Source organism: Bacillus sp. 9.4 (genome assembly GCF_055486415.1).
In genome coordinates this window covers 627,814-682,768 of record NZ_JBVFMU010000003.1, presented here as the reverse complement: position 1 = coordinate 682,768, position 54,955 = coordinate 627,814, and the positions used below count along the sequence as shown (strand labels likewise).

Here is a 54,955-nt window from a genome sequence, read left to right as displayed (position 1 = left end):
TTTTAGTCGAATGGATTTCCGACCTTTTTTCCTAATCATCTGGTCTAAAAATAGATTTGCCTCATAGATTGGAAGAAAGAACGCAAAAACGGGGTGAACGGATGTTTTATCAACTGCGGGTGGCAAGGGAAAAAGACGGAGATGTGCTCGAGGCATTTTTAAAACAGGCGAAAACCAGCTATGAAGGTGTGAAAGAAGGCTTCACTCAATTTCTTATGCTGGAGGACAGTGAGAAAAACATTGCCGGATGCCTCGGTATTGAAAAAATAAGCTGTGACCAGGGGCTGCTGCGATCACTTGTCATATCGGACAAGCTTCACCAAGGCCATATCGTCACGCTTTTTCAAAGCATGGAGGTGCTGTGCGAAAAGCATCAGATCAAAACCGTGTACCTAGTAGCAAATCAGCATTCCTCTGCGGATTTTCTGACGGCCATGGGTTTTGAAAGAGCTGATAGTGTACCGGAGGAGCTGTTTTCTTCTGATCACTTCTGTGAATCGCGGCAAACAGAAGGAGCCGTTTTGATGAAAAAAGCGTCTGGATAAGTGCAGTTTATACACATACTTATCCACTTCTTTATTAGCGTTGTCCACAATTTGTGGATAACGCTTGTTTTATTACAGGACATCTTTTATACTTTCAAAAGGATTACACGCGTAAAACAATCGTTTTATTGTTGTGAATAAGGAGTTTGGTCAGAAATGAAAACGAAAAGATGGTTTGTGGATGTAACTGACGAGTTATCCACAAATGATCCACAAATTACACAAGCAGCCGCTTTGCTCCGAGAAAATGAGGTCGTTGCCTTTCCGACAGAAACAGTATATGGCCTAGGCGCAAACGCAAAAAATACGGATGCCGTCAAAAAAATATATGAGGCGAAAGGGCGGCCGAGCGATAATCCCCTGATTGTCCACATTGCGGATATCAGCCAGCTTGAGGATTTAACGGGCCCAGCGCCGGAAAGGGCGAAAACATTGATGAAACGGTTTTGGCCGGGAGCACTTACGCTCATTCTGCCTTGCAAACCTGGTGCGCTTTCACCTCGTGTAACGGCAGGTCTTGAAACGGTTGCCATTAGAATGCCGGATCATCCGCTTGCTCTTGCATTGATTCGCGAATCGGGACTGCCGATTGCAGCACCGAGCGCCAATCTATCAGGCAAGCCAAGTCCCACAAAAGCGGAGCATGTGGCACACGACTTGGATGGCCGCATAGCCGGTATTATGGATGGAGGCCCTACCGGAATCGGGGTCGAATCAACCGTGCTTTCATGTGCGGACGACATCCCTGTTCTCCTGCGTCCTGGCGGCATTACGAAGGAACAAATTGAAGCGGTGATCGGGCCGATTCATGTGGATAAAGGGCTCAGCGATCAAAACGAGAAGCCGATTTCTCCAGGGATGAAATATACACATTATGCGCCGACAGCGCCTCTTGCCATTTGCGAAGGCAGCCCAGAGCGCATTCAGCACCTCATTCAAGAATATCAACAGGGCGGAAGACGGGTCGGTGTCCTGACGACAGAAGAAAACGCGGGCGTTTATTCCGCTGATTATGTGAAGAGCTGCGGAAGACGGGCTCAGCTTGAGACTGTTGCGGCAGGGCTGTATGATGCTTTGCGCAGCTTTGATGAGAATAAGGTGGACTTTATTATTGCGGAATCCTTTCCGGACACAGGTGTCGGTCTCGCTATTATGAACAGGCTGATGAAAGCCGCCGGAGGAAGAGTGATTCGCTGAAAGCAGTCAGATGTTCTAACCCTTTTTGGACACGCATAGGCTAAAAAAGCGGGGCGTGTCCAAGGGGGTTATTTATGTATGTCGGATTTGTTTATAGGCGAACTGATTACATTAAGCATCATGGCGTTTGCTTTAGGGATGGATGCTTTTTCTGTCGGCCTTGGAATGGGCATGGTCAAACTTAGAAAGAAGCAGATATTCTATATTGGTTTCATCATCGGCCTCTTTCACGTCATCATGCCTCTCGCAGGGATGGCGGCCGGTAACATGCTGTCAGGGCTCCTCGGCGTGTTAGCGGTTTATATCGGTGGGGCGCTGCTTTTTGTTCTTGGGGTTCAAATGCTTATGGCCTCTTTTAAACAGTCAGAAGAACGATTCATGTCACCGGCAGGGCCGGGCTTATTGCTGTTTGCCATCGGCGTCAGCCTTGACAGCTTTTCCGTCGGCTTGAGCTTGGGGATATACGGCTCGCATCCGCTCCTCACAATTACCCTGTTCGGGCTGTTCAGCATGATGTTGACATGGCTGGGCCTGCTAGTCGGAAAACAAGTGCAGTCATGGCTTGGCACATACAGCGAAGCGCTCGGGGGCATCATATTAATCGTGTTTGGACTAAAGCTGCTTTTGCCAATTTAATATACCAATAAAAGAAACGAAGTCGCCGTTTCTTTTTTCTTCATATATAATAGAGAAAAATAAGGGGTGACTGACATGGATATTATTTTTGTCTGTACTGGAAATACGTGCCGCAGCCCAATGGCTGAGGCGCTTTTTAAATCAATTGCAGAAATGGAAGGGCTGAATGTCAATGTCCGCTCGGCAGGCGTGTTTGCTTCGCCTAATGGGAAAGCGACGCCTCATGCAGTCGAAGCGCTGTTTGAAAAACACATTGCCCTTAATCATGTGTCTTCTCCATTAACTGAAGAACTTATGGAATCGGCTGATTTGGTTCTGGCTATGACCCATCAGCACAAACAGATCATTGCCAGCCAATTTGGACGTTATCGTGATAAAGTGTTTACGTTAAAAGAATATGTTACAGGCAGCCATGGTGATGTCATCGATCCGTTCGGCGGCTCAATTGACATCTATAAACAAACGCGAGATGAGCTTGAAGAGCTTCTTCGGCAGCTGGCAAAACAGCTGAAAAAAGACCGTAGATAAGTTGTCAGAAAATCTGCAAACAGGTCATTTGCAAATCCTGCGTGAAGGAGTAGAATATAGTGAAAAGCACATCATATGGTGTGAATCAAAGAGCGGACAGGCTGCGCGGTCAATAAAGCGGGCGGGCCGCATCACACACGCTGGGAGGAAAAGCAGATGAAAGTAGCCATTGCATCGGATCATGGCGGCGTTCACATTCGAAATGAAATCAAAGAGTTAATGGACGAATTGCAAATTGAATATATTGATATGGGCTGTGACTGCGGCAGCGGCTCTGTCGATTATCCGGATTATGCTTTTCCGGTGGCCGAAAAAGTGGTTAGCGGCGAAGTTGACAGAGGCATTTTAATTTGCGGGACAGGCATCGGCATGAGCATTTCCGCTAATAAAGTAAAAGGGATTCGCTGCGCGCTGGCGCACGATACCTTCAGCGCGAAGGCGACGAGGGAGCATAATGACACAAACATCCTTGCGATGGGTGAACGGGTGATCGGACCTGGTTTGGCTCGGGAAATCGCAAAAATCTGGCTGACTACTGAGTTTACCGGGGGAAGACACCAAACGCGTATTGGAAAAATCTCAGATTATGAAGAGAAAAACCTGTAGGGGTGCTGTTTAATGAATGAGTTGAAACAAACGTGGAAGACGATGCTGTCTGAGTTTCAGGAGCAAGCGGAATTGAAACAAGATCAGCTCTTCGTCCTTGGATGCAGCACGAGCGAAGTGGCCGGCAGCCGGATCGGCACATCGGGCAGTGTAGATATCGCTGAAAGCATCTACAGCGGACTTGCCGAGCTTCGGGAAAAAACGGGAATCCATCTGGCATTTCAATGCTGCGAGCATTTAAACAGAGCGCTTGTCGTCGAAGCAGAAACGGCCAAGCTGTTCAGGCTTCCAACCGTTTCCGCCGTGCCCGTTCCAAAAGCGGGCGGAGCGATGGCGTCTTATGCGTTTAAGCAGATGAAGTCTCCTGTTCTTGTTGAAACCATTCAGGCTGACGCCGGAATTGATATAGGCGATACGTTTATCGGCATGCATCTGAAGCCGGTGGCTGTCCCTGTGCGTGTCTCTCAAAACAGCCTCGGTTCAGCTCATGTGACATTGGCGCGTACACGGCCGAAACTAATCGGCGGAGTGCGGGCGGTTTATGAGTGCGAATGAAAGGACTGCATAGCCAGTCTTTTCTTTTATTTTAAGACAGTGAAATAAATTCCGAACTTTAAATTAAATTTAAGTTATCAATATTCGTTTTTACCAATAAAAATTTAGATTTTTTAAAAATAATCTTTTACATCGGCCTTAAAAACCATGTACAATAGTGATGGTAAAAACAAAGAACAGGATACGGATAGGAGAGGATCTCGCTGATGAAACATTTACCTGCGCAAGACGAACAAGTGTTTAACGCCATTAAAAATGAGCGTGAACGCCAACAGACTAAGATCGAATTGATTGCTTCTGAGAACTTTGTAAGTGAAGCGGTTATGGAAGCACAAGGATCTGTTTTGACAAATAAATACGCAGAAGGATATCCTGGCAAACGCTACTACGGCGGATGCGAGCACGTCGATGTCGTTGAAGATATCGCCCGTGACCGCGCGAAGGAAATCTTTGGAGCGGAGCATGTAAACGTTCAGCCTCATTCAGGCGCACAAGCAAACATGGCAGTGTACTTCACGATTTTGGAGCAAGGCGATACTGTACTTGGGATGAACCTCTCCCACGGCGGCCATTTAACACACGGAAGCCCAGTCAACTTCAGCGGTGTTCAATATAACTTTGTTGAGTACGGCGTAGATAAAGAAACTCAATATATTGATTACGATGACGTGCGTGAAAAAGCCCTCGCTCATAAACCGAAGCTTATCGTAGCAGGAGCAAGTGCGTATCCTCGTACAATCGACTTTAAGAAATTCCGTGAAATTGCTGATGAAGTCGGCGCTTACTTCATGGTGGATATGGCACATATCGCAGGACTTGTTGCGGCAGGCCTTCATCCAAACCCGGTTCCTTACGCTGATTTCGTTACAACAACAACACATAAAACACTTCGCGGTCCTCGCGGCGGTATGATCCTTTGCCGTGAAGAGTTTGGCAAGAAAATTGATAAATCGATCTTCCCTGGAATTCAAGGCGGCCCTCTGATGCACGTTATTGCCGCAAAAGCTGTTTCATTCGGTGAAGTATTGCAGGACGATTTCAAAACATATGCACAAAACGTCATTTCAAACGCGAAACGTCTGGCTGAAGCCTTAACGAAAGAGGGCATCCAGCTCGTTTCAGGCGGAACAGACAACCACCTTATCCTTGTTGACCTTCGTTCGCTCGGACTGACTGGTAAGGTTGCGGAGCATGTACTTGATGAAATCGGTATTACGTCTAACAAAAACGCGATTCCATATGATCCTGAAAAACCTTTCGTAACAAGCGGCATCCGTCTTGGTACAGCTGCTGTAACTAGCCGCGGTTTTGACGGAGACGCTTTAGAAGAGGTCGGTGCTATCATTGCGCTTGCATTGAAAAACCACGAAGACGAAGGAAAACTTGAAGAAGCAAGACAGCGTGTAGCTGCTCTGACTGATAAATTTCCTTTATATAAAGAATTAGATTATTAAGATCCTAAAACCCGCTTGGGCTTATGCCCGGCGGGTTTTTTGACGATGTTCTTGAAACTCAATGTCTTTTTTTGTAGAATCAATAGAAGTGTGTAATTGTTGATGGGACAATAAAAAAGGAGCTGAAACACAGTATGGGAAAGGTTTATGTATTTGATCATCCTTTAATTCAGCACAAGCTGACATATATACGGAATGAAAATACAGGTACGAAGGATTTTAGAGAGTTAGTAGATGAAGTAGCTACACTCATGGCATTTGAAATTACCCGCGATCTTCCTCTGGAAGAGGTGGATATCAATACACCGGTTCAGGCTGCGAAATCGAAAGTCATCTCAGGGAAAAAACTCGGAGTGGTTCCTATCCTCAGAGCAGGATTGGGAATGGTTGACGGCATTTTAAAGCTGATTCCTGCGGCAAAAGTGGGACATGTCGGCCTTTACCGTGATCCAGAAACCTTAAAACCCGTGGAATACTATGTCAAGCTTCCTTCTGATGTGGAAGAGCGTGAATTCATCGTGGTTGACCCGATGCTCGCTACAGGCGGTTCCGCAGTTGAAGCCATTCACAGCCTTAAAAAACGCGGTGCGAAAAATATCCGTTTCATGTGTCTTGTAGCAGCGCCGGAGGGTGTGGAAGAATTGCAGAAGCATCATTCGGACGTTGATATTTACATTGCGGCGCTAGATGAAAAATTAAATGAAAAAGGTTATATTGTTCCAGGTCTCGGAGATGCGGGTGACCGCATGTTTGGAACAAAATAAAAAATGAAATCCCCAAAAGGGGGTTTCATTTTTTTATCCAGTTTTTTGCTATTCGGTGAATCTGTATACAATTATAGGTGAAAATGTGAACATTCTGTGGAGACGTAAAGTATAAAAAGTTTTTTAACTTTAAACAGATTGACACATGTTAGGGGCTATTGTATGCTAAACGAGGGTATTATGAGAAGGTTTTCATAGCTTTCATTATAGTCCTCATCCTCAATGTAAATCCTCTCAGCAAACCCGTATTATGAGGATTTATTTAAGCGAATGAAACAGCATCCCTGCAAGGCTTGCGGATGAATGATTTTTTCGAACAGGCCCGTTTTGCCGGTCAAAAAAGGTCTTCTACTAAGGGTTAACCGCTGATTTTTGCCGTATCCAAGCTATACATTATTTTTTCATCAGGAGACAGATAATTGATGGACGATCCCAAGCTTACATTTAGCAGACAACGCAAATATTTATTGTTCATTTTGGCAGTGTATGTACTGGGTTATGGTTTAACAGCGTATAAAACCGTTTTTTTAGGCCTTATTCTGGGAACTGTTTTCAGTTTGTTTAATTTTTTACTGCTCGTCAGGAGAATGAATGCTTTTGACAGAGCTGTTGAGAAAGGAAAGTCCATACGATCTCTCGGGAGCGCAGCGCGGTGGTGCAATGCGATTCTTGCTGTGGCTGTTGCCTATAAAAATCCCGAATATTTTCATATGGCAAGTACAGTTATTGGATTAATGACAATATACCCTGTCATTATGATAGATTCCTTTATCCAGCTTAAACGTTCATCAATGGAAGAGAGGTGAAAACCCTTTGAATCATGGTTACAGAACTATAGAATTTCTAGGTCTTACTTTTAATCTGACAAACATTCTGATGATTACTGTGGCGAGTGTGATTGTTTTATTGATTGCTATATTGACGACAAGAACGCTTTCGATCCGTCCCGGAAAAGCCCAGAACTTTATGGAATGGATTGTTGATTTCGTCCGCAATATTATTGGCAGTACAATGGATTTAAAAACAGGGGCTAACTTCTTGGCACTTGGTGTCACATTGCTGATGTACATATTTGTGTCGAATATGCTGGGGCTGCCGTTCTCTATTACAATCGGACATGAGCTCTGGTGGAAGTCTCCGACAGCCGATCCTGCCATTACATTAACGCTAGCCGTGATGGTTGTTGCTTTAACCCACTACTATGGTGTGAAGATGAAAGGGCTCAAGGAATATTCCAAAGACTATTTAAGACCTGTTCCATTCATGCTCCCGATGAAAATCATCGAAGAGTTTGCGAATACGCTGACTCTAGGTTTGCGGCTGTATGGTAACATCTTCGCCGGTGAGATTCTTCTCGGCCTGCTTGCGGGATTAGCAACAAGCCATTATTCGCAAAGCGTGGCTCTCGGTCTTGTCGGTACAATCGGTGCCATTCTGCCGATGCTGGCATGGCAAGCATTCAGTTTATTTATTGGTGCTATCCAGGCATTTATCTTTACAATGCTGACGATGGTGTACATGTCTCATAAAATCAGTCATGATCATTAAAACATTATATCCAAACGGATAACATTTTAAAGGAGGAACTTTTTCATGAATTTAATAGCAGCTGCGATTGCAATTGGTTTAGGCGCACTTGGTGCAGGTATTGGTAACGGTTTGATTGTTTCACGTACGGTAGAGGGGATTGCCCGTCAGCCGGAAGCAGGTAAAGAACTGAGAACTCTTATGTTCATGGGTATCGCATTAGTTGAAGCCCTTCCTATTATCGCTGTCGTTATCGCATTCTTAGCGTTCTTTGGCTAAGCATAAAAGCCTTATATGAACTAAAAATGGCGAAGATCATTCCAAGAGAACCTTCGCCATTGCTTTATGTCTGATAAGCATCCCGCCTTGCCGGCTGAAAAGAGACAAGTGCGGCTGCTGGATCAGCAAAGAAAAACCTGCAGAAGGGAGTTGCCGTAGTAGATGTCTCAATTACCACTTGAACTAGGATTGTCGTTTAACGGCGGAGATATCCTGTTCCAACTGTTAGCTATGTTAATCTTATTAGCGCTTCTGAAGAAATACGCTTTAGGGCCGCTATTAAACATAATGAAACAGCGTGAAGACCACATCGCTGGAGAAATTACGTCTGCTGAAGAAAAAAATAAAGAAGCGCAGCAGCTGATTGAAGAGCAGCGCGTTCTTTTAAAAGAAGCAAGACAGGAATCCCAAACTCTTATCGAAAACGCAAAGAAACTGGGAGAGAAGCAAAAAGAAGAGATTATTCAGGCTGCACGTGCAGAATCTGAACGTCTGAAAGAAGCAGCAAGAACTGAAATCGTGAAGGAAAAAGAACAGGCGGTTTCTGCTCTCCGTGAGCAAGTAGCGTCTCTTTCTGTCATGATTGCGTCGAAAGTGATCGAAAAAGAACTGGATGAACAAGCGCAAGAGAAATTGATCCAGGACTATCTTAAAGAGGTAGGAGAAAGCCGATGAGTGGATCAGCTGTCTCTAAACGATATGCATCAGCTCTTTTTGATATAGCCAATGAGTCCGCTCAGCTGAATCAAGTAGAAGAAGAGCTAACTGTTGTAAAACAAGTATTTCAAAATGAAAAAGCGCTTAATGATGTGTTGAACCATCCGAAGGTGCCGGCTGTGAAGAAAAAAGAGCTGATCCAAAATGCATTTGGCTCTTTGTCACAGTCCGTGCTTAATACGATTTTTCTTTTGATTGACCGCCATCGTGCCGCGATTGTGCCTGAGCTCACAGATGAGTTTATCAAACTCGCAAATGAGGCCCGTCAAACAGAAGACGCAATCGTATATTCAGTGAAACCGCTGACGGATGCGGAAATTTTACCATTATCACAAGTGTTTGCAAAAAAAGCCGGAGTCGCTTCGCTGAGAATCAGAAATGAAGTGCAGACGGATTTAATAGGCGGCATTAAAGTCCGCATTGGAAACCGGATTTATGACGGCAGCGTAAGCGGGAAGCTTCAGCGCATTGAACGTCAATTAGCCGGGGAAAATCGATAGAAGGGGTGAAACCTAAGTGAGCATCAAAGCTGAAGAGATTAGCACGCTGATAAAACAGCAAATACAAAATTATCAATCTGATATTGAAGTTCAAGACGTAGGTACAGTCATCCAAGTCGGTGACGGTATTGCACGTGTGCACGGCCTTGACAACTGTATGGCCGGTGAACTTGTCGAATTTTCAAACGGTGTTTTGGGTATGGCTCAAAACCTTGAGGAATCAAACGTAGGTATCGTCATCTTAGGACCTTTCAGTGAGATCCGTGAGGGAGACGAAGTAAAAAGAACAGGCCGCATCATGGAGGTTCCTGTTGGTGAAGAGTTAATCGGCCGTATTGTAAATCCGTTAGGCCAGCCTGTAGACGGACTTGGCCCGATCCTTACAAGCAAAACTCGTCCGATTGAGAGCCCTGCACCAGGCGTTATGGACCGTAAATCCGTTCATGAACCGCTTCAAACCGGTATCAAAGCGATCGATGCACTGATTCCAATCGGCCGCGGCCAGCGTGAGCTGATCATCGGTGACCGTCAAACAGGTAAAACATCTGTTGCGATCGATGCGATCCTGAACCAAAAAGACCAAGACATGATCTGCGTATATGTTGCGATCGGTCAAAAAGAATCAACAGTCCGCGGCGTAGTAGAAACATTGCGTAAACACGGCGCGCTTGATTATACAATTGTTGTAACGGCGTCTGCGTCACAGCCGGCACCGCTTCTGTACCTGGCACCGTATGCTGGGGTTACAATGGCAGAAGAATTTATGTACAGCGGCAAGCACGTTCTTGTTGTATACGATGATCTTTCTAAACAAGCGGCTGCTTACCGTGAGCTGTCCTTGCTTCTTCGCCGTCCGCCAGGCCGTGAAGCGTTCCCTGGGGATGTATTCTATCTTCATTCCCGTCTGCTTGAGCGTGCAGCAAAGCTTAGCGACGCGAAAGGCGCAGGATCAATTACAGCTCTGCCGTTCGTAGAAACACAAGCCGGAGATATCTCTGCTTATATTCCGACGAACGTCATTTCCATCACCGACGGACAGATCTTCCTGCAATCTGATTTGTTCTTCTCAGGCGTACGTCCAGCGATCAACGCCGGATTGTCTGTATCCCGTGTCGGCGGCTCAGCGCAAATCAAAGCGATGAAAAAAGTATCAGGTACTTTGCGTCTTGACCTTGCGTCATACCGTGAGCTGGAAGCATTCGCTCAATTCGGTTCTGACCTCGACCAAGCGACTCAGGCAAAACTGAACCGCGGTGCACGTACAGTTGAAGTGCTGAAGCAGGATCTGAACAAGCCGCTTCCGGTTGAAAAGCAAGTAGCCATTCTTTATGCGCTGACTAAAGGATATCTCGATGATATTCCTGTGGCGGATATCAGACGTTTTGAAGAAGAGTACTACATGTACCTTGACCAAAACCATAAAGACCTGCTTGACGGAATTGCGAAAACAGGAAACCTTCCTGCTGATGAAGACTTCAAAGCTGCAATCGAAGGCTTCAAACGCACATTTGCACCAAGCAACTAACTCGAATGCTGATGAGAGAAAAAGGTTCTCTTTTTCTCTCTTTTTACGCAGATGAAGAGAAAAGGTGGTGAAATCTTTGGCCTCATTACGCGATATTAAGTCAAGGATCACGTCAACGAAAAAAACAAGTCAGATTACAAAAGCCATGCAGATGGTATCTGCGGCTAAGCTGAATCGTGCTGAAAACAATGCAAAATCATTTGTGCCATATATGGATAAAATCCAAGAGGTTGTGTCAAACGTCGGAAGAGTTTCCGGCAACGTAAAGCATCCGATGCTTCTCAGCAGAGAAGTGAAAAAAACGGCATACCTTGTCATTACGTCTGACCGCGGTCTTGCCGGCGCTTTTAACAGTTCGGTTTTACGGAGTGCTTATCAGGCCATGCAAGAACGTCATCAGTCTAAGGATGAGTATGCGGTGATTGCCATCGGAAGAGTGGGCCGTGATTTCTTTAAGAAACGTGAGATTCCGATCATTTCCGAGTTAACAGGACTTGGGGATGAAGTGACGTTTACAGAAATTAAAGATCTTGCCCGTCAAACGATCCAAATGTTTATAGACGGTGCGTTTGATGAATTGCACCTTGTTTATAACCATTTTGTCAGCGCCATTACTCAAGAAGTAACGGAGAAAAAACTTCTGCCGTTATCTGATTTGGGCAGCGGCGGCGGAAAAAGAACGGCGTCTTATGAATTTGAACCATCTGAAGAGGAGGTTCTGGAGGTTTTGCTTCCTCAATATGCAGAAAGCTTAATCTTCGGTGCGCTTCTTGACAGTAAAGCAAGTGAGCACGCTGCAAGAATGACGGCGATGAAAAACGCGACAGACAACGCGAAGGAACTTATCGATTCACTTTCGCTTTCTTACAACCGCGCTCGCCAAGCAGCCATCACACAAGAAATTACGGAAATTGTCGGCGGAGCAGCCGCTTTAGAATAGAAAGATTTTGTCAGGAGGGATAGCGATGAAGAAAGGACGCGTTAGCCAGGTATTAGGACCGGTCGTCGACGTGCGTTTTGAAGACGGTCACTTGCCTGAAATTTATAATGCGATTAAAATTTCACAGCCAGCTGCAAGTGAAAACGAAGTAGGTATTGATTTAACGCTTGAGGTCGCTCTTCATTTAGGTGATGATACAGTCCGTACAATCGCAATGGCATCTACGGATGGTGTTCAGCGCGGTATGGAAGCTGTAGATACAGGAGCGCCAATCTCAGTACCGGTTGGTGATGTAACACTTGGACGTGTATTTAACGTTCTCGGAGAAAATATTGATTTGAATGAGCCGGTTCCTGCGGATGCGAAAAAGGATCCGATTCACAGACAGGCGCCTTCATTCGATCAGCTTTCAACAGAAGTTGAAATTCTTGAAACAGGTATTAAAGTTGTTGATTTGCTTGCTCCTTACATTAAGGGCGGTAAAATCGGATTGTTCGGTGGTGCCGGTGTAGGTAAAACCGTATTAATCCAGGAATTAATCAACAACATCGCGCAAGAGCACGGCGGTATCTCTGTATTCGCCGGCGTAGGAGAGCGTACTCGTGAAGGGAACGACCTTTTCTACGAAATGAGTGACTCTGGCGTAATCAACAAAACAGCCATGGTATTCGGACAAATGAACGAGCCGCCGGGCGCACGTATGCGTGTTGCTTTGACAGGCCTTACAATGGCTGAGCACTTCCGTGATGTACAAGGACAGGACGTACTGTTCTTCATCGATAACATTTTCCGTTTCACACAAGCGGGTTCAGAGGTTTCAGCCCTTCTTGGCCGTATGCCTTCAGCGGTTGGTTATCAGCCGACGCTTGCAACTGAGATGGGTCAGCTCCAAGAGCGTATCACGTCTACGAACGTTGGATCAGTTACATCTATCCAGGCGATCTACGTGCCTGCCGATGACTACACTGACCCGGCGCCGGCGACAACGTTCGCTCACTTGGATGCGACAACAAACCTTGAGCGTAAATTAACTGAAATGGGTATTTACCCTGCGGTTGATCCGTTGGCATCTACATCACGCGCCCTTGCTCCTGAAATTGTCGGAGAAGAGCATTATGCAGTTGCGCGTGAAGTACAGTCAACGCTTCAGCGTTACAAAGAGCTTCAAGATATCATTGCGATTCTCGGTATGGATGAATTAGGCGAGGAAGACAAACTTGTCGTTCACCGCGCACGCCGTATCCAGTTCTTCCTTTCTCAGAACTTCCACGTGGCTGAACAGTTCACTGGACAAAAAGGTTCTTACGTGCCTGTAAAAGAGACGGTACAAGGCTTCAAAGAAATCTTAGCCGGTAAATACGACCATCTTCCAGAAGATGCGTTCCGTCTTGTAGGCCGTATCGAAGAAGTTGTTGAGAAAGCAAAAGAAATGGGTGTAGAAGTTTAATCTGGTCCTAGGAGGGTAAAAGCATGAAGACCGTTAAAGTCAATATCGTTACTCCCGACGGCCCAGTATACGATGCGGATATCGAAATGGTGAGTGTGAGAGCCGAAAGCGGCGATCTCGGTATTTTGCCAGGCCATATTCCAACCGTGGCTCCTCTTAAAATCGGCGCTGTCCGTCTGAAAAAAGACGGGCAGACTGAAATGGTTGCCGTCAGCGGCGGTTTTGTAGAAGTCCGTCCTGATCAGGTCACCATCCTTGCCCAGGCTGCCGAGACAGCGGAAGGCATCGATAAAGAGCGCGCTGAAGCTGCACGCCAGCGGGCGCAGGAGCGTTTGAATTCTCAATCAGATGATACTGACATTCGTCGGGCTGAGCTTGCGTTACAGCGGGCTTTGAACAGATTGGATGTAGCAGGGAAATAAGAAAAAATCCTTCTCTTTATGAGAAGGATTTTTTTATGAACGAACAAGAGAATCAAACAGCGACAGCAGCGGGCGATCCTCTTTTTGGCGCAGGTATAAACCATCACAGGCATTCATTGTATGCCACGATTTGCGATGTCTTCTAAAGCCAAGTGTATAAGCGCCGTCTTTATAGGGATAAGGTTTTACAACCCATTCAGCATCTTCATGGCGGGCAATCACGCAATCTATAAGATAAACACTGATCATTTTCTCGAATTCTTCAATAGGAAGATTCCAATCAGCAAGCAAAAGTTCTTGTATACTTTGAAAATAGAGGTTTTCAAGCTCTTCAAGGCTTTCTCTCGTATAGGTAAGAGAAATGTTAAAAAACTGACACAATTCATTCAGTTCTTCAATCTGTGACTGTCTATAATCATAATAGAATGCAATTGCTTCCCATTCCTGATCAAAAATTGGCAGGTCCTCACCATATTGCTTTTCAGGCTGAAAAAAAGAATGATTCACATTTGCCAGCTCCTTTCCAATAAAGTATACCATGTAAAAGAATCGCACTTTAAGCGGGGATTAGCCCTAGATTTGGCTGATTATTCCGTTCTGTATAAAATGTATCATCTTTATCTGTGCTTCTTATATAATAAGAAAGGGTATGAACGCAGAGAAAGGAGTGTAATAGATGAGTGTATTGGGACAGCAGGCTGCAATCGGCATTGTCGTTCACCTGATTTTTATAGCAGTGACTTGGTGGGCGTTGCAAGCCGTCAATATAGATCCGTTAATCAAAAAAGGCAAAGTCGTGCAGGCAAGACTCCTGATGATTTTGCTGACAATTGCCATTGGAACGGCCGTTGCCAATTTCTTTTTAGATTATCTCAATTATTCACAGCAGCTTCCCTATCTATTTTAATAGGTTTTGAACATTATTATCATTAAATGGTTGGGAGAAGCGGGTTGAAGCGAATAGCTCGAGTTTTGACGAAGATTTTTACGTATGGCGCCTCTTGCCTCCGGTAAAACTGGGGATAAGGGGGAGAGATGAACATGAAGAAAAAACAAGTAAGCCACGCTATTATCATTTCCGTCATGTTAAGCTTCGTCATTGCTGTTTTCCATACCATCCATGCGAGTGAATTAACGCCGTTAGCACAAATGGCAGAGGGGATGGAACGCCAAGATGTGTCAATAGATAAGTGGACATTGCATGCAAAACAAAACATGTCACTGACCGAAAAAGAATTTTATCAAAAAGTGCAACGTTTAAAATCAGAGTATCGTCAATATGATTGGGTGATTGCACGGGAAGATAAAATGATAAAGGCAATTGGCACATATACTGACAAAAAAAATCGTACTTCTTTTAGACTGCAGCTTGTCACAACCCTCAAAAAACACAATCCAACTTCGTATTTATTATATGAGCAAATGAGTCTAGAGACACCGGATAGCTGGAATGATACATATGAACAGTTTGAACGGGAGACACTTGGGATATTCCAAGAAAAAGTAGTTATTTTTACTTGTCTAAATGGTCACTTAGATGATAATATGAATATTGTTTTGCAAAAAAAAGCAAATCAGTTATTAAATGAATTTCAAGCAAGATCAGTAGAACATGTAGTTGAGCCAAATTTCGTTTCTATTTCTGCGTTTACAGATGAGTGGGAAGAGTACATTATGACCTCGAAACATAAAATGAATTTGCAAATTGCACTTAGAAGTGCAGGAATGGGCGGAAAACATACCGTTACGGTTGGCACACCAATCGTTACGACTGAATATTAATATAGAGAATTTAGGGACGCGGAGGGGAATACCTTGGAAAAAATCATCGTCCGCGGCGGTCAGAAGTTAAACGGCACAGTCAAAGTTGAAGGCGCTAAAAATGCCGTTTTACCTGTTATCGCTGCATCTTTATTAGCAAGTGAAGAAAAAAGCGTAATTTGTGATGTACCTACGCTCTCCGATGTATATACAATTAACGAAGTGTTGCGTCATTTAGGAGCAGATGTGCATTTTGAAAATAATGAAGTGACTGTAAATGCTTCATACGCTTTGCAAACTGAAGCACCTTTTGAATATGTTCGTAAAATGCGTGCGTCTGTGCTTGTCATGGGGCCGCTTCTTGCGCGTACAGGTCATGCAAGAGTTGCACTTCCGGGCGGATGCGCAATTGGTTCCAGACCGATTGATCAGCATTTAAAAGGTTTTGAAGCAATGGGCGCAGAAATCAAAGTCGGTAATGGCTTCATTGAAGCTGAAGTAAAAGGCCGACTGCAAGGCGCAAAAATTTATCTGGACTTCCCAAGTGTAGGAGCTACAGAGAACCTGATTATGGCAGCCGCTCTAGCTGAAGGAACAACAACGCTGGAAAACGTGGCAAAAGAACCCGAAATCGTTGATTTAGCAAACTATATCAACGGCATGGGCGGAAAAATCCGCGGAGCTGGCACCGGCACCATCAAAATTGAAGGAGTCGAAAAGCTTCACGGCGTAAAACACCATATTATTCCTGACCGTATTGAAGCGGGCACATTTATGGTTGCTGCTGCAATCACTGAAGGAAACGTATTAGTAAAAGGAGCGGTTCCTGAGCACCTCACCTCTTTAATTGCAAAAATGGAAGAGATGGGTGTAACAATTAAGGATGAAGGTGAAGGTCTGCGTGTCATCGGCCCGAAAGAACTTAAACCGATTGACATCAAAACAATGCCTCACCCGGGCTTCCCGACTGATATGCAGTCACAAATGATGGCGCTTCTGCTTCGTGCAAGCGGCACAAGCATGATTACAGAAACCGTTTTTGAAAACCGTTTTATGCATGCGGAAGAATTCCGCCGTATGAATGGTGATATCAAGATTGAAGGACGTTCTGTCATCATTAACGGTCCTGTACAGCTTCAGGGAGCTGAAGTTGCAGCGACTGATTTGCGTGCAGGTGCAGCGCTGATTCTTGCGGGGTTAGTGGCTGAAGGTCACACACGTGTTACTGAATTGAAGCACTTAGACCGCGGTTACGTTGATTTCCATAAGAAGCTTGCCGCTCTGGGCGCAGACATCGAACGTGTAAATGATGAGTCTGCTTCTGAGCAAGAGAATAAAGAAGTCGTTTCTGACTTAAATGCATAAACTTACTTGAAAATCAGTATGTCACTCTGGCATACTGGTTTTTTATTTTTTGTGTATTATCATCATTATGCGCAAAATAGCAAAAAAGAATACGTAAATGACAAATAAAGTTTCTGTCCAAAACGAGAGTCATATTAGCTTGTCCCTGCCCATAGACTAGACTAGAGTCGAATCCCGAGCAGGAGGCAGCTGAATATGAAACAATTCGCAATCACACTATCCGTACTATGTGCATTGATTCTCTTGGTTCCCACACTCTTGGTTATACCATTCCAGCATAATAAGGAAGCGGGGGCCAGCATAGAATCAGAAAAGACAGCAGTCAGCACGAAACCAGCATCGAAAGGAGCAGAAACATTGAAAGCATCACCTGTTTCTATTCCCGTCTATCGAACCGCAAATCAATCCGTAGAAGACATTCCGCTTGAAGAGTATGTGATTGGAGTCGTCGCCTCCGAAATGCCGGCAACCTTTAAACCTGAAGCGCTGAAAGCCCAGGCGCTCGCCGCCAGAACATTTATTGTCAGACTGATGGTGTCAAATTCAGCGGTAGAGGCTCCTAAAGGCTCACTGGTGGATGATACACAGATGTTCCAGGTGTATAAAAGCAAAGCGGAGCTGAAAAAACAGTGGGGCACAAGCTATGAGACAAAACTGAAGAAAATCACAGATGCGGTAGCCAGTACGCAAGGCAAAATCTTAACGTACAACAACCAGCCGATTGAAGCCTCCTTTTTCTCCACAAGCAACGGCTACACAGAGAATGCAGAAGCTTATTGGACAAGTGCTATCCCATATTTAAAAAGCGTCAAAAGCCCATGGGATAAAAAGTCTCCGAAATATAAGGCAACGAAAACCTTTACAGCGGCAGAATTTCAGCAAAAGCTTGGCGTCAAGCTGGATGGATCTAGCGCAGTAGGGAAGATTACCGGCGAGACACCGGGCCACCAGGTTGCAACTGCCGTCATTAACGGCAAGACGCTGAAAGGAAGAGACATACGTGAAAAGCTGGGTCTCAACTCCGCCGATTTTGAATGGAAGCGAAATGGAGACACAATTACAGTCACGACGAGAGGATTTGGCCACGGTGTGGGGATGAGCCAATACGGAGCGAATTTTATGGCCAAAGAAGGCAAAACGGTTGATGACATTGTAAAGTACTATTACCAAGGCACACAAATTTCTGAGGCAGATGCGTTTTTGAATAAATATATGGCGAAAAAGTAGAAAAAGACGCTCTTTAGGCGTCTTTTTCTGTTCCTGAATATCTTTTATCTAAGAGCAGCTGAAACGGTTTAGAGGAGCTTCTGACCGTCTTTAAGGATCAGTCCTTTTTTCCTGATTTCAGGCTTTGAGATTGTGGTAAAGTCATCCACATTAGTCGACAGACTTCGACAGACTCATATAACGAAAGCCGAAAGGCGGACAATCTTCTCTTTTCATAGGGGCGTTAGGTGGAAATCACTAATAAAAACATAGGTTTCTATGCAAAAGTAAACAACAGCAATGGGGAAGCCCGCCCTATTTATTTCTCGGTTTTTGTTGATTACGATAGATTATGTTCAGCGTTGAACATCTGCACGCAGAAACAAATTGGTAAAGGGGTACGAACATGAAGAAAAGATTTTCACTGATCATGATGACAGGATTGCTATTTGGATTAACTTCACCTGCTTTTGCAGCTGAAAAGACAGAAACGGAGGCTAAAGCGCCGGCGAACGTGGCGGTCTTGCTTGATGCCAGCGGAAGTATGGCGAAAAGAATAGACGGTGTATCTAAATTTAATTCAGCCAAAAAAGAAATTTCAAAGTTTGCGAGCTCACTGCCAGAAGGAACTCAGGTGAAAATGAGCGTGTTTGGCTCTGAAGGAAACAATAAAAATTCCGGAAAAGTTCAGTCATGTGAAGCCATTCGCAACGTATACGGCTTCCAAAGCTTTAATGAGCAAAGCTTCCTCAATTCTCTCAATACAATTGGGCCGACTGGCTGGACGCCAATTGCCAAAGCGCTGAACGAGGCGAAATCTTCTTTTGACCAGCTTGATGCAAAAGGGGAAAAAGTGGTGTATCTGCTGACAGACGGTGAGGAAACGTGCGGAGGAAACCCGATTAAAACAGCAAAGGAACTGCAAAAAGACAATATCACTGTTAATGTGATCGGCTTTGATTATAAAGAGGGATACAAAGGCCAGCTGAACGCAATTGCGAAAGTAGGCGGCGGTGAATACTTCCCGGCTTATACCCAAAAAGATGTTGAGAAAATTTTCACTCAGCAATCACTAATGTTATCTAAATAAGAAAAAAGAGGCTGGTGATGGTCAGCCTCTTTTTGTATGTAACAAAAACTTCAAAACTAATTAGCTGTCTGCCTGTAGCATAGTAGCAGATTTCCGTTTTTCTGTCATAATCAAGGCGAAAAAAGAATGAATGATCACACAATCTGTTTATGCTTTCTGGGCGGAAATGGCTAAAAATGAACGGCATTTCAAGCGATTTTGGACAGATCGTGAAAGCAGCACAAAAGGCAGCATGTCCTATATCTTTTTGCATTTTCGTATTCTAGCATAAAGAAGAATCCAACATATAGTTGGAAAATATGAAAAAGAAAGGAAGTAATCGTATGAAAAAATTGCTGGCTGCCGGTATCATTGGATTGTTGACTGTTTCCATTGCCTCCCCGTCTTTTGCCGCTGAGAAACAGGCTGATACAAATGTAGCTGTTTTGTTTGACGGAAGCGGAAGCATGGTTCAAAAAACAGGAGGAGAGCGCAAAATAGACATTGCCAAAAAATCAGTAAAATCTTTTGCCGAACTTCTTCCGAAGGATACAAATCTTATGCTTCGCGTTTTCGGGCATGCAGGGAACAATAAACTGTCCGGTAAAGCCCTTTCGTGCAGTACGACGGAAACCATTTACGGCCTTCATCCATATGAAGGGTCTCTGTTTGACAATTCATTGAGTGAGCTCAAGCCGACTGGATGGACACCGATTGCCAAAGCACTTGCAGACACAAGAAAAGAATTTGAAGCATTTGACGCAGACGGGAAAAACGTGGTGTATTTAATCACTGACGGTGAAGAAACGTGCGGCGGAGACCCTGCGGCAGAAATCGAAAAGCTCCGTGCATCAAATGTGGATACGATTGTAAACATCATTGGCTTCAACTTTGATGTCAAGGGTAATGAAGAGATGAAACAAGCAGCTGTCGCTGGCGGCGGAGAATATATTTCAGCGAACAGTGCGGATGAGTTCGAACAGGCTTGGGAAAAAGAAGCACAAAAATTTACTGAGTAAGGAACCTAAAGATCAGGCGCTCCCCCAGGCGCCTTTTTTATTGGTTTAAAAACAGTTTGGGCGGGAATGATACCCTAAAAAGGGGTTGAACATATGAAATTATTCGGAATGATTTTTCTTATAGCCACCGTTGCATTTATATTGCTTGGTGTTCTTCTAAAACTGGCAGCCTTCTTTTTTGTCAGCATTCTCACCTTGATCGCAGCTATTGTGCTGTTTACGGTTCTGAAAAAGAATCAGCATAATCAAACATAGAGTCCTTTATACAGAAGTGTCTCAGCGTGTCGACAAACCCCGCGTTCGTTTTCCATGCACATTGGTAAAAGGAACCGCGGCTAAATGCTTAGGCGCCCTGCCTAAACACCGCCGTCATCACATCCTGTGAAAGCCCTTTATATAGAGGGCTCTTTTTGTGTCTCAGAATTCGACAAAATCCGAGGAGTGTGAAAAAATATAAAGGCAGGAACATTGCGGAGGGGAAGAGACATTGAACGATAAAGTAACTGCGGTCAGGGATGTATGGCGCTATGAACAAGGGGAAATAAGCAAAGTAGAAGACCGGATGGTGACGGAATTCCCTTTGACAGTGATACTGAATGGCAGTGAATTTGTGACGCTCGTTTGTACGCCTGAGCATATCGAAGAGCTTGTCATCGGATTTCTCGCATCAGAGGGTGTTATACGATTTCAAAAAGAAATTAAAAGGTTTACAATAGATGAAAGTCTCGGTTTTGTATATGTCGACCTCGTTCACCCTGAGACATTGGATCAAAAGGATTATACGAAACGGGTGATCGGCTCATGCTGCGGAAAGGGCCGTCATTTTTATTTTCAGCAGGATGTCAAAACAGCCAAGACGGCTGTCAGCCAAATCAAGATATCGCCTGAGGCATGTTTGGCGCTTATGAAAGACATGCAGCAAGGGAGCGGGACGTTTCAGGATACGGGAGGCGTCCATAATGCGGCGCTTTGCGACACAGAGAAGCTTCTGTTAATGCGCACCGATATCGGTCGGCACAACGCACTTGATAAACTATACGGACACTGCCTTCTAAACGGTATGTCCGTACGCGACAAACTGATTGTGTTCAGCGGCAGAATCTCATCAGAGGTCCTGTTAAAAGCGGCCAAAATCGGCGTGTCGATTGTCATTTCCAAATCGGCCCCGACGGAGCTTGCGATTCAAATGGCTGAAGAATTGAATATCACAGCGATTGGATTTGTCAGAAACGGATCATTTAATGTATATACACACCCTGAGAGAATCAGGGGATAGGAAGGGGCTGTAGCTATGATTACAGAGTCGCGTCAGATGTTGGATAAAAGAAACAGACCGCTGAGAGACCTTCGCATTTCTGTTACAGACCGCTGCAACTTCCGATGCACGTACTGTATGCCCGCCGAATTATTCGGCCCGGATTATCCTTTTTTAAAGAAAGAGGAGCTGCTTTCATTTGAGGAGCTGGAACGGCTTGCGACATTGTTTGTCACAAGATTTGGCGTTGAAAAAATCCGCCTGACCGGCGGAGAGCCCCTCATGAGAAAGGATATGCCGGAGTTAATCAAAAAACTGGCCCGCATACCGGGTATTCGTGACATCGCGATGACGACAAACGGATCACTGCTGCCTGTTTATGCAAAGAGGCTCAAGGAGGCTGGGTTGAAAAGGGTTACGATCAGCCTTGATTCTTTAGAAGACGAGCGTTTTAAGAAGATAAACGGGCGTGGCGTTTCTGTCAGCAAGGTGCTGGAAGGCATTGAAGCGGCGAAGCAAGCAGGGCTCGGTGTTAAAATCAATATGGTCGTTCAAAAGGGCGTCAATGAAAAAGATATACTGCCTATGGCCCGTTATTTTAAAGAAAAAGGGCATATCCTGAGATTCATTGAATTTATGGACGTAGGCAACACCAACCAATGGGAAAAGAAAGACGTCATGACAAAGGCGGAAATCATAGATTTGATCAATGAACACATGCCGGTTGAGCCGATAGCGCCTAATTATATAGGCGAAGTGGCTTCCAGATTCCGCTACTTGGACGGCTCCGGAGAAATCGGCGTCATATCATCTGTATCTGATGCGTTCTGCGGATCTTGCAACAGAGCCCGTCTTTCTGCGAGAGGAGAGCTGTTTACCTGCTTATTCGCTTCAAGCGGATTTGACCTCAGAGCTCCGATTCGCCAGGAATTAAGTGATGACGAACTATCAGAAATGATCGGGACAGTATGGAAAAATCGGATCGATCAGTATTCAGTCGATCGTACGCTATCAAAAGCATCTGGCAAAAAGAAAGTGGAAATGTCTTATATTGGCGGTTAATTTGAAGTCAAAAGCTTATCGGCACTGTCCGATAAGCTTTTTTATTAGAATCCGAGTGCAAAAAATACGTATAAAAACCGAAATATATAAGGATAGGCATAAAGAAGGAATCATTGTAAGAAAATTTAATTCCAAAGCCATACATTATGTTAAAATATAACCAATTAGAAAATAGAAAGGGTTGGAGGGGCATGGCCGCGTACGAGATCCCGTCATCTCAAGTAGGAGTGAAAATCAATAAGTGGTATAAGCACATTTTAGCATTTCAAGTGGCTGATGCCGTAAAGCTGAAGAAAGAAATTGATCTAGATATCGAACAGATGGAAGAGGATCAGCTGCTTCTCCTGTATTATCAGCTGATCAGCTACCGGCACCAAATTATGCTGGATTATGTAAAGCCTGACCTGCACGAGGAATCTCAGCTTCAATATCGTGAATTGATCAAAACGCTGGAAAGCAATCAGGACAGCATCTCCGGATTATCTGAGTATTATTTTCACTTGTTTAGAGGAATGTACGAATTTGAACAGAACAATTACATCTCGGCTATATCCTTTTATCGGAAAGCTGAGAAGATGCTTGCGTTTGTAGAAGATGAAATTGAAAGAGCGGAATTTCATTTTAAAGTGGCGGAAGTCTTTTATATTATGAAGCAGACGCACTTTTCCATGAACCACGCTGTACAGGCGCTGGAGACGTATAAGGCTCACGATTTTTATAGAGTCAGAAGAATTCAATGCCATTTCGTCATATCAGGAAACTACATAGACTACAGAAATTATGAAAAAGCGCTTGAACATTTAGATGACGCGTATCGCCTTGCTTTATTGGAAGGACAGCCCCGTTTGATCGGATCAGCCCTTTATAATATCGGGAATTGCTATGATGACAAGGGGGAGCTGGATCAGGCCGCCGAATACTTTGAAAAAGCGCTTCCTGTCTTCGAGGATTATCAGCTGGAACAGCTTCCAAAAGCGCTCTTCAGCCTGACTCGCGTTCTTTTCAAAAAACAAGATAGCGAAGCTGCGATACGGTACTATGAAAAAGGGATTGCCATTGCCCAAAAACGAAACGACTTCTTCAGTCTGGCAAAATATAAATTTCTGCAGGCATTATATGTGGAATCTGTCAATTTGGATATGATTCAAGAAGTATTTGATTATATGGAAGAAAAGGGCCTGTATGTATATATTGAAGAATTTGCTTTAGATGCTGCCTCCTATTTCAGTCATCGCGAACAATATAAAGAAGCGGTGTATTTTTATGAAAAAGCGGTCAGCATGAGAGAGATGATTCAAAGGAACGATTGTTTATATGAAGTATGAGACAAAACCATCTGCTGGCAGATGGTTTTTTTTTATGCAAAAAAAGGGGAGCATCGGAACGTTTATTTCCGGGGAGAACAGGAAAAATCGCTACAGCACTGTTTTTTGAACAAAAGCCGTTTTGGGATGCAGATATGCATGTGAGGGGGAATTCAATGTTTGGTTTCAATGATATGGTGAAGTTTCTGTGGTCTTTCCTCATTGTTCTGCCGCTTGTACAGATTATACATGTTTCAGGGCACAGCTTTATGGCTTTTATTTTTGGCGGAAAAGGATCGTTGGATATAGGCATGGGAAAAACGCTGCTTAAAATTGGACCCATACGGTTCAGAACGATTTATTTTATCGATTCTTTTTGCCGGTACGGGGAGTTGAAAATTGACAATCGATTCTCAAATGCACTCGTGTATGCAGGGGGCTGCTTGTTTAACCTCATCACGATTTTTGCAATCAATCTGCTGATTTTACACAGTGTATTAAAGCCGAATGTGTTTTTCTATCAGTTTGTCTATTTTTCTACGTATTATGTGTTTTTTGCCCTGCTGCCGGTCCGATATTCAGAGAAAAAGTCATCAGACGGGCTGGCGATATACAAGGTGCTCCGTTACGGAGAGCGCTACGAAATCGATAAATAACATTAGAATGTTTATTGCCTCTCAGATCGGGAAGGTAACAAGTACACACATAATTGAGAGGGGAGAATTAACATGGGTAACGATAGTGTAAAAGACAAAATGAAGGGCGGCTTCAATAAAGCCAAAGGAGAAGTGAAGGATAAAGTCGGAGATATGGCTGACAGAACGGACATGCAGGCTGAAGGCAAAAAAGATAAGGCAAAAGGCGAAATCCAAAAGGATATCGGGAAAGCCAAGGATAAATTTTCAGATAAAGATTAATCGTACGGAAGAGGCAGGAAACGAAATGTTTCTTGTCTTTTTTTGTTCGCTTTTTCTGATGTGAATAAATATAACAAAAAAAGAAGCTGATTTGGTCAAGGTAACTAAATTTTTTAAATATTCTTTGAATTAATAAGCCTCTTCTATATAATAATGACATAAGTTGTAAACTTTTATAACATCATTTGGAGAAATCAAACAAAGGGGTTTTGATGACGGAATGTACTGCACCGAAGAAAGTGTCGGAAGCCACGGGAGTGCGAAAAAACAGTTGATATCGACACAAGCGGGGATTCAGTGAAGGCCGGAATTCTTCACTCGTTAAGAGGAACGGTGGCGATCAGCGAAGTGTCCGTCTATGATGCGGAGTTAATGGCAATAATCGGGTTCTCGGTATCGTGGAGGACGGCGCCTCAGACTGGCCTCCATGCCATGCTTCCGGTTGCGGAGCAAAACAACGGGCTGCCATCAGAAATGTAACGTCTGGTTATGATCAATCGATGGTTTAGCACAGCCTCAGCATGGAGGTTCACCCGGGGCAGATTGTCGCTGTATTAGGCCGAAATGGAGTCGGCCAATCCACTTCATAGGCCTGCTTCCGGCTAAACAGGGGGGCTATTTGTTTTAATCAAACGTTTGTTCAAAACGAAAAGGCGGTCTCAGCAGCAGCTTGCAATCGCCAGAGCGCTGATGGTAAATCCGAAAAATATTTTACTTAATGAACAATTGGAAGGAATTCAGATTTTAATTGTCGAACTAGTCAGACAAGTTATTATAGAAATTTCCAGAAAAAAAGACATTTGTTATCTTAGTCGAGCGCAGTCTGGAAAACGCGTTAACCTGTGCTGACTATCTTTCTGTAATCGACAGGGGAACGGTTGTTGACCATGGCAAGGCTGATGAAGAAACGGCATGCCGCTTTGAAAGGCACCCTACCGTATGACCCCCATTCTCGAAGAAAGGGAGGTGATGTCCCGCCTGCATGCTCCACAAATTCGTAGTAACCGCATCCGCTTTATATGACAAAAGAAGGAGGATTACAGATGAAACTGACACCGGTTGAACAAGAAAAATTGCTCATTTTTGCAGCGGGGGAATTAGCCAAACAGCGAAAGGCGCGGGGCGTTCTGTTGAACTATCCTGAGGCTGCTGCTTATATCACCTGCTTTATTATGGAAGGCGCACGTGATGGGAAGGGAGTAGCAGAGCTGATGGAAGCCGGCCGCCATGTATTAACGGAAAAAGATGTGATGGAAGGTGTGCCTGAGATGCTGGACAGCATTCAGGTGGAGGCCACATTTCCGGATGGAGTAAAGCTTGTTACGGTACATCAGCCAATTTCTGCGGAGGTGAAGTCATGAAGCCGGGAGCATTTCAAATTGCTGAGGGAACCATTACGATTAATGAAGGCCGTGAGATACGGGAGGTAACGGTAAAAAACACCGGATCACGCTCCATTCAAGTCGGTTCGCATTTTCATTTTGCGGAGGCCAACGGGGCTTTATTATTTGACCGTGAGCTGGCGATCGGCATGCGTCTTGATGTTCCATCAGGCACGTCGGTCCGTTTTGAGCCGGGAGAGCAGAAAACGGTCTCACTAGTGGAAATCAGAGGACGCAAGACAATTAGAGGGCTGAACGGAATGGCCGACACGTTTATCGATGAACGCGGCAAAGAAAAAACGTTGGCCAACTTAAAACAAGCCGGCTGGATGGAGGGTGTAATCCGATGAAAATGTCACGGGAGGAATATGCGGAACTGTTTGGCCCGACAACGGGCGATAAAATCAGATTGGGCGACACGGATTTATGGATCGAAGTCGAAAAGGATTTCACAGTATACGGTGAAGAAATGATCTTTGGCGGCGGAAAAACAATCCGCGACGGCATGGGCCAAAACGGCAGAATCACAGGGAAGGACGGCGCTTTGGATTTGGTTATCACCAACGTCGTGCTATTGGATTACACAGGCATTGTCAAAGCGGATGTCGGTGTGAAAGACGGCCGGATTGTCGGTGTCGGAAAAAGCGGAAATCCTGATATCATGGATGGAGTCGATCCGCACATGGTCATCGGAGCGGGGACAGAGGTGATTTCCGGTGAAGGCAAAATTTTAACAGCCGGGGGAGTGGACACGCACATTCATTTTATTTGTCCTCAGCAGATGGAAGTTGCGCTTTCTTCAGGTGTGACAACCCTTTTGGGAGGCGGAACAGGACCCGCAACAGGCAGCAAAGCGACAACATGTACGTCCGGGGCGTGGTATATGGCGAGGATGCTGGAAGCGGCCGAGGAGTTTCCAATCAATGTCGGCTTCTTAGGGAAAGGGAATGCATCCGATAAAGCGCCGCTGATCGAGCAGGTGGAAGCAGGCGCCATCGGCCTTAAGCTTCATGAAGACTGGGGCACGACGCCAAGCGCCATTAAAACGTGTATGGAAGTCGTGGACGAGGCTGATATTCAAGTTGCCATCCATACCGATACGATTAACGAAGCGGGCTTTTTGGAAAACACGCTCGACGCGATCGGGGACCGGGTCATTCATACTTATCACATTGAAGGTGCAGGCGGCGGCCATGCCCCGGATATTATGAGGCTCGCTTCTTATGCGAACATTCTGCCGTCATCTACAACGCCAACCATTCCTTATACCGTTAATACGATGGATGAGCATCTTGACATGATGATGGTCTGCCACCATTTAGATGCGAAAGTGCCTGAAGATGTGGCGTTCAGCCATTCCAGAATCAGGGCTGCGACGATTGCCGCGGAGGATATTCTCCATGATATCGGTGCGATCAGCATGACATCATCGGATTCCCAAGCGATGGGGCGGGTCGGTGAAGTGATCATCCGAACATGGCAGGTAGCCGATAAAATGAAAAAACAGCGCGGCGCTCTTGCCGGCGAAAACGGAAATGACAATGTGCGCGCAAAACGGTACATTGCCAAATACACGATTAATCCGGCAATTACGCACGGGCTCAGCCATGAAGTCGGCTCGGTGGAAAAAGGGAAGCTTGCTGATCTCGTTCTGTGGGACCCGGTATTTTTCGGCGTAAAACCGGAACTGGTCTTAAAGGGCGGCATGATTGCACGTGCGCAAATGGGAGATCCGAACGCGTCCATCCCGACTCCTGAACCGGTTTTCATGCGCCAAATGTATGCGTCTTACGGAAAAGCCAACCGCTCAACCTCGATTACATTTATGTCTCAGGCAAGCATAGAGCGTGGTGTGGCGGAAAGCTTAGGGCTGGAAAAAAGGATTTCTCCAGTCAAAAATATCAGAAAGCTGAGCAAGCTGGATATGAAGCTGAATTCGGCTTTGCCGAAGATTGAGATTGATCCAAAAACCTATCAGGTCTTTGCTGACGGGGAGGAATTGTCTTGCCAGCCTGTCGATTATGTCCCCCTTGGACAAAGATATTTCTTATTCTGATAAGACGCGGCCGGAGTGCATCCGGCCGTTCTATTGACTAAAAACGGTGCACAAAACCCATGTATTTAGTGTATATTAGATGTTGACAAACGAATCAAATGTAACTATTATAGTTACAACGGTGGTGAAAAAACATGATTAACAGCCGTCTTGCTGTTGCCATTCATATTTTATCCCTCATCTCGATGGATGAAAAAACATCTTCAGAAATCATTGCTGACAGTGTCAACACGAATCCGGTAGTTGTGCGAAGAATGATCAGCCTGCTGAAAAAAGCTGATATTCTCACATCACGCGCCGGGGTGCCGGGTGCAAGCCTCAAAAAAGATCCTGCTGATATTTCTCTTTTAGAAGTGTACCGGGCTGTCCAAAAGCAAGAAGAACTCTTTGCGGTTCATGAAAACCCGAATCCGAAATGTCCGGTAGGGAAAAAAATTCAGAACGCTCTGGATGAAACGTTTGAAAGTGTGCAAAGAGCGATGGAAAATGAACTGGCGAGCAAGTCATTAAAAGATGTTATGAATCATCTCTTTTAATCAAAAGGGATGACTTCTCACCGCTAACATGTAACTAAAATTGTTACAAATAAGGAGGAAATGAAAAATGAAAATTGGTATTATAGGCGCAAGCGGGAAAGCGGGAAACGAGATTTTGAAAGAAGCGAAAAAAAGAGGCCATGAAGTGACAGCCATCGTCAGAAACGCTTCAAAAGTGCAGGAGCAAGACGTAGCGATTTTGGAAAAAGATGTGTTTGAACTGACTGCGGAAGACATCAAGCCTTTCGACGCGGTCGTAAACGCTTTTGGAGCAGCACCCGGCCAAGAACATCTTCATGTTGAAGCAGGAAGAGCACTCATCAGCATTTTAAAGGACGCGAAGCACACAAGATTGCTTGTTGTTGGCGGAGCGGGAAGCCTGTTTGTTGATGAAGCCAAAACAACCCGTTTAATGGATACGCCGGAATTTCCGAAAGAATATTTGCCAACCGCATCAAATCAAGGCGAGAACCTGAAAGATTTGCAGCAGACAGACTCCATTTCCTGGACGTTCCTCAGTCCTGCGGCATTTTTTGATCCAGCAGGAAAACGGACTGGCTCTTACCAAAAAGGAAAAGACAATGTCATCGTAAATGCAAAAGGCGACAGCTATATCAGCTATGCAGATTATGCCATTGCCGTGTTGGACGAGCTTGAACATCCCGAACACAAAAATGAACGCTTCACAGTGGTAAGCGAAGCGGAATAATAAAAAACCCGGAGCCAGCTCCGGGTTTTTCTCATTAATAAGTGCTGTACGTATCGCTGAAAAGGCCGTCAGCAATCCCAAGCATTAAAAAGATGAAGAAGGCGATAATCGCAAGAATGGATACAGCAATGCTTACGATCAAATAAATCCCTTGCATCTTTACGAATTTCGCGTAATTCTCCAGCATTAAGTCTTCAGACTGTCCGCTATTGTGTTCAGCCATTTGGCCTGCTTCCCTAGCTGACCTCATCAAAAAGATACCGGAAATAATTTGCAGTACGCCTGGCACGGCACCGATTAGAAAAAAGAACGCGCCTGAAAGCGCGGTAATTGCGCCCATAATAATAAATAAAATGCCTGTAGCTTTTCCCCATTTCGAAATGCTGATGAGGGTTTTGTTCATTGTTTCAGGATTCATGTATACTGGCTCCCCTTTACAAAAAAATACTCACTTTTCTTTTATACACTATTTGTGAGAAGTTTTGTATATGGAAAATAACATTTTGGGGATTGACCCTAACGTTTCGTGATTGTTTACGATAAAAAAGAGGAGGTGTTATGTATGAAATATCAAGTTAAACAAGTGGCGGAGATATCAGGTGTTAGCATTCGGACGCTTCATCACTATGACAATATTGAGCTTCTGAATCCTTCAGCGCTTACTGATGCTGGGTATCGTTTGTACAGTGACGCAGACCTGGAAAGACTGCAGCAGATTTTATTTTTCAAGGAAATCGGGTTTCGTTTGGATGAAATTAAAGAGATGCTGGATCATCCGAATTTTGACCGGAAAGCGGCACTTCAGTCGCAAAAGGAGATATTGAAGAAGAAAAAACGAAGAATGGATGAGATGATTCAAACAATTGACAGGACGCTTTTGTCCGTTGATGGAGGGGAAACGATGAATAAGAGGGATTTATTTGCCGGATTAAGCATGAAAGACATTGAAGAGCACCAGCAGACATACGCTGATGAAGTCAGAAAGCTGTATGGAAAGGAAATCGCAGAAGAAACAGAGAAAAGGACATCTGCATACTCGGCAGATGATTGGCGCACGATCATGGCTGAATTTGATTCGATTTACAGACGAATTGCGGCGCGAATGAAGCATGGGCCCGATGATGCAGAGGTTCAGGCCGCAGTGGGGGCATTTCGCGATCATATTTGCCAATATCATTACGATTGCACACTCGACATTTTCAGAGGACTCGGGGAAGTGTATATCACTGACGAGCGATTTACCGATTCAATCAATCAATATGGAGAAGGTCTTGCCGCTTTTTTGCGGGAGGCGATCATCATTTACTGTGACCATCAGAAAAACCCCCGGCCGTAAAGGCCGGGGGTTTTCGCATCTTATAAGATCGGCGACAACAGCCGCGAGACGGATTCTTTTATTCGAATCCACAACGGGCGCTGCAGATACTCCTCATAGGTGAATTTTCTGGATACTAGCAAATCTTCTTTAAAAGTTGAAACCAGTTTTTTAGCAATGGTGATATCGTATATAAATGCATTAACCTCAAAATTCAGCCTGAAGCTTCGGACATCAATGTTCGCTGTGCCGACTGAAGCGATTTCGTCATCCACCACGATGGTTTTCGCGTGAATAAAGCCGTTATCGTAAATATAGACAGTGGCTCCGGCTTTCAGCAGATCGCCGATATACGAAAGTGTTGCCCAGTATACAAAGGCATGATCGGGCTTGTTCGGAATCATAATGTTAACGTCAATGCCCGAAAGGCAAGCGATCCTTAAAGCATCCAGCAGGCTTGCATCTGGGATAAAATAAGGTGTTTGTATCAAAATGGAACGCTTGGCGTTCGAAATCATTTTGATGTAGCCATTTTTAATTTGTTCCCATTCCGAATCAGGGCCGCTTGTGACAATCTGCATCCCGACGTTGCCTTTTGGGCCGTAATCAGGAAAGTGATTTGGAATATATGTCAGCGTATGGTGATGAGAAGCTTGGTTCCAGTCAAGGATGAACCGTGTTTGGATGGCGTGTACGGCCGTTCCTTGCAGCCGGATATGCGTATCCCGCCAATAACCGAATTTCGGATTAAGCCCTAGATACTCATCTCCGACGTTAAAGCCTCCGACATAACCGGTCATACCGTCTATGATCACAAGCTTTCGATGGTTCCGGTAATTCAGCCGCAGGTTAATCGGCCTGAGCTTTGACGGGAAAAAGACCTCTACATGCCCGCCAGCCTCGCGAAGCTCTTTAAAAAACTTTTTTCTCAGCGTTCTGGACCCGAGTTCATCATAAAGCACTCTGACCTGAACACCTTCTTTCGCCTTTTGGATGAGAGCGTCCCGCAATTTTTTGCCTAATTCATCGCCTTTATAAATATAATACTGTAAATGGATATGATCCTTAGCCTTTGAAATGTCACTCAGCAGCCGCTGAAATTTATCCCGTCCATCTGTAATGACGTCAACTGAATTATCCTCTGTAAACACAGCATGGTTATTCATAATCAGCATATAAATTAAATCTTTGTTATCAAAGGTTGCCCGGTTGTTAAACTGAAATTGCTTGGTTTCTAAATCTTCAAGCTGATGCTTCAGCAGCCTTTCAATTCCAATCTTTTTCCGGTCTTCCCATTGAAACAAATGCTTGCGTCTGAGATTATGGCCGAATAATAAGTATAAAATAAAGCCTAAAACGGGAATAAAGAAAAGAACAAGCAGCCACGCCCAAGATGCACTGGCATCGCGCCGTTCTTTGAAGATGACAATGATGGCCAAAAGAATATTTAAAATGAAAAAAAGTGATAAAAGGATGGAAGAAATACTCACTTTGTAACCCCGCTCATTCATATTTATCAAGAAGATTGCCATTAGTATTCCATGAATAACAGTGATCTGATTCCCATTACAAATTATAACACTCACATTTTAAAAGAATAAAGAGCGGCGATCCAGATTCTTCGTGAAAAATACGGGCAGATTTCTTTAAAACCAGCTTGCACCTGCGTTAAAATAAACACATATGTAACGTTCGTGAAGCTTGAAACATCAAATAAAGGGGGAGGATTATATGAACTTTTACAGAGTCGAACAAATGCCGGGGTTCATCAAAACAGAAATGCAAAAAATTCAAAAGGCCGTACAGCCTTTCATGAAAAAAACCGTCATTTACCGTTTTCTTGCTATTCCGCTTGCTGCATTCTCTCTCTTTAATTTAGCTGCTTTTCTATTTCATGCTTCAGCTGACAGGGAGTCCCTGATCAGCGCAGGCATATTCGCCATTTTGGCGGCGCTCGGGCTCGCATTTTTTAAAGAGGCAGGCTATCAGCATAAACAAATCCAAAAAACGGTTCACATCTATATGCTGAACAGGATCAAAAAGAGCGAAATCCTTTCAGAAGAGCGGAAAAGCTCCTACGCACGACAAATAAAGGAAGAGCCTTTTGCGATGCGGAGTTTTGTTGAATTTTTGACTGAGGAAGACAGACGCAAAAAAATGTATTAAAGAAGAGATGCACCCGGATTTCTGGGATTTTCCAGACGATCCGGGTGTGTTTTTTTGCATGCAGACACCCGAAATAAAAAGTGCGGTTTCGGATTGATTCCGACTTCATCCGTTTTTTGGATATTCATTTCTGGGTAACAGCGTTGCTTTGTTGATTTCCACTACTAGAGATGTCTATTGTATGCTTGCTTCAGGATTTGGTGTTTACGCCGGCCTGCTTTGAATAGTCAAATAAAATAGGCATGGTTCCGTTTATATGGAACTCATGCCCTGTCCTGTCTCATCATTATTCAAACACCGGATCATCCTCATAATAATAGGAATCCGGATCTTCATACGTATCGGTGTTTTCATAAGCGGCTATGCCGATAATCACCAGCAAGAAAATGGCCAAAATGATGCCAATCAGGCCCATGGCGATACTGGATGCTGCGTAAAACAGCTGCATTTTAATAAACGTTCCATAGTTCTCAAGCATGCTTTCACCCGCGGCGCCGGTAAGAGTTCCGTCGGCTTCCGCGGCTGCTTTTGCTGAGCGCATCAAAAATACGCCTGAAATAATGAGCAGTACGCCCGGGATGGCGCCAATCACTGTCATCAAGGCGGTCAGAGTGACCAGCGATCCCATAATGATTAACAAGATGCCAGAAATTTTGCCCCACTTGGCAATGTCGGATAGCGACTTGACAGCGGAGGCGCTCAGCTGGCGGGTCTCCTGTTCAACAGGTGCAGTCTCCTCTTCAACGAGGCTATTTTCTTCATTATGATTTTCAATTTCGTTTTCATCTTTATCCAGACTAATCATGAAAGCTCTCTCCCTAAAATTTTTAAATCGTATCTTTTTCCGTCCATTTCGGCGATGCCGGGGAATAGTCCCCATTCTGCAAACCCGTGCTTTTCAAACAGCTTCAGGCTTGGTTTATTATGCCCGAAAATGAAGGCCATAAGTGAGCGGATGCCAAGATCCGGCGCAATGCGGAGCGCTTCCTGAAGCAAATATGATCCAACGCCTTTGCCGCGGCATGCTTCGTCAATGTATATGCTGACCTCCGCTGTTTTATTATAGGCTGGCCTTCCATAAAATGTTTCAAAGCTGATCCAGGCAGCGACGTTTCCGTTTTCGTCCTCGGCCACATAGAGCGGGCGTGCCTCTGTATGTCCCAAAAACCATTCCATCCGGTCTTCAGGAGTTACCGGTTCGGTATCGGCTGTTACCATTCGAGAAGCAATCGTTGAATTATAAATCGCAACAACAGCCTCCAAGTCTTTATGTTCAGCAAGGCGCAATGTCATGTTCATACGTTTTTGGCACTCCTCTCAAAAAAATGACATATTTTCGTAACAGTCTGCGCAAACTACATCTAAAAAAGTTTTTTGGATAGGTGTATATATTTTCAGAAAAGTGTTCAGAATGTTGCTGAGGTGATGAAACAATGAGAGAGGAAGAAAAGAAAACTTCTCAAGTCAAAAAACTTCAGCAGTTTTTTCGTAAACGCTGGGTGTTCCCTGCAATTTACTTAGTCAGTGCGGCCGTCATTTTAACAGCTGTCCTTTGGTATCAATCAGTATCAAATGATGAGGTAAAGGATCAGTTAGCTGATAACGGCGGAAACTCCGCATATGACAACAACGACGATGCAGTTGAAGTAGGAAAGTCAATGGAAAATGTCGCAATGCCGGTTGTTGATTCTGAAAACGTTTCTGTTGTGAAAAAGTTCTATGAAACCGATGCCGCAAAAGAAGAGAAAGAAGCAGCACTCGTTACCTATAATAACACGTACAGCCTAAGCAAAGGAATTGACTTAGCTGAGAAAGACGGAAAAGATTTCGATGTCTCTGCTTCTCTGAGCGGTACGGTTGTTAAAGCTGAAAAAGATCCAGTGCTGGGATATGTTGTGGAAGTAGAACATGCCGACGGTTTATCGACTGTGTATCAATCTCTTTCCGAAGTAAGCGTTGAGCAAGGTGACAAAGTAAAACAAAATCAAGTGATCGGAAAATCTGGCAAGAACCTTTACAGTGAAGACAGCGGAAACCACGTGCACTTTGAAATCCGTAAAGATGGGGTCGCAATGAATCCGTTAAACTTTATGGACAAACCAGTTTCTTCTATTGAAAAAGCAGCAGCTGCTGAAGAAAAAGCTGCCACCCAAGAAACAGAAGAATCCATTCAGCAATCTTCCGAGAAAAAGGACGGATCAACTGAAAAAGGAACAGAAGAAAAATCCGGTGAGAAAAAGGATGATTCAACTGACAAATCTGGTTCCAAAGAAAGCAGCACAACAGAAGACACTGAACAGTCTTAATGAAGAAAACGTCTATCCTTGTGATGGGCGTTTTTTTCTGTTACTTTTTGCTTTGTTTTACCGTCTATGTAGTTACATGTAAACACGTACGTTATAAAGGAGGTTATGTCATGAACCGCCTATTGCTCGCAGGCTGGATCTTTTTTATCCTGCTTTCTGTCTGTACGGAAAGCTTCAGCGGCATGGTCGTATCGCAAACGGTGGCTTTTCATTTTCAGCCGTACCCTGATCTGTCTCAATTTTTAGTTATGGATTTTACTGAGCTTACTGTCCCTGAAGCGTTTATTCAAAAAATCGGACATGCGTTTTCCTTCTTTGTGCTGACATATTTGCTGTGGAAACAGCGGGGCAGCATAAGATCAGCTTCAGCCGGCTCATTTGCGTTTGCTTTTTTTACAGAAGTTCTTCAGCTCTTCTTCAGCAGGAACGGTTGTATTCGGGATGTGCTTATCGATGCTGTTGGTATTGGATTGTTTTATGGTTTATATGTGTTGGCGAAGCGAAGAAAACAAGAGATGTATGAGAAATATTAAAGCCGGCTGTCTTGGTTAAAGACGCCGGCTTTTGTCTTTCTTAGAAATTTTGATCGGTTGGTTTTTTCGTCAGTTTATTGATAATAGCTTCATAGATCCTCACGACCAAATCGACGAACGGGCGAAGCAGATCTGAAAATCTAAAGAAAAGGAACCCGATAATGATGGCGACAACGAGGCTGCCCAATACATCTACCGGATAGTGATGTCCCACCCAAATTCTCGAAAAGCCTGTCAAAAGCCCAAAAATGACAAGCGGCCAGCCGATTTTGCGGTTTCTGAAAAGCATCGCAATAGAAATCGCTAATGCACCTGTCGTGTGGTCACTTGGAAATGAAGCATCCGCAGCATGCGGAATCAGTGTATGCACTGTATGCGCAACGAACGGGCGCGGTTCGAAATAAACAAGCGTAATCAAATAGTTGATCACAAGGCCTGCAATTCCTGTGATGCCTGCGTATAGCACATGTTTTCTGCTTTGTGTGTTCCCAAACAGCCAGATTGCCAATAGGATAAGGGCATAGGCGACAATGGCATATTCCGTGATGAAGACCATAATGGAATCGAGAACCGAATTGTGATGAGATAGTCCATGGATTGCTTTAAAAATTTCGTAGTTCAAATAATCACCTTTTACATTTTTATATTTAGTAGACTAATCTTACTCATGAAAAGTTTCAAATAAAAATAGAGATTGTCTGAAATAACGGCACTTGAAGAGAATTCGAAGAGGAATCGCGGTTTCTGGGGGGATTCTGTGCACAAAAAAAGAGATCCGGAGTGTCCGAATCTCGTACCGATATTAAAGTGCTTCAGGTCCTTCTTCGCCTGTGCGGATGTTGATCGTATTGCTGATTTCATAGACAAATATTTTACCGTCACCCGGTGATCCCGTTTTCAGCACCCTTTTAGCGGTCTCAGTTACTTGATCAACAGGAACCTTGCTGACCACAATTTCTATTTTTAAACGCTCGTATACATTGCTTTCTATTTTTACCCCTCGATAGAGCTCCGTATGTGCTTTTTGAAGGCCGCAGCCGTGTACATTGGAGAAAGTCAGAGAGGTCACTCCGATTTTTCCGAGTTCCTGCTTCAGCTTTTCAAAATTTGCCGGACGCGTTACAATTTCTACCTTGAACATTTGACCGCTCATAGCGTCACTCCTCACATAGAATCTTGATATGCTTTTTCCCCGTGCATCGTTAAGTCAAGCCCAAGTGACTCTTCTTCTTCGGTTGCGCGAAGGGGAAGGAAGAGGCTTACAATTTTAATAATAACGAAAGTGACAATAAATACAAAAACATAAGTGGCGGCGATGGCGACGATTTGTTTCCAGATTAAGCTTGCATCACCGTAAAATAACCCATCTGCGCCCGCTGAGTTAACAGAGGTTGTTGCGAATAATCCTGTTGCGATTCCGCCCCATGTGCCGCCGATCCCGTGCAGGCCAAAGGCGTCAAGCGCGTCGTCGTATCCGAATTTCTTTTTAAGCGAGAATACTCCCCAGAAACAAACAGCTCCGCCGATGATGCCGATAATAATAGAAGCGAACGGTGTGACAAATCCGGCAGCCGGCGTAATTGCGACAAGTCCGGCGATTGCGCCAGATACCGCTCCGAGCATTGTCGGTTTTTTGTTAATGATCCATTCTACTAAGATCCAGCCGGCGATCCCGGCTGCAGCCGCGGTGTTTGTGTTGATGAACGCGTACATGGCTACACCATCTAAAGTCAAAGCGCTGCCGACGTTAAAGCCGAACCAGCCGAACCAAATCAAAGCTCCTCCTAAGAAGGTGTAAATGAGGTTATGCGGAGAAGACGCTGTGCCGTCTTTCCGTTTGCCTAGCACAATGGCAAGAACAAGTCCTGCCACACCGGAGGAAATATGAACAACATTGCCGCCGGCGAAATCGAGCGCTCCAAGCTGGCCGATCCAGCCGCCGCCCCATACCCAGTGCGCTACGGGTGTGTAAACCAAAGAGGCCCATAAAACCGAGAATAAAAGAAAAGCGCCGAATCGCATCCGCTCTGCGAAAGCCCCGGAAATAATCGCTGTAGTCAGAACGGCGAACGTCATTTGGAACATCATAAATAACGAGTGGGGAATGGTATCGCTGTAATCTCCCGGATCAAATCCGACCCCTTTGAGGCCTGCCCACTCCAGCCCGCCGATGATTGAATTGCCTGGTGCGAAGGCAAGTGTATATCCGAACAGCACCCAAACGATGGAAACGATGGCAATGGAAGAGAAACTGTGCATGGCAGTGCTCAGCACATTTTTGCTCTTTACCATTCCTCCATAAAATAACGCTAATCCCGGGGTCATCAGCCACACGAGTAAAGCGCAAAAGAACATAAAAACTGTATCGCCCATTTGCATGTCTCATTCCTCCGTATCTTTCAGAATAAAAAGCAATTATTATATTTCTTCATTATAGAGAAAAAAGAATGATAAAACATTTTAATGTAAGATTTCCTGACATGGTTTTTAAGGAATGTTATCGAGGGACGGAAAGGAAGGAGAATGGCATTTTTTTGCGATATAAGACTTTGTATCTATAAAAGAAGCTATTCATATGAGCTGAAAAGGGAATTGACATTAATTAGAATACTCTATACTGTATTAAGTGTACTATATCAAATAATACACTGAGGGGGATGTATGATGAATAAAGGCGGCAGGCTGAGGAAAGCGGTACGCAAGTCGATTCCCGCGACGTTCCGATTGTTTTTAGCCTTTAATTTTTTCGTGTACGGTCTGGCGAAAGTGGTAATTGGCCAGTTTGGCGAGGTGACGCCTGAAATCGAGGCGGCTGCCGGGAAGGGGTTTACGATCGCGTGGACATTTTTCGGTTATTCTCATGTCTATGAACTGTTTATAGGTTTTGGTGAAATCCTGGCAGCTGTTTTATTACTGATTCCGCGAACGGCTGCATTAGGGGCGGTTATTTTTATGCCCATTATTGTGAACATCGTCTTGATTAACTATTGTTTTGATATTGGCGTGCAGGATCTTAGCACGATATTAATGGTTATGTGTCTTATCCTGCTTTGGATGGACCGCCGCAAATTCATGGGCATTTTCAGGCAGGAACCGATAGACAGCAGGCAGGTGATGAAGCGATGACGCCCCTTATGATTACTGTGCTTGCCGGTTTGTTCGTATGCACAACCTGTTACTACTACATAAAAGAAAAATCATGAGAAAACGCTCCTTCTGAGAATTTCACAAGCATCATAAAAGAACTTAGGCAGTGTGAAGAGTAAAATATGCAATGTGAGAAACACTAACAGTATCAGGAGGAGACGTATGATGAATACACTCAACATTGATTTTCAAAAAACAGCATTGGTTATCATTGATTTACAAAAGGGAATTGTGCCGATTGATCAAAGCGGCCAGGTTGTCCCGAACGCGAAAAAGCTCGTAGATGAATTTCGGAAACATAACGGGTTCATCAGCTTTGTAAATGTAGCCTTTCATGATGGAGCGGACGCCCTGAAGCCGCAAACGGATGAGCCTGCGCAGAGAGGTTCAGGGAAAATGCCGGCGGACTGGGCCGAATTTGTTCCGGAAATCGGTGTGCAGGATGGCGATTATACTGTGACAAAACGGCAATGGGGTGCTTTTTTTGGCACAGATTTAGACTTGCAGCTCAGACGCCGCGGCATTGATACGATTGTATTGTGCGGCATCGCAACGAATATCGGGGTGGAAAGCACAGCACGGGAGGCATTTCAGCTTGGCTATCAGCAGATTTTTATTACAGATGCCATGTCCACATTTAGCGATGAAGAGCATGAAGCCACACTGCGCTTTATTTTCCCGAGAATCGGTAAATCGCGAACGACGGAAGAGTTTCTGGAACAAGTGAAATGATGTTGTCGAAAAAAAGCCGGGCTGTTTTTTTAACAGCGGTGGCTTCGGGAACAATGCTGAATCCGCTGAACTCGTCTATGATCTCTCTTGCGCTCCATAGCATCCAGCATGAGTTTCACCTCTCGTTTACAACGGTTTCCTGGCTGATTTCCTCGTTTTACTTGGCGAGTGCCGTAGCACAGCCGGTTACGGGAAAGCTCGGTGATTTGATTGGGCGGAAACGCTTGTTTTTATTCGGGCTTATTCTTGTTGCGGTTTCTGCCATCGGGGCGCCGTTTGCGCCGACGTTTATGACATTATTGGTCATGCGGCTGTTTCAATCGGTGGGGAGCAGCGCGATTTATCCGTCAGGTGTCGGCTTGATTCGGAATCATATTCATGAGCGCCAAGCTTCAGCCTTGGCTGTACTCTCTATTTTTGCGTCCGCCATGACGGCGCTGGGGCCGACAGTCGGCGGTTTTTTGATTGTATGGGGAGGCTGGCCGGCGATCTTTATCGTTAATTTGCCGTTTATTATCCTCAGCTTCTTATTGGGCCTGTATATGTTCCCGAAAGATCAGAAAAAAGGGGCAGGAATCAAAACCATTATTCAGCAGCTCGACATTCTTGGAATTGTTTTATTTGCCGGGGGAATCATTTTCCTTCTATCCTTTTTGCTGTCGTTCAGCACGTCGCCGCATGCGGTTGAAGGTGTGCTTGGCTTGCTTCTGCTCTGTGCGTTTGTCTGGCGCGAGCTGAAAACGGATAAGCCGTTTATTGATGTCCGTCTGTTTCAAACACAGCGAAACCTGTCAGCCGTGTATGTTCAGTTTATTTTATTGAATGTTTTCTTCTATTGTTTATTTTTTGGTCTGCCAAGTTACTTTCAGGATGAAATGCATCTTTCTGTTCAAACGAGCGGCCTGTTTATGCTGTTTATGTCTGGAATGAGCATCGTTGTGTCACCTTTAACTGGCAAATGGATCGACCGATCTGGTGTCGTCAAGCCGATCTTTGCGGGAGCGCTTTTGATGACGGCTGGAGCCGTGCTCTTAACCATCTTTTTTATCAATGTCGAGACCATTGGGAAAGGCCTCATTCTATCGCTCTTGGGTATAGGCTACGGACTGGGAAATGTCGCGCTTCAGGCAGCGATGCTGAAAACGAGTCCTTCCAACATGGTAGGAACGACTTCAGGCCTGTTTCAAACCTGCCGTTACCTAGGGTCGATTTTGTCTTCGGTGATCCTTGGCATTCTTTTTGGTAAAGAAATCACGGCAGCCCATTTTGATATGATGGGAATCATTATGATCATAGCGGGCGGAGCAAGCCTGTTAATGGCTGTGAGATTTGCTGCATTAATGAAAACTGCATCTTAAGAAAGAGACGGGCTCTGAGGTCTGTCTCTTTTTCTTGTTTAAGCTGTTCAAATACAAACGGGAAAATTGTATATCATAGCCAGTGTTATTGTCTGACTCTTCAGTTATATTAAGTGACATCTAATGTCAAAAAACATAACGTGATGACATATAGACAATATGGAAAGGGGAGCCGGCTATGAAATTAAAAGAGAGTCAGCAGCAATCCAACAGGCTGAGCAATGAAGATCTGGTGCCTTTGGGACAGGAAAAACGGACGTGGAAAGCAATGAACTTTGCCTCCATTTGGATGGGATGTATACATAACATACCGACCTACGCGACCGTGGGAGGATTAATTGCGATCGGCCTTTCGCCTTGGCAGGTGCTGGCGATCATTATTACGGCATCACTTATCCTATTTGGCGCTCTTGCCTTAAACGGCCATGCGGGGACAAAATACGGGCTGCCGTTTCCCGTGATCATTCGGGCTTCTTACGGGATATACGGCGCGAATATCCCCGCGCTTCTAAGGGCGTTTACAGCGATCATGTGGCTTGGCATCCAGACCTTTGCGGGCAGCACGGCACTGAACATTTTGCTTTTGAATATGTGGCCAGGCTGGGGAGAAATTGGCGGCGAGTGGAACATTCTCGGCATTCACTTGTCCGGTTTGCTTTCCTTTGTATTCTTTTGGGCCATTCATTTACTCGTATTGCATCACGGCATGGAGTCGATTAAACGTTTTGAGGTGTGGGCAGGGCCTTTAGTATATCTGGTATTTGGCGGCATGGTATGGTGGGCCGTTGATATTGCCGGAGGATTGGGCCCGATATACTCTCAGCCAGGAAAGTTTCATACGTTTTCAGAAACATTCTGGCCGTTTGCTGCCGGAGTTACTGGCATCATTGGCATCTGGGCGACATTGATCTTAAATATACCTGATTTTACACGGTTTGCTGAAACACAAAAAGAGCAAATCAAAGGACAATTTTACGGCTTGCCGGGAACGTTTGCGCTTTTCGCATTCGCAAGTATTACGGTGACCTCCGGCTCGCAGGTCGCGTTCGGAGAGCCGATTTGGGATGTTGTCGATATTTTGGCGCGGTTTGATAACCCTTATGTCATCGTCTTGTCCGTGATCACACTCTGCATCGCCACGATCTCTGTAAATGTCGCGGCGAACATCGTATCGCCCGCTTATGATATAGCGAATGCCCTGCCGAAATATATCAATTTCAAACGTGGCAGCTTTATCACAGCGTTGCTCGCTTTATTTACGGTTCCATGGAAGCTGATGGAGAGCGCGACAAGCGTGTATGCGTTTCTTGGCTTAATAGGCGGCATGCTTGGACCGGTGGCAGGCGTGATGATGGCCGACTATTTTATCATTCGCAAACGTGAGCTCTCGGTAGATGACCTGTATTCCGAAACAGGACGGTATGTGTATTGGAAGGGCTACAATTACCGTGCGTTTGCAGCCACAATGTTAGGAGCGCTGATTTCGCTGATTGGCATGTATGTTCCTGTATTGAAGAGCTTATACGATATTTCTTGGTTTGTAGGTGTGCTGATTTCCTTTCTTTTCTATATTGTTCTGATGCGTGTTCACCCGCCTGCATCATTGGCAATTGAAACGGTTGAACCTGCGCAGGTCCGCCAGGCAGAATAAGATCTATTTAGATGGTATATTTTCATATTTTTGAATGGTTTTCCATAAATAGAACATTTATAATTGTTTTAGAAATCTATTCTAAAACGAAATGGGAATCGAAAATGAGAAAATGGTATTTTATTCTTTTGGCGGGTGTTTTAACGTCTGTCATCCTCGCTTTCGTTTATGATAAGACAAAAGCGAATGAGGAAGGATCTAGGGATTATCTGTATGTTTCGCCAAATGGCAGTGATCAAAATGAAGGAACAAAAGAAAAGCCGTTTCGTACATTGGCACACGCATCTGAGAAGGCTGCTGCCGGCACAACGGTCATGATTCGGAAGGGCACGTATCATGAAATCCTTGATGTAAAGCACAGCGGTACGGACGGAAAGCCTGTCACATTCCGAAACTATGAAAATGAAAACGTCGTGATTAGCGGTGAATCCGTTGCGAACGCTGAATATGAAACACCGCTTATTCGTATTCACGATAAACATGACATTGCCATCAGCGGTTTAACAATTCAAGATCTTTCTGTTTCATCTGAGGAAGCAACTGCTATAGGGATTTATGTATCAGGGTCCAGCAGTCATATCGCCATTAAGGATAATCACATCCGGGGTATTAAGACAACTGCGGGTGAAGGAAATGCTCACGGAATCGCAGTTTATGGGACTGGCAGCATGAAAGACATCCAAATCGAGGACAATACAGTTGAGAAACTGACGCTTGGAGCGAGTGAAGCAGTTGTGCTGAACGGTAATATCGACGGCTTCACAGTTGCAGGCAATGTGGTCCGCAACAATAACAACATCGGGATCGATCTAATTGGTTATGAGGGAACCGCGGATAAAAACGATTACGTGCGAAACGGAATCGTAGAAAACAATACAGTTTATCAAAACTCGACTTACGGCAATCCTGCTTATGGAGATGAATACTCAGCGGGCGGGATTTATGTCGATGGAGGACACAAGATCGAAATTAAGAACAACACAGTTTACGATAACGATATTGGGATTGAAGCAACGTCTGAACACAAAGGAAAGTATGCAAATGCCATTCAGATCACTGACAACAAAGTGTACAACAATGCGTACACCGGTATTTCAATCGGAGGATATGACAAAAAGCGGGGCGGCACCAGCAATTCTCTGATTGCCCGCAATATTATGTACCGGAATGACACAAAGGGACTGTACGGCGGACAGCTGCTGCTGCAGTACGATACGAAAAACAACACAATTGAAAAGAATATATTGACGGCCGGTGATTCCAGATTATTTATCGGAAACGATTTTACAGAAAATGAAGGAAATACGGTCAATCATAACGTGTACCACAAGGAAGCGGATCAAGACGGCATATGGATGTGGAAAAAGAAAGAATATGATTCATTTTCGTCGTATCGAAAAGCAACAAAAAACGATCAGCAATCCATTTATGCCGACCCGATGTTTCGTGATGAAGCGTCCTATGATTTTTCGTTAGATCCTGATTCACCTGCGCGGAAAGTCATTGAATAATATGCCATAAGCGGCGTTCTCTAAGAGAGCGCCGTCAGATTGTAGAGAAACTCATGTTTTTCTACAATTTTTTTATTTTTAGCTCATGTATGATGAATGAACTTTTTCATGTTCTGACATGCAGATGGGAGAAGAACTTGCCACTTACGTTTTGTTTTCCCCTCAATCGGCCGTAGCGAAACCCATGCTGCAAAGCTGCGCTCTTGTCGAGATGTTCTCTCAGTCTGAGGGGCTAAAAGCCCCCGTTGTCTTATCTACTTGCACTTTCATAATATGCATAATTTCCAGCTTTGCCTTTAAAGTAAAATGTAGTACCAAAACGATCAAAACTATTTGCAAAAGCGCCATTATCTGAATACATACATAATCTATTACTTGCGCCTTTGAATGGAGTTATAGAACAATCTACAATTGAAGTAGCCTTCGTACGCATATCCCCATCCGTTGAATCATTTATAGCAAGAGCTTGTCCAGAAACAGGTAAAAGCAATCCTAAAGATAAAGCAACTCCAGTAATTGTCCTTCTCAATTTCATGTGAATCATCTCCATTCCCAAATTTTGTAATACATCTTAATTATAAGAGGGATAACCCTCTATTTGAAGGGTCTTAAATACTATTTTGTAATAAAAAGGAATTTTAATAAATCAATACTCACCGTTTCACTTATTGATTCTATCACTTATAAAATAATTTACAGGATTTAGTTTGGTTTGAACGTAAAATCATATTGTCACGATTCTGAAATGAAGTGATACGAAGGAGTCAGAAGTGTTTTCTCTCAAAGTACATATGTTTCTAACAAGCTAATTTAGTGTTGAAGAATCTCAATTATTATGACATGAAAAAAGGGAGCACCATAGCTGCCTCAGGCTGGCGGCGTTCTCTAAGAGGGCGCCGTTTTTTATATGTAAAAAAGACTGCCGGGATTTCCCGGCAGTCTGACAAGTTATTCTGCAATAGACACTTTTCCTTCAGCCTCTGCAGGTTTTTTCTGGCTCCACGTGTAGAGGAGCAGGGCAATTAAAACGAACAGCCCCGCTGTTAAATAAATGGCAGAGAAGCCGGCAGATGCTACAAACAATCCGAATACATACGATCCTACAGCAATTCCGCTGTCAAAGAAGGTAAAGAACGTTGCCGTTGCAAAACCGGAGCGGTGAGCCGGAGATTTCTGAATCGCCAATGTTTGCATGCAAGGAACGATTGATCCGTAGCCAAGACCGATAACCGCCCCTGAAAGCAGAAGCATTAAGCCGCTATGTGTGAAGGACAGCATGCAGAGTCCAACAGAGAAAATCAGGATTGATGGGTAAATGACAATGCCCGGTCCGACTTTGTCGAACAATTTCCCTGTGAACGGGCGCGCAATCATCATTGTCACCGCAAAGCAAACAAAGAAATATCCGCTGATATCGGAAAGGTCAACTGATTTGGCGAATACAGACAGATATGATGTGACTGTTGAATAACAGAAAGAAATAAACAAACCGACCGTCGCAATTTTGAGTGCGCCCTTTTCAAACATATCCGAGAACGCAAAACGGAATACAGTCGTGCCGCTGTCCTTACTTTGCGGCACTTTTATCAAGAACGAAACAAGTAAGCCCGCAACCATAAACAGCGCAAAGGCTGTAAAGAATACAGGAAAGCTTACCACTCTCATCAAATTCAGGCCAAGGAAAGGCCCGATCGCCATAGCGAGGTTCATAGACATGGCAAAGTATCCAAGCCCTTCACCGCGCCGTTTGGCTGGAATAATATCAGCGGCAATTGCACCTGTAACAGTCGTTAAAATGCTGAACCAAATCCCTTGGAAGAACCGCAATCCGAGCAGCAGGGAAAAGTTATGAATCGGCATATACAGAAAAGATGATAGGGCGAAGAGCGCCATTGATACAATCGCCATTCTTTTCTTCCCGAAACGCTCAACGATGGCTCCGGAGAAAGGCCGTGTAATGATCGCAGACAGAAGGAACAGGCTGATTAAAAGCCCGCCTTGTGATTCTGTGCCGCCAAGCTCTTGCAGTGTATAGATCGGCAATACAGTTAAAAATGTATAAAAGAACACAAACACAAATAAATTGACAAGCAGGACCATAATAAAATCCTTGGTCCATATCGCATCCGCTTTTTTCAAATGTATGTCACTTCCTTATTTTCATTGTTGTAAAAACATGCGGAATAAATGAGAAAAAGCTTCTTTATCTTCATCCCGGAAATCTGCAAGCAGCTCTTCCTCGAATTTCAGCATTTTCACATTGATTTCTTCGTATTTTTTCTCGGCTTCTTTTGTGAGGACAACAAGTTTTTCCCGTTTGTCTTCACCTTGCCGTCTCTGAACCCAGCCGTTCTCCTCCAGGCGTTTGATCGTCCGAGTCACAGTCGGCGCTTCCACATTTAAATAGGACCAAATCTCTTTTTGAGTCATTGGTCCGATCGTACGCAAACAATATAAAACTGACCATTGAGATGAATAAAGGCCGAATGGCTCTAGCTGTTCATTGGCTTTCTTGGCAATCAGGCGGGCGCTTTGGTTGATTTGATGAATGAGGTGTCTGTTGACGTAGGACATGTCGGTCTCCTTCTAAAAAACTTACCTAAGTAACTAATTGCTTATTTCATTTTACAGGAGCGATCAATAGTTGTAAAGATGAAAATTTAGTGACGCGAAATAGTTTGCTGAATCTGAAAAAGTTCGTTTCACCCCTTGTCCTTATTGAGTTTTTAGCATATTCCCAAAAGAATGCTAATACACTGTTACAAACCTAACAAAGAGAGTGTTTGAGGTGAGGGATCGTGGGCATATTTCACAAACTTACTTTTAAAACCATACAACGAAGAAGCGGCATAATGAACGACTCTTTACAGAATACGGATCTCATTTCACACTTCTCACATCCATTTTAGGGAGGTCGAGTGGTGTGCACGATTACATCAAAGAGCGAACAATCAAGATAGGGAAGTACATCGTGGAGACAAAGAAAACCGTTCGTGTCATTGCGAAGGAATTTGGTGTTTCCAAAAGTACAGTACACAAGGATTTAACAGAGCGTCTGCCTGAAATTAACCCCGACTTGGCAAACGAAGTGAAAGAAATACTCGATTATCATAAATCCATCAGGCATTTAAGAGGAGGAGAAGCGACAAAGCTCAAATATAAAAAAGATGAAATTCTCGAAGGAGAGCCTGTTCAGCAATCGTAATCACCTGGCATTGCCTTCTTGAAATCGTTCATAAAACATCCGCAAAAATTTGTAAAGAACTTATTGTGCTTCCAACTTTTTTTCTATATTTTATGATAATATATATAATTAGGGCACAATGTGGATATTTACTGTGAAACAGATTTTCAAGGAGGATATAAATAGATGTTTGCAAGGGATATTGGTATTGACCTCGGTACTGCAAATGTACTGATCCATGTTAAAGGTAAAGGAATTGTTCTGAATGAACCTTCCGTTGTTGCACTTGATAAAAACAGCGGCAAAGTGCTGGCGGTTGGCGAAGAGGCAAGACGAATGGTTGGACGTACACCTGGGAATATTGTTGCGATTCGCCCGCTGAAAGACGGAGTTATTGCTGACTTTGAAGTAACAGAAGCAATGCTGAAACATTTTATTAACAAGCTGAATGTAAAAGGCCTGTTCTCAAAGCCGCGCATGCTCATTTGCTGCCCGACGAATATTACATCCGTTGAGCAAAAAGCAATCAAAGAAGCTGCAGAAAAAAGCGGCGGGAAACATGTGTACCTTGAAGAAGAACCTAAAGTTGCCGCTATCGGCGCGGGTATGGAAATATTCCAGCCAAGCGGTAACATGGTTGTAGACATCGGAGGCGGGACGACGGATATCGCGGTTATTTCAATGGGCGATATTGTCACCTCCTCTTCTATTAAAATGGCTGGGGACAAGTTTGACATGGAAATCTTAAATTATATCAAACGCGAGTACAAGCTGCTGATCGGCGAACGTACTGCGGAGGATATTAAGATTAAAGTCGCAACTGTTTTCCCAGACGCACGTCACGAGGAAATTTCCATTCGCGGACGGGACATGGTTTCCGGTCTTCCAAGAACAATTACAGTAAACAGTAAAGAAGTTGAAGAAGCCCTTCGTGAATCTGTCGCTGTTATTGTTCAGGCTGCGAAACAAGTGCTCGAAAGAACACCGCCTGAACTTTCTGCTGATATTATTGACCGCGGCGTTATTATTACCGGCGGAGGCGCGCTCTTAAACGGCCTTGACCAGCTGCTTGCTGAAGAGCTGAAGGTACCGGTCCTCGTTGCTGAAAATCCTATGGATTGCGTAGCCATCGGCACAGGTGTCATGCTTGATAATATGGACAAGCTTCCTAAACGCAAACTAAGCTGATTTCACAAACCTCATTCTGCAAAAAGAATGAGGTTTTTTTATGAAAAAGCCTTCACGAAAAGATGTTAAATGACGATAATAGGATAAAATACTGAGTTTTTATTATAGAACGAACGTTCCTATATGACAACTGGAAAAAATGCCATTTTTAGAGGTGGGAAATTTGTTAAAAGGATTATATACAGCAACATCCGCTATGATTGCCCAGCAGCGAAGAACGGAAATGCTTTCAAATAATATTGCTAACGCAAATACATCAGGATATAAAGCTGATCAAGGCTCGATGCGCGCGTTCCCTGAGATGCTGCTCAGCAGAATAGAATCAAAATCTCCGGCCGGGACATCGAGGACGGAAATCGGTTCCGTGAATACCGGAGTATATATGCAGGAGCTCAAGCCTCTCTTCACACAGGGAAGCCTGAAGTCCACAGATCAGCCTACAGACATTGCATTGATCGAAAATCAAGTTCCGATGAATGCAGAAACCAATGAAAAAGCTGCTCTTTTTTATCCGGTTCAAACAGCGGATGGAATCCGTTATTCAAAAAGCAGCACATTTTCACTAAATGAGAACAACCAGCTGACGATCAACGGACGCCCTATTTTATCGACGGATCGCCAGCCAATCACTGTTGATAATGAGGATTTTACTGTGTCTGAAAACGGTACTGTGACAACGAACGGACGCACAGCCGGCCAGATTGATGTCAGAATGGCGGAAGATGTCCGCACTCTCAAACGGGACGGAAATGATTTGTACAGCACGGCGGACGGTAATGATCTGCCAAGCGCAGCCGGAAACAATCAGGTATCCTATTCATTAAAACAAGGCGTCTCAGAGCTTTCAAACGTGGATGTGACAAGCGCCTATACAGAAATGACTGAAGCGTACAGATCGTTTGAGGCGAATCAGAAGGTTATTCAGGCTTACGATAAAAGTATGGATAAAGCAGCAAATGAAATCGGAAAAATTTAAGATAACGGAAGAAAAAACGGGGGATATCAACTATGCTCAGGTCAATGCTAACGGCATCAACAACCTTAAACCAGCTGCAGCAGCAGATTGACACAATCAGCAGCAACCTTTCAAACAGCAACACAACCGGCTATAAGGCAAAAGATACGAATTTTTCTGAGCTTGTCAGACAGCAATTCGATCAGGTTGATGAAAAAAACGAGGAAGTGGCAAAAGCCCGAAAAACGCCGCCCGGCTTGCGCCTTGGCGTCGGAGCGATGATGAATTCACGCCTAGTCTCTGATCAAGGAAGCATTCAGAAGACCGATCGCGATCTGGATATCGCATTTACGTCTCCATACCAGTATCTTCAGGTAAATGTAAATGGAAACCGCCAGTATACGAGAGACGGAGCATTATATTTAACGCCTTCAGCCAATAATGCCAACCAGCTGCAGCTCGTCACTGGAAATGGGTATCCCGTACTTGATGAGAACGGCAATACAGTGAACATCGACAGCTCAATGAAGAATATCACCATCAATAAGAACGGCACCTTAACCGCATCTGACGGAAACGCGGTTCAGCGGTTTAATCTTGGCGTTGTCCAAGTGAATAACCCTCAAGAGCTGAAATCGGAAGGGGATAACCTTTTCTCTATTGATAATGCGGCAGCTTTTGAAGAGCTGAACGGCGCTAATAGACAAAACATCGGCATGCAGCAGGGCTCACTTGAGATGTCCAATGTCGATATTTCAGAACAAATGACAGATTTGATCACGTCCCAGCGTTCATATCAGCTGAACAGCAGAACGATCACAATGGGAGATCAAATGCTCGGTTTAATCAATTCAGTCAGATAATAAGAAAATGGGCGTTTTTCAATCAGCCGCGCATGATAAAAAAAGCGGCTTTTTCGAAATCGTCCTTTTTTTTGTAGTATTCCGTAATATCTTCTAACAGCACTTCTAAATCCACCCACGCCTCGATTTTTTCTAATTCAAGCACATATTCGAGCAGCTGCTCATAGGGATCTTCCACTGAGGTGTAGAGGGCTTCAAGCGTTTTTAATTTTAAATAAATGGTTTGAATGTCTACCTTTTCAGATAATTCTTTTCCTTTTTGAAGGACGGCTTTAGCTTCTGTGATGTTTCCTGTTTTAAAAAGCGCTCTGACAGACTCGTACACACAATGAAGATATGAGACTGGTGAATTCATTTCAAATTCTTGATTCTTTAATACTTTTCTAAAGTAAAGAAGCGCTTCCTGGTCTTTTTTCTCGGTCGCTTTTAAAAAGCCAAGGTTATAATAAGCGTGGCATAGCAGGTTTTCGTCATGTAGTTGCTGGGTTTTCTTAATGATTTCTTTGAAAAGCTGTTCAGCTTTTTCATAGCGTTCTTGATCAATATAATTCACGGCGAGCAAAAGTTTACAGGTGATTACCTTTTTGATATAGCCGAATTGGTGCAAATAGATGTGTAATGCTTTTTTGACGTATTGGATGGAAAGCGGCGGTGATTTCATCAAGTAATAGGCGCCGGCGGTTTGATAATATAAATCAGCGGCTTCAAACGTATTTTGAATGGCGGCCAGGTACTGTTCAGCTTTTTTAAAATGATGTACTGCATGTTTCGGAGCTGTTTTTACCATCTCATATAACCCAGAGAAAAAATACAGATAATATTTCAATTCATCATCCATTTTGTCTTCCAGGCCATATAGGTCATCGAACAATGAATCGAGTCCGTTCTGGTTTTCAAAAAGCAGCTGATGGCGGGCCTGAAACAATTGATAACGCATCCAAAGTTTTGTGTTCTTTTTGATCTTTGGAAGGTGCTGATCAATTTTCTCTTTCAGTGTGCAAACGTGATTCATTTTGCGTTTGCTCATTGCGGAATACCACTCGTCTAACATGTTTAGCATTCTTTTTTCAATAAACTTCGAAATCATTTTCCTACCTCTTTGCTATTGGTAAAATCTATAATTATCATATCATAACTTTTGACGGCTCTCATTGACAGTTGGTTACATTTTAGCGCGGTTGAAAAAGAGATTAATTCATAATATACTTTTCAAATGTACAGATTGGATCTTTGATGATTGCTATACATACTAATGCAGATGAAGGAGATGTCAAGACAATGCTTGATACTCAGCAAATTAAAGAAATTATTCCTCACCGTTATCCGTTTTTGCTTGTGGATCGGATTACGGAAGTTGAAGAGGGCAAACGGGCAAAAGGCTATAAAAATGTAACCGCTAATGAAGAGTTCTTTAACGGACATTTTCCTCAGTACCCGGTTATGCCCGGCGTATTAATCGTAGAAGCACTCGCTCAAGTCGGAGCTGTTGCGATGTTGATTAAAGAAGAAAACCGCGGCAGACTGGCTTTTTTTGCAGGCATTGATAACTGCCGCTTTAAAAAACAAGTCAAGCCTGGTGACCAGCTTCACCTTGAGGTTGAAATCATTCGTGCCCGCGGCACAATCGGGCGCGGAAAAGGCGTTGCCACAGTTGATGGCGAAGTCGTTTGCGAAGTAGAACTGACTTTTGCCCTCGGAGAATAATTGAAAAAAGGCAGATGGCCAGCGGCACATTTGTCTTTTTTTCTTTACAAATATAGAAAAGCAGGTGATTGTATGTGGAATGAATTTAAAGCCTTTGCCATGCGGGGGAATATCGTAGACCTTGCGATTGGTGTTGTGATAGGCGGCGCTTTCGGAAAGATCGTCACATCTCTAGTAAATGATATCATTATGCCTTTGGTCGGTTTGCTGCTGGGAGGGCTTGACTTTTCAGGCCTGTCGTTTACGTTTGGCGATGCTGTAGTGAAGTATGGCAGCTTTATACAGACGATTGTGAACTTCTTAATTATATCGTTCTCCATTTTTATCGTCATTCGGACTTTGAATGGGTTAAGGCGCAAAAAAGAAGCAGCAGAAGAAGAGGCTGCGGAGGAAGCGGTGGATGCGCAGGAGGAGCTGCTGAAAGAAATCAGAGACCTGCTGAAGCAACAAGCAAAGTCGCCGGAATAAAAAAGATGCCGTTAGAAACGGCGTCTTTTTTTATCTCAATTTTCGTTTAGGTTTGTTCTATGTCCTTCAGTTCTGCAGGGCTTTCTGTTGTTTCAGCGAGATGAATGAGCATTGAGACAGAGGTGCCTGCATCCGGAGTGCTGGTAATCATCAACTCGCTTCCGCAAAAATGTTTCAGCCGCTGATTGATATTTTTCAACCCGACGCTGCGATCGAAATCCGCAGATAAGAGATCTTTTTGTTTTTCCGGAGTCATCCCGGCGCCGTTATCCTCAACTTTGATGTAATACTCATTTTTGTTTTGTTTCTTAGCTGTCAGTTTGATCCATCCTCCGCCTCTTTTCTTGCTGACACCGTGAAGAACGGAATTTTCCACCAAGGGCTGAATCATTAAAGGCGGAAGGATAAAGTCAATGTCTTCATCTATATCGAAAAGAACCTCAAGCCGATTACCGAATCGCGTCTTTTCTATAGAAAGATAGGAATTGATAATCGAAAGCTCATGTCTGAAGGAACTGATGGCTGATGTATTTTGAAAGTCAAAACTCATTCTTAAATAGTTGGTAAATTCCTCTGTTACCTCCCGGGCCTTTTCAATATCCAAATGAGTGAGAGAAATAATCGTGTTTAATACATTATAAAGAAAATGAGGCTTGATTTGCGACTGGAGAAACGCCATTTCCATTCTTGTGGCTTGATTTGCTGTATGTTTCATCATTATCAGGTTTTGAATACGCGCCATAAATTCAGAGTAATGATAGGGTTTTTGCAAAATGTCATTCGCTCCGGCATGAAAAGCCTTGTATTTGTCATGGCCGATAATGGCAGCTGTAATGATCAGAACCGGAAGATCAACCATGCTGAATCGTTCGCGAATTTTCATACAGACTTCGAAACCAGTCATATCCGGCATCATCAAGTCCAAAATAACCAAATCAAGCTTTGTGCAAGAGATGATTTCTAATGCTTCCTTTCCGTTCTTCGCAGCAATCACATTGTAGGGCACACCTTCAAGCATATCGTTTAAAATTTTTAAACTGTCAATGTTATCATCGACAATCAGAATGGTTGGAGCGTCAATACTCTCAGAGTAATAAGGCGTGCTAAATGAGATATCTGATAGATCTCTCCCGGATTGTAATTCAGGAAGACGTTTTTTTGTTTCAGAGACAGATTCATTTTGGGCGGTCGGCAAGGTGAAATGGAATGCAGAACCTTTTCCTTCTTCTGATTCGACCCAAATATCTCCGTTTTGGAGCTGAACCAGCTGTTTGACAATGCTGAGGCCAAGACCGGCACCATCGTCTTTATTCTTTTCGGCTTGCTGAAAAGACTCAAAGATGGTTTGGCGATCGGCTTCTGAAATGCCGCTTCCTGTATCTGCTACTGTCACTTTGATCATGTTATCGTTCAGTCTTGAAGCAGAAAGTGTGATTTGGCCCTCTGTTGTATATTTGATTGCATTGTCTACTAAATTGGTTAATATTTGGCGGAAGCGGTTTTCATCTGTGAGCACCAGAGGAAGATCGTCTGGGATATGGTTCATGATATTTAAGTTTTTATGTCTCGATAAGAGGTTGTAGAAATTCATTTCCGAACAAACTAAAGTATAAATATCAACAGGAACCGGGTGGATTTGAAGCATGCCTTGCTTTATTTTTTCTAAATCCAGAATGTCATTTACCAGATTGGACAGCCTGTAGCCCATGCGGATGACGAGCTGCATATTTTCTTTCTCTTCTTCTATCGTTCTTTTTCCCTTGCCGGCCAGCAGGGTCTGGCATATATTAATGATGCTGTTCAGCGGTGTTTTGAATTCATGTGATGTTTTAGCAATAAATTCATCCTTTAGCCGGTCACTTCTGAGCAATTTCCACGATAGCACTTCATTTTCACGGAATGCCCCGGCAAATTGCTGCGCCATTAACAGAACGATCGCCAGCAAAGCGATAACTGTTGGCAATGAATAAATCGAATTAAAAGAAAAGGCCGTTTTCCCGCTGTAAGCTGAAATGGTGGTTAAAATGACAAAAGCACTCATAGATATAGATGCAATAGTAAGATACAGACTTCCTTCCATTTTGCGGATCGCAGCAATCGTAAAAATATATGTAATATAAACCAGGGTCGAGACGGCTAGCACAGAATGTAAGATGTACGAGGTATGGCCGATAAAACCCACGGTTAAAAAATCTGTGACTAAGACCAGCCCGGAAGAAACAGTGGCAATGCGAATAAAACGCTTTGAAACAATCTTTCTGTAAGCAAAAAAGAGATAGAGAAAAACCGCAATGCTGACGAGCACTGTAGAGATTGCCCTCAATGAATTTAGCAGTGAAAATGAAATTGACGGATAGAGGAGAAATATAATCCGCTCTTTTCCGATCATCAGAATAATGAACGAAAACAGAAGACACATAACAGAAAAAAACAACAAATGTTTATCTTTTTTTCTTTGCAGGAAAAAGCCCAGAAAATATAATCCGGTAATGAAAAAAGCTGTAATCATGATTGTATCATTAAGAAAGGAAATTTTGTTTTCCCGCACTATTTGCTCCTGGATGCCAAAAGTAATTGGCTTTGCGATTCCC

At 44.0% G+C, this 54,955-nt stretch carries 68 protein-coding genes and 1 pseudogene (1 of these 69 cut by a window edge); 54 read left to right on the top strand and 15 right to left on the bottom strand.

What is annotated here, in order from left to right; all coding sequences use genetic code 11:
* The 18 genes from spoIIR to ACZ07B_RS15395 all read left to right on the top strand — a co-directional run.
* Window positions 1-35: the final stretch of a stage II sporulation protein R gene (gene spoIIR / locus ACZ07B_RS15480; protein WP_003227654.1), read on the top strand. Its footprint begins 640 nt before the window's first position; only the last 35 of its 675 coding nucleotides appear in the window; the start codon falls outside the window, past its left edge; it ends in the stop codon at window positions 33-35.
* A gap of 66 nt (window positions 36-101) precedes the next feature.
* Window positions 102-545 carry a GNAT family N-acetyltransferase gene (locus tag ACZ07B_RS15475; RefSeq protein ID WP_015714871.1) on the top strand — a complete coding sequence of 148 codons (444 nt, stop codon included), beginning with the start codon at window positions 102-104 and terminating at the stop codon, window positions 543-545.
* A 156-nt stretch (window positions 546-701) separates the two neighbouring features.
* On the top strand, window positions 702-1,742 hold the full coding sequence (locus ACZ07B_RS15470) for an L-threonylcarbamoyladenylate synthase (protein ID WP_124059341.1): 1,041 nt from the start codon (window positions 702-704) through the stop codon (window positions 1,740-1,742).
* 78 nt (window positions 1,743-1,820) lie between these two features.
* Window positions 1,821-2,378, top strand: coding sequence for a manganese efflux pump MntP (locus ACZ07B_RS15465; RefSeq protein ID WP_003227661.1), 558 nt, complete (start codon window positions 1,821-1,823; stop codon window positions 2,376-2,378).
* 75 nt (window positions 2,379-2,453) lie between these two features.
* Window positions 2,454-2,906, top strand: coding sequence for a protein arginine phosphatase PrpB (prpB, locus tag ACZ07B_RS15460; protein ID WP_014481190.1), 453 nt, complete (start codon window positions 2,454-2,456; stop codon window positions 2,904-2,906).
* A gap of 156 nt (window positions 2,907-3,062) precedes the next feature.
* The gene (gene rpiB / locus ACZ07B_RS15455; RefSeq protein ID WP_003221910.1) at window positions 3,063-3,512 is read left to right on the top strand and encodes a ribose 5-phosphate isomerase B; all 450 of its coding nucleotides are present in this window, start codon (window positions 3,063-3,065) and stop codon (window positions 3,510-3,512) included.
* A gap of 12 nt (window positions 3,513-3,524) precedes the next feature.
* A complete protein-coding gene (locus ACZ07B_RS15450) occupies window positions 3,525-4,067 on the top strand; it encodes a TIGR01440 family protein (protein WP_464877390.1) in 543 nt (180 codons plus the stop codon).
* Between the two features lie 206 nt (window positions 4,068-4,273).
* Window positions 4,274-5,521, top strand: a complete 1,248-nt coding sequence (glyA, locus tag ACZ07B_RS15445) for a serine hydroxymethyltransferase (protein ID WP_003227669.1) — start codon at window positions 4,274-4,276, stop codon at window positions 5,519-5,521.
* Window positions 5,522-5,655: 134 nt separating this feature from the next.
* Window positions 5,656-6,285 carry a uracil phosphoribosyltransferase gene (gene upp, locus ACZ07B_RS15440; RefSeq protein ID WP_003227670.1) on the top strand — a complete coding sequence of 210 codons (630 nt, stop codon included), beginning with the start codon at window positions 5,656-5,658 and terminating at the stop codon, window positions 6,283-6,285.
* A 422-nt stretch (window positions 6,286-6,707) separates the two neighbouring features.
* On the top strand, window positions 6,708-7,091 hold the full coding sequence (gene atpI / locus ACZ07B_RS15435; protein ID WP_003243159.1) for an ATP synthase subunit I: 384 nt from the start codon (window positions 6,708-6,710) through the stop codon (window positions 7,089-7,091).
* Window positions 7,092-7,098: 7 nt separating this feature from the next.
* Window positions 7,099-7,833 (top strand): F0F1 ATP synthase subunit A, encoded by a 735-nt coding sequence (atpB, locus tag ACZ07B_RS15430; RefSeq protein ID WP_003242621.1) that lies wholly within the window; start codon window positions 7,099-7,101, stop codon window positions 7,831-7,833.
* A gap of 45 nt (window positions 7,834-7,878) precedes the next feature.
* Entirely contained in the window at window positions 7,879-8,091 is a 213-nt protein-coding gene (gene atpE, locus ACZ07B_RS15425) for a F0F1 ATP synthase subunit C (RefSeq protein ID WP_003151167.1), read from the top strand.
* 162 nt (window positions 8,092-8,253) lie between these two features.
* On the top strand, window positions 8,254-8,766 hold the full coding sequence (gene atpF, locus ACZ07B_RS15420; protein WP_003244051.1) for a F0F1 ATP synthase subunit B: 513 nt from the start codon (window positions 8,254-8,256) through the stop codon (window positions 8,764-8,766).
* Window positions 8,763-9,308, top strand: a complete 546-nt coding sequence (locus ACZ07B_RS15415; protein WP_042975497.1) for a F0F1 ATP synthase subunit delta — start codon at window positions 8,763-8,765, stop codon at window positions 9,306-9,308. Before atpF ends, ACZ07B_RS15415 begins: the two co-directional genes overlap by 4 nt.
* A gap of 16 nt (window positions 9,309-9,324) precedes the next feature.
* Window positions 9,325-10,833 carry a F0F1 ATP synthase subunit alpha gene (atpA, locus tag ACZ07B_RS15410; protein WP_014478256.1) on the top strand — a complete coding sequence of 503 codons (1,509 nt, stop codon included), beginning with the start codon at window positions 9,325-9,327 and terminating at the stop codon, window positions 10,831-10,833.
* A 76-nt stretch (window positions 10,834-10,909) separates the two neighbouring features.
* Window positions 10,910-11,773, top strand: coding sequence for an ATP synthase F1 subunit gamma (gene atpG, locus ACZ07B_RS15405; RefSeq protein WP_003244388.1), 864 nt, complete (start codon window positions 10,910-10,912; stop codon window positions 11,771-11,773).
* Window positions 11,774-11,798: 25 nt separating this feature from the next.
* On the top strand, window positions 11,799-13,220 hold the full coding sequence (gene atpD, locus ACZ07B_RS15400) for a F0F1 ATP synthase subunit beta (RefSeq protein ID WP_003227686.1): 1,422 nt from the start codon (window positions 11,799-11,801) through the stop codon (window positions 13,218-13,220).
* A gap of 23 nt (window positions 13,221-13,243) precedes the next feature.
* Complete coding sequence (locus ACZ07B_RS15395) at window positions 13,244-13,642, top strand: F0F1 ATP synthase subunit epsilon (RefSeq protein ID WP_014478254.1); 399 nt, start codon at window positions 13,244-13,246, stop codon at window positions 13,640-13,642.
* 33 nt (window positions 13,643-13,675) lie between these two features.
* Here ACZ07B_RS15395 and ACZ07B_RS15390 read toward each other — a convergent pair whose 3' ends face one another.
* Window positions 13,676-14,149: a hypothetical protein gene (locus ACZ07B_RS15390; RefSeq protein ID WP_043940215.1), complete on the bottom strand. Its 474-nt coding sequence runs from the start codon at window positions 14,147-14,149 to the stop codon at window positions 13,676-13,678.
* Window positions 14,150-14,318: 169 nt separating this feature from the next.
* Between ACZ07B_RS15390 and ACZ07B_RS15385 the strand changes: the two genes are divergently transcribed.
* The 20 genes from ACZ07B_RS15385 to ACZ07B_RS15290 all read left to right on the top strand — a co-directional run bounded on the left by ACZ07B_RS15385 (window position 14,319) and on the right by ACZ07B_RS15290 (window position 29,283).
* Window positions 14,319-14,549 (top strand): DUF1146 family protein, encoded by a 231-nt coding sequence (locus ACZ07B_RS15385; protein WP_003227691.1) that lies wholly within the window; start codon window positions 14,319-14,321, stop codon window positions 14,547-14,549.
* Window positions 14,550-14,683: 134 nt separating this feature from the next.
* Window positions 14,684-15,424, top strand: a complete 741-nt coding sequence (locus tag ACZ07B_RS15380) for a YwmB family TATA-box binding protein (protein ID WP_015483817.1) — start codon at window positions 14,684-14,686, stop codon at window positions 15,422-15,424.
* Between the two features lie 33 nt (window positions 15,425-15,457).
* On the top strand, window positions 15,458-16,768 hold the full coding sequence (murA, locus tag ACZ07B_RS15375; RefSeq protein ID WP_014478251.1) for a UDP-N-acetylglucosamine 1-carboxyvinyltransferase: 1,311 nt from the start codon (window positions 15,458-15,460) through the stop codon (window positions 16,766-16,768).
* Window positions 16,769-16,963: 195 nt separating this feature from the next.
* Window positions 16,964-17,995 carry a stage II sporulation protein D gene (gene spoIID, locus ACZ07B_RS15370; RefSeq protein ID WP_464877389.1) on the top strand — a complete coding sequence of 344 codons (1,032 nt, stop codon included), beginning with the start codon at window positions 16,964-16,966 and terminating at the stop codon, window positions 17,993-17,995.
* A 385-nt stretch (window positions 17,996-18,380) separates the two neighbouring features.
* The gene (locus ACZ07B_RS15365; protein WP_003227700.1) at window positions 18,381-19,064 is read left to right on the top strand and encodes a vWA domain-containing protein; all 684 of its coding nucleotides are present in this window, start codon (window positions 18,381-18,383) and stop codon (window positions 19,062-19,064) included.
* 130 nt (window positions 19,065-19,194) lie between these two features.
* Window positions 19,195-19,335, top strand: a complete 141-nt coding sequence (locus ACZ07B_RS15360) for a hypothetical protein (protein ID WP_014478246.1) — start codon at window positions 19,195-19,197, stop codon at window positions 19,333-19,335.
* Between the two features lie 52 nt (window positions 19,336-19,387).
* On the top strand, window positions 19,388-20,062 hold the full coding sequence (locus tag ACZ07B_RS15355) for a vWA domain-containing protein (protein WP_003243553.1): 675 nt from the start codon (window positions 19,388-19,390) through the stop codon (window positions 20,060-20,062).
* A 93-nt stretch (window positions 20,063-20,155) separates the two neighbouring features.
* A complete protein-coding gene (locus tag ACZ07B_RS15350) occupies window positions 20,156-20,317 on the top strand; it encodes a hypothetical protein (protein ID WP_003227706.1) in 162 nt (53 codons plus the stop codon).
* Between the two features lie 232 nt (window positions 20,318-20,549).
* Complete coding sequence (fdhD, locus tag ACZ07B_RS15345; RefSeq protein WP_014481178.1) at window positions 20,550-21,338, top strand: formate dehydrogenase accessory sulfurtransferase FdhD; 789 nt, start codon at window positions 20,550-20,552, stop codon at window positions 21,336-21,338.
* 15 nt (window positions 21,339-21,353) lie between these two features.
* Window positions 21,354-22,379 (top strand): GTP 3',8-cyclase MoaA, encoded by a 1,026-nt coding sequence (moaA, locus tag ACZ07B_RS15340; RefSeq protein WP_326383143.1) that lies wholly within the window; start codon window positions 21,354-21,356, stop codon window positions 22,377-22,379.
* A gap of 191 nt (window positions 22,380-22,570) precedes the next feature.
* A complete protein-coding gene (rapB, locus tag ACZ07B_RS15335) occupies window positions 22,571-23,704 on the top strand; it encodes a response regulator aspartate phosphatase RapB (protein WP_464877388.1) in 1,134 nt (377 codons plus the stop codon).
* Between the two features lie 155 nt (window positions 23,705-23,859).
* Complete coding sequence (locus ACZ07B_RS15330) at window positions 23,860-24,339, top strand: hypothetical protein (RefSeq protein ID WP_014478240.1); 480 nt, start codon at window positions 23,860-23,862, stop codon at window positions 24,337-24,339.
* A 72-nt stretch (window positions 24,340-24,411) separates the two neighbouring features.
* Window positions 24,412-24,600, top strand: a complete 189-nt coding sequence (csbD, locus tag ACZ07B_RS15325) for a stress response protein CsbD (protein ID WP_003227718.1) — start codon at window positions 24,412-24,414, stop codon at window positions 24,598-24,600.
* Between the two features lie 297 nt (window positions 24,601-24,897).
* A complete protein-coding gene (locus ACZ07B_RS15320; protein WP_464877387.1) occupies window positions 24,898-25,080 on the top strand; it encodes a hypothetical protein in 183 nt (60 codons plus the stop codon).
* A 210-nt stretch (window positions 25,081-25,290) separates the two neighbouring features.
* Window positions 25,291-25,449 (top strand): hypothetical protein, encoded by a 159-nt coding sequence (locus ACZ07B_RS15315; RefSeq protein ID WP_124059325.1) that lies wholly within the window; start codon window positions 25,291-25,293, stop codon window positions 25,447-25,449.
* A gap of 194 nt (window positions 25,450-25,643) precedes the next feature.
* Complete coding sequence (gene ureA / locus ACZ07B_RS15310) at window positions 25,644-25,961, top strand: urease subunit gamma (protein ID WP_003227724.1); 318 nt, start codon at window positions 25,644-25,646, stop codon at window positions 25,959-25,961.
* On the top strand, window positions 25,958-26,332 hold the full coding sequence (gene ureB / locus ACZ07B_RS15305; protein ID WP_003227726.1) for an urease subunit beta: 375 nt from the start codon (window positions 25,958-25,960) through the stop codon (window positions 26,330-26,332). Before ureA ends, ureB begins: the two co-directional genes overlap by 4 nt.
* Window positions 26,329-28,038: an urease subunit alpha gene (gene ureC / locus ACZ07B_RS15300; RefSeq protein WP_086344415.1), complete on the top strand. Its 1,710-nt coding sequence runs from the start codon at window positions 26,329-26,331 to the stop codon at window positions 28,036-28,038. The genes ureB and ureC overlap by 4 nt, the downstream gene beginning before the upstream one ends.
* A 134-nt stretch (window positions 28,039-28,172) precedes the next feature.
* Window positions 28,173-28,574, top strand: coding sequence for an Rrf2 family transcriptional regulator (locus tag ACZ07B_RS15295; RefSeq protein WP_003227734.1), 402 nt, complete (start codon window positions 28,173-28,175; stop codon window positions 28,572-28,574).
* Window positions 28,575-28,641: 67 nt separating this feature from the next.
* Entirely contained in the window at window positions 28,642-29,283 is a 642-nt protein-coding gene (locus tag ACZ07B_RS15290; RefSeq protein ID WP_003227736.1) for an NAD(P)-dependent oxidoreductase, read from the top strand.
* A 34-nt stretch (window positions 29,284-29,317) separates the two neighbouring features.
* Here ACZ07B_RS15290 and ACZ07B_RS15285 read toward each other — a convergent pair whose 3' ends face one another.
* Entirely contained in the window at window positions 29,318-29,701 is a 384-nt protein-coding gene (locus ACZ07B_RS15285) for a DUF5362 family protein (RefSeq protein ID WP_003227738.1), read from the bottom strand.
* 144 nt (window positions 29,702-29,845) lie between these two features.
* Here ACZ07B_RS15285 and mta point away from each other — a divergent pair, with 144 nt between their 5' ends.
* A complete protein-coding gene (mta, locus tag ACZ07B_RS15280) occupies window positions 29,846-30,619 on the top strand; it encodes a transcriptional activator Mta (protein ID WP_464877386.1) in 774 nt (257 codons plus the stop codon).
* 20 nt (window positions 30,620-30,639) lie between these two features.
* On the opposite strand, the gene cls is transcribed toward mta, so the two are convergent.
* Window positions 30,640-32,088, bottom strand: coding sequence for a cardiolipin synthase (gene cls, locus ACZ07B_RS15275; protein WP_003243311.1), 1,449 nt, complete (start codon window positions 32,086-32,088; stop codon window positions 30,640-30,642).
* A 241-nt stretch (window positions 32,089-32,329) separates the two neighbouring features.
* Between cls and ACZ07B_RS15270 the strand changes: the two genes are divergently transcribed.
* A complete protein-coding gene (locus tag ACZ07B_RS15270) occupies window positions 32,330-32,764 on the top strand; it encodes a YwnF family protein (RefSeq protein ID WP_015251026.1) in 435 nt (144 codons plus the stop codon).
* On the opposite strand, the gene ACZ07B_RS15265 is transcribed toward ACZ07B_RS15270, so the two are convergent.
* The 3 genes from ACZ07B_RS15265 to ACZ07B_RS15255 form a co-directional block, all read right to left on the bottom strand.
* Window positions 32,761-32,892, bottom strand: coding sequence for a hypothetical protein (locus tag ACZ07B_RS15265; protein WP_129092768.1), 132 nt, complete (start codon window positions 32,890-32,892; stop codon window positions 32,761-32,763). The two genes, ACZ07B_RS15270 and ACZ07B_RS15265, sit on opposite strands and share 4 nt — an antisense overlap.
* Window positions 32,893-33,050: 158 nt before the next feature.
* On the bottom strand, window positions 33,051-33,569 hold the full coding sequence (locus ACZ07B_RS15260) for a DUF5362 family protein (protein ID WP_464877385.1): 519 nt from the start codon (window positions 33,567-33,569) through the stop codon (window positions 33,051-33,053).
* Entirely contained in the window at window positions 33,566-34,057 is a 492-nt protein-coding gene (locus ACZ07B_RS15255) for a GNAT family N-acetyltransferase (protein WP_072181891.1), read from the bottom strand. Before ACZ07B_RS15255 ends, ACZ07B_RS15260 begins: the two co-directional genes overlap by 4 nt.
* Window positions 34,058-34,197: 140 nt before the next feature.
* Here ACZ07B_RS15255 and spoIIQ point away from each other — a divergent pair, with 140 nt between their 5' ends.
* Together spoIIQ and ACZ07B_RS15245 are read left to right on the top strand one after the other, a co-directional pair.
* Window positions 34,198-35,070 carry a stage II sporulation protein spoIIQ gene (gene spoIIQ / locus ACZ07B_RS15250; protein WP_014481160.1) on the top strand — a complete coding sequence of 291 codons (873 nt, stop codon included), beginning with the start codon at window positions 34,198-34,200 and terminating at the stop codon, window positions 35,068-35,070.
* A gap of 110 nt (window positions 35,071-35,180) precedes the next feature.
* The gene (locus tag ACZ07B_RS15245) at window positions 35,181-35,603 is read left to right on the top strand and encodes a VanZ family protein (RefSeq protein WP_017696032.1); all 423 of its coding nucleotides are present in this window, start codon (window positions 35,181-35,183) and stop codon (window positions 35,601-35,603) included.
* A gap of 40 nt (window positions 35,604-35,643) precedes the next feature.
* On the opposite strand, the gene bcrC is transcribed toward ACZ07B_RS15245, so the two are convergent.
* From bcrC to amtB, 3 genes are all read right to left on the bottom strand, one after another.
* Window positions 35,644-36,225 (bottom strand): undecaprenyl-diphosphate phosphatase BcrC, encoded by a 582-nt coding sequence (bcrC, locus tag ACZ07B_RS15240; RefSeq protein ID WP_003243362.1) that lies wholly within the window; start codon window positions 36,223-36,225, stop codon window positions 35,644-35,646.
* Between the two features lie 180 nt (window positions 36,226-36,405).
* Window positions 36,406-36,756, bottom strand: a complete 351-nt coding sequence (locus ACZ07B_RS15235) for a P-II family nitrogen regulator (protein ID WP_003221829.1) — start codon at window positions 36,754-36,756, stop codon at window positions 36,406-36,408.
* An 11-nt stretch (window positions 36,757-36,767) separates the two neighbouring features.
* Window positions 36,768-37,982, bottom strand: a complete 1,215-nt coding sequence (gene amtB, locus ACZ07B_RS15230; protein WP_003227757.1) for an ammonium transporter AmtB — start codon at window positions 37,980-37,982, stop codon at window positions 36,768-36,770.
* 282 nt (window positions 37,983-38,264) lie between these two features.
* Between amtB and ACZ07B_RS15225 the strand changes: the two genes are divergently transcribed.
* The 5 genes from ACZ07B_RS15225 to ACZ07B_RS15205 all read left to right on the top strand — a co-directional run bounded on the left by ACZ07B_RS15225 (window position 38,265) and on the right by ACZ07B_RS15205 (window position 44,002).
* The gene (locus tag ACZ07B_RS15225) at window positions 38,265-38,729 is read left to right on the top strand and encodes a hypothetical protein (RefSeq protein WP_003244424.1); all 465 of its coding nucleotides are present in this window, start codon (window positions 38,265-38,267) and stop codon (window positions 38,727-38,729) included.
* 183 nt (window positions 38,730-38,912) lie between these two features.
* Window positions 38,913-39,482, top strand: coding sequence for a hydrolase (locus tag ACZ07B_RS15220; protein ID WP_464877384.1), 570 nt, complete (start codon window positions 38,913-38,915; stop codon window positions 39,480-39,482).
* A complete protein-coding gene (locus ACZ07B_RS15215) occupies window positions 39,482-40,840 on the top strand; it encodes an MFS transporter (protein ID WP_464877409.1) in 1,359 nt (452 codons plus the stop codon). Before ACZ07B_RS15220 ends, ACZ07B_RS15215 begins: the two co-directional genes overlap by 1 nt.
* Before the next feature lie 178 nt (window positions 40,841-41,018).
* Window positions 41,019-42,491 carry an allantoin permease gene (gene pucI / locus ACZ07B_RS15210; RefSeq protein ID WP_033884927.1) on the top strand — a complete coding sequence of 491 codons (1,473 nt, stop codon included), beginning with the start codon at window positions 41,019-41,021 and terminating at the stop codon, window positions 42,489-42,491.
* A gap of 104 nt (window positions 42,492-42,595) precedes the next feature.
* On the top strand, window positions 42,596-44,002 hold the full coding sequence (locus ACZ07B_RS15205; RefSeq protein WP_464877383.1) for a right-handed parallel beta-helix repeat-containing protein: 1,407 nt from the start codon (window positions 42,596-42,598) through the stop codon (window positions 44,000-44,002).
* A 250-nt stretch (window positions 44,003-44,252) separates the two neighbouring features.
* On the opposite strand, the gene ACZ07B_RS15200 is transcribed toward ACZ07B_RS15205, so the two are convergent.
* The 3 genes from ACZ07B_RS15200 to ACZ07B_RS15190 form a co-directional block, all read right to left on the bottom strand.
* Window positions 44,253-44,537, bottom strand: coding sequence for an LCI fold-containing protein (locus ACZ07B_RS15200; protein WP_041521437.1), 285 nt, complete (start codon window positions 44,535-44,537; stop codon window positions 44,253-44,255).
* Window positions 44,538-44,950: 413 nt separating this feature from the next.
* The gene (locus tag ACZ07B_RS15195) at window positions 44,951-46,141 is read right to left on the bottom strand and encodes an MFS transporter (RefSeq protein ID WP_003227769.1); all 1,191 of its coding nucleotides are present in this window, start codon (window positions 46,139-46,141) and stop codon (window positions 44,951-44,953) included.
* Window positions 46,142-46,162: 21 nt separating this feature from the next.
* Window positions 46,163-46,576 (bottom strand): MarR family winged helix-turn-helix transcriptional regulator, encoded by a 414-nt coding sequence (locus ACZ07B_RS15190; protein ID WP_003227771.1) that lies wholly within the window; start codon window positions 46,574-46,576, stop codon window positions 46,163-46,165.
* A gap of 224 nt (window positions 46,577-46,800) precedes the next feature.
* On the opposite strand from ACZ07B_RS15190, the gene ACZ07B_RS15185 reads away from it, so the two are divergent.
* The 5 genes from ACZ07B_RS15185 to flhP all read left to right on the top strand — a co-directional run bounded on the left by ACZ07B_RS15185 (window position 46,801) and on the right by flhP (window position 50,192).
* Entirely contained in the window at window positions 46,801-46,911 is a 111-nt protein-coding gene (locus tag ACZ07B_RS15185) for a protein usd (protein ID WP_010886628.1), read from the top strand.
* Window positions 46,912-46,925: 14 nt separating this feature from the next.
* Window positions 46,926-47,207: a sporulation transcriptional regulator SpoIIID gene (gene spoIIID / locus ACZ07B_RS15180; protein WP_003221804.1), complete on the top strand. Its 282-nt coding sequence runs from the start codon at window positions 46,926-46,928 to the stop codon at window positions 47,205-47,207.
* A gap of 165 nt (window positions 47,208-47,372) precedes the next feature.
* Entirely contained in the window at window positions 47,373-48,374 is a 1,002-nt protein-coding gene (gene mbl / locus ACZ07B_RS15175; RefSeq protein ID WP_003227776.1) for a cell shape-determining protein Mbl, read from the top strand.
* 163 nt (window positions 48,375-48,537) lie between these two features.
* Window positions 48,538-49,350, top strand: a complete 813-nt coding sequence (gene flhO, locus ACZ07B_RS15170) for a flagellar hook-basal body complex protein FlhO (protein ID WP_464877382.1) — start codon at window positions 48,538-48,540, stop codon at window positions 49,348-49,350.
* Window positions 49,351-49,382: 32 nt separating this feature from the next.
* Window positions 49,383-50,192 carry a flagellar hook-basal body complex protein FlhP gene (gene flhP, locus ACZ07B_RS15165; protein WP_119899871.1) on the top strand — a complete coding sequence of 270 codons (810 nt, stop codon included), beginning with the start codon at window positions 49,383-49,385 and terminating at the stop codon, window positions 50,190-50,192.
* A gap of 22 nt (window positions 50,193-50,214) precedes the next feature.
* Here flhP and rapD read toward each other — a convergent pair whose 3' ends face one another.
* A complete protein-coding gene (gene rapD, locus ACZ07B_RS15160) occupies window positions 50,215-51,279 on the bottom strand; it encodes an aspartate phosphatase RapD (protein ID WP_014481149.1) in 1,065 nt (354 codons plus the stop codon).
* A 191-nt stretch (window positions 51,280-51,470) separates the two neighbouring features.
* On the opposite strand from rapD, the gene fabZ reads away from it, so the two are divergent.
* On the top strand, window positions 51,471-51,896 hold the full coding sequence (fabZ, locus tag ACZ07B_RS15155; protein ID WP_003221796.1) for a 3-hydroxyacyl-ACP dehydratase FabZ: 426 nt from the start codon (window positions 51,471-51,473) through the stop codon (window positions 51,894-51,896).
* A gap of 72 nt (window positions 51,897-51,968) precedes the next feature.
* Window positions 51,969-52,364, top strand: coding sequence for a large conductance mechanosensitive channel protein MscL (gene mscL / locus ACZ07B_RS15150; protein ID WP_021445844.1), 396 nt, complete (start codon window positions 51,969-51,971; stop codon window positions 52,362-52,364).
* Window positions 52,365-52,410: 46 nt separating this feature from the next.
* On the opposite strand, the gene ACZ07B_RS15145 is transcribed toward mscL, so the two are convergent.
* Window positions 52,411-53,382, bottom strand: a complete 972-nt coding sequence (locus ACZ07B_RS15145; RefSeq protein WP_250620078.1) for a histidine kinase — start codon at window positions 53,380-53,382, stop codon at window positions 52,411-52,413.
* Between the two features lie 177 nt (window positions 53,383-53,559).
* Window positions 53,560-54,873 (bottom strand): annotated as a pseudogene (locus ACZ07B_RS15140) (sensor histidine kinase); the annotation flags it as partial.
* Window positions 54,874-54,955 lie beyond the last annotated feature (82 nt).

Coding starts and splice junctions, on each gene's coding strand:
- ACZ07B_RS15255 (WP_072181891.1), bottom strand. CDS start 34,057: ATGACATTGCGCCTTGCTGAACATAAAGACTTGGAGGCTGTTGTTGCG.
- ACZ07B_RS15205 (WP_464877383.1), top strand. CDS start 42,596: ATGAGAAAATGGTATTTTATTCTTTTGGCGGGTGTTTTAACGTCTGTC.
- ureB (WP_003227726.1), top strand. CDS start 25,958: ATGAAGCCGGGAGCATTTCAAATTGCTGAGGGAACCATTACGATTAAT.
- spoIIQ (WP_014481160.1), top strand. CDS start 34,198: ATGAGAGAGGAAGAAAAGAAAACTTCTCAAGTCAAAAAACTTCAGCAG.
- rapD (WP_014481149.1), bottom strand. CDS start 51,279: ATGATTTCGAAGTTTATTGAAAAAAGAATGCTAAACATGTTAGACGAG.
- ACZ07B_RS15215 (WP_464877409.1), top strand. CDS start 39,482: ATGTTGTCGAAAAAAAGCCGGGCTGTTTTTTTAACAGCGGTGGCTTCG.
- atpE (WP_003151167.1), top strand. CDS start 7,879: ATGAATTTAATAGCAGCTGCGATTGCAATTGGTTTAGGCGCACTTGGT.
- ACZ07B_RS15380 (WP_015483817.1), top strand. CDS start 14,684: ATGAAGAAAAAACAAGTAAGCCACGCTATTATCATTTCCGTCATGTTA.
- amtB (WP_003227757.1), bottom strand. CDS start 37,982: ATGCAAATGGGCGATACAGTTTTTATGTTCTTTTGCGCTTTACTCGTG.
- flhP (WP_119899871.1), top strand. CDS start 49,383: ATGCTCAGGTCAATGCTAACGGCATCAACAACCTTAAACCAGCTGCAG.
- ureA (WP_003227724.1), top strand. CDS start 25,644: ATGAAACTGACACCGGTTGAACAAGAAAAATTGCTCATTTTTGCAGCG.
- ACZ07B_RS15295 (WP_003227734.1), top strand. CDS start 28,173: ATGATTAACAGCCGTCTTGCTGTTGCCATTCATATTTTATCCCTCATC.
- ACZ07B_RS15225 (WP_003244424.1), top strand. CDS start 38,265: ATGATGAATAAAGGCGGCAGGCTGAGGAAAGCGGTACGCAAGTCGATT.
- ACZ07B_RS15315 (WP_124059325.1), top strand. CDS start 25,291: ATGGTAAATCCGAAAAATATTTTACTTAATGAACAATTGGAAGGAATT.
- atpD (WP_003227686.1), top strand. CDS start 11,799: ATGAAGAAAGGACGCGTTAGCCAGGTATTAGGACCGGTCGTCGACGTG.
- mscL (WP_021445844.1), top strand. CDS start 51,969: ATGTGGAATGAATTTAAAGCCTTTGCCATGCGGGGGAATATCGTAGAC.
- ACZ07B_RS15475 (WP_015714871.1), top strand. CDS start 102: ATGTTTTATCAACTGCGGGTGGCAAGGGAAAAAGACGGAGATGTGCTC.
- prpB (WP_014481190.1), top strand. CDS start 2,454: ATGGATATTATTTTTGTCTGTACTGGAAATACGTGCCGCAGCCCAATG.
- glyA (WP_003227669.1), top strand. CDS start 4,274: ATGAAACATTTACCTGCGCAAGACGAACAAGTGTTTAACGCCATTAAA.
- ACZ07B_RS15270 (WP_015251026.1), top strand. CDS start 32,330: ATGAACTTTTACAGAGTCGAACAAATGCCGGGGTTCATCAAAACAGAA.
- rapB (WP_464877388.1), top strand. CDS start 22,571: ATGGCCGCGTACGAGATCCCGTCATCTCAAGTAGGAGTGAAAATCAAT.
- ACZ07B_RS15350 (WP_003227706.1), top strand. CDS start 20,156: ATGAAATTATTCGGAATGATTTTTCTTATAGCCACCGTTGCATTTATA.
- ACZ07B_RS15330 (WP_014478240.1), top strand. CDS start 23,860: ATGTTTGGTTTCAATGATATGGTGAAGTTTCTGTGGTCTTTCCTCATT.
- ACZ07B_RS15265 (WP_129092768.1), bottom strand. CDS start 32,892: ATGAATATCCAAAAAACGGATGAAGTCGGAATCAATCCGAAACCGCAC.
- fabZ (WP_003221796.1), top strand. CDS start 51,471: ATGCTTGATACTCAGCAAATTAAAGAAATTATTCCTCACCGTTATCCG.
- ACZ07B_RS15385 (WP_003227691.1), top strand. CDS start 14,319: ATGAGTGTATTGGGACAGCAGGCTGCAATCGGCATTGTCGTTCACCTG.
- csbD (WP_003227718.1), top strand. CDS start 24,412: ATGGGTAACGATAGTGTAAAAGACAAAATGAAGGGCGGCTTCAATAAA.
- ACZ07B_RS15235 (WP_003221829.1), bottom strand. CDS start 36,756: ATGAGCGGTCAAATGTTCAAGGTAGAAATTGTAACGCGTCCGGCAAAT.
- rpiB (WP_003221910.1), top strand. CDS start 3,063: ATGAAAGTAGCCATTGCATCGGATCATGGCGGCGTTCACATTCGAAAT.
- ACZ07B_RS15360 (WP_014478246.1), top strand. CDS start 19,195: ATGATCACACAATCTGTTTATGCTTTCTGGGCGGAAATGGCTAAAAAT.
- ACZ07B_RS15450 (WP_464877390.1), top strand. CDS start 3,525: ATGAATGAGTTGAAACAAACGTGGAAGACGATGCTGTCTGAGTTTCAG.
- ACZ07B_RS15190 (WP_003227771.1), bottom strand. CDS start 46,576: ATGTCCTACGTCAACAGACACCTCATTCATCAAATCAACCAAAGCGCC.
- ACZ07B_RS15285 (WP_003227738.1), bottom strand. CDS start 29,701: ATGAATCCTGAAACAATGAACAAAACCCTCATCAGCATTTCGAAATGG.
- ACZ07B_RS15145 (WP_250620078.1), bottom strand. CDS start 53,382: ATGCTTGAAGGTGTGCCCTACAATGTGATTGCTGCGAAGAACGGAAAG.
- moaA (WP_326383143.1), top strand. CDS start 21,354: ATGATTACAGAGTCGCGTCAGATGTTGGATAAAAGAAACAGACCGCTG.
- spoIID (WP_464877389.1), top strand. CDS start 16,964: ATGAAACAATTCGCAATCACACTATCCGTACTATGTGCATTGATTCTC.
- mta (WP_464877386.1), top strand. CDS start 29,846: ATGAAATATCAAGTTAAACAAGTGGCGGAGATATCAGGTGTTAGCATT.
- pucI (WP_033884927.1), top strand. CDS start 41,019: ATGAAATTAAAAGAGAGTCAGCAGCAATCCAACAGGCTGAGCAATGAA.
- ACZ07B_RS15220 (WP_464877384.1), top strand. CDS start 38,913: ATGATGAATACACTCAACATTGATTTTCAAAAAACAGCATTGGTTATC.
- ACZ07B_RS15415 (WP_042975497.1), top strand. CDS start 8,763: ATGAGTGGATCAGCTGTCTCTAAACGATATGCATCAGCTCTTTTTGAT.
- upp (WP_003227670.1), top strand. CDS start 5,656: ATGGGAAAGGTTTATGTATTTGATCATCCTTTAATTCAGCACAAGCTG.
- ACZ07B_RS15200 (WP_041521437.1), bottom strand. CDS start 44,537: ATGAAATTGAGAAGGACAATTACTGGAGTTGCTTTATCTTTAGGATTG.
- ACZ07B_RS15290 (WP_003227736.1), top strand. CDS start 28,642: ATGAAAATTGGTATTATAGGCGCAAGCGGGAAAGCGGGAAACGAGATT.
- mbl (WP_003227776.1), top strand. CDS start 47,373: ATGTTTGCAAGGGATATTGGTATTGACCTCGGTACTGCAAATGTACTG.
- ACZ07B_RS15245 (WP_017696032.1), top strand. CDS start 35,181: ATGAACCGCCTATTGCTCGCAGGCTGGATCTTTTTTATCCTGCTTTCT.
- ACZ07B_RS15260 (WP_464877385.1), bottom strand. CDS start 33,569: ATGATTAGTCTGGATAAAGATGAAAACGAAATTGAAAATCATAATGAA.
- ACZ07B_RS15470 (WP_124059341.1), top strand. CDS start 702: ATGAAAACGAAAAGATGGTTTGTGGATGTAACTGACGAGTTATCCACA.
- atpF (WP_003244051.1), top strand. CDS start 8,254: ATGTCTCAATTACCACTTGAACTAGGATTGTCGTTTAACGGCGGAGAT.
- atpI (WP_003243159.1), top strand. CDS start 6,708: ATGGACGATCCCAAGCTTACATTTAGCAGACAACGCAAATATTTATTG.
- ACZ07B_RS15395 (WP_014478254.1), top strand. CDS start 13,244: ATGAAGACCGTTAAAGTCAATATCGTTACTCCCGACGGCCCAGTATAC.
- ureC (WP_086344415.1), top strand. CDS start 26,329: ATGAAAATGTCACGGGAGGAATATGCGGAACTGTTTGGCCCGACAACG.
- ACZ07B_RS15465 (WP_003227661.1), top strand. CDS start 1,821: ATGTCGGATTTGTTTATAGGCGAACTGATTACATTAAGCATCATGGCG.
- ACZ07B_RS15365 (WP_003227700.1), top strand. CDS start 18,381: ATGAAGAAAAGATTTTCACTGATCATGATGACAGGATTGCTATTTGGA.
- ACZ07B_RS15355 (WP_003243553.1), top strand. CDS start 19,388: ATGAAAAAATTGCTGGCTGCCGGTATCATTGGATTGTTGACTGTTTCC.